Annotated in this window: 35 protein-coding genes and 2 pseudogenes; 23 read left to right on the top strand and 14 right to left on the bottom strand. The window is 39.9% G+C overall.

Annotation, left to right across the window (positions count from 1 at the left end; translation table 11 throughout):
* Positions 1 to 93: 93 nt before the first annotated feature.
* From ACM0OY_RS20930 to ACM0OY_RS20920, 3 genes are all read right to left on the bottom strand, one after another.
* Positions 94 to 390 (bottom strand): hypothetical protein, encoded by a 297-nt coding sequence (locus tag ACM0OY_RS20930; RefSeq protein ID WP_414570772.1) that lies wholly within the window; start codon positions 388 to 390, stop codon positions 94 to 96.
* A 667-nt stretch (positions 391 to 1057) separates the two neighbouring features.
* Complete coding sequence (locus ACM0OY_RS20925) at positions 1058 to 1495, bottom strand: hypothetical protein (RefSeq protein WP_414570771.1); 438 nt, start codon at positions 1493 to 1495, stop codon at positions 1058 to 1060.
* A 444-nt stretch (positions 1496 to 1939) separates the two neighbouring features.
* Positions 1940 to 2332: an endonuclease domain-containing protein gene (locus tag ACM0OY_RS20920; RefSeq protein ID WP_414570770.1), complete on the bottom strand. Its 393-nt coding sequence runs from the start codon at positions 2330 to 2332 to the stop codon at positions 1940 to 1942.
* 305 nt (positions 2333 to 2637) lie between these two features.
* Here ACM0OY_RS20920 and ACM0OY_RS20915 point away from each other — a divergent pair, with 305 nt between their 5' ends.
* The 4 genes from ACM0OY_RS20915 (at position 2638) to ACM0OY_RS20900 (ending at position 9264) form a co-directional block, all read left to right on the top strand.
* Positions 2638 to 5679, top strand: coding sequence for a CHAT domain-containing protein (locus tag ACM0OY_RS20915; RefSeq protein ID WP_414570769.1), 3042 nt, complete (start codon positions 2638 to 2640; stop codon positions 5677 to 5679).
* A gap of 3 nt (positions 5680 to 5682) precedes the next feature.
* Positions 5683 to 6060: a hypothetical protein gene (locus tag ACM0OY_RS20910; protein WP_414570768.1), complete on the top strand. Its 378-nt coding sequence runs from the start codon at positions 5683 to 5685 to the stop codon at positions 6058 to 6060.
* Positions 6061 to 6350: 290 nt separating this feature from the next.
* Positions 6351 to 7763, top strand: a complete 1413-nt coding sequence (locus tag ACM0OY_RS20905) for a hypothetical protein (RefSeq protein WP_414570767.1) — start codon at positions 6351 to 6353, stop codon at positions 7761 to 7763.
* A gap of 307 nt (positions 7764 to 8070) precedes the next feature.
* Positions 8071 to 9264 (top strand): Coenzyme F420 hydrogenase/dehydrogenase, beta subunit C-terminal domain, encoded by a 1194-nt coding sequence (locus ACM0OY_RS20900; protein ID WP_414570766.1) that lies wholly within the window; start codon positions 8071 to 8073, stop codon positions 9262 to 9264.
* 60 nt (positions 9265 to 9324) lie between these two features.
* Here the strand turns inward: ACM0OY_RS20900 and ACM0OY_RS20895 are convergent, their stop codons facing one another.
* The 5 genes and pseudogenes from ACM0OY_RS20895 to ACM0OY_RS20875 all read right to left on the bottom strand — a co-directional run bounded on the left by ACM0OY_RS20895 (position 9325) and on the right by ACM0OY_RS20875 (position 12348).
* Positions 9325 to 9678 carry a hypothetical protein gene (locus ACM0OY_RS20895; RefSeq protein WP_414570765.1) on the bottom strand — a complete coding sequence of 118 codons (354 nt, stop codon included), beginning with the start codon at positions 9676 to 9678 and terminating at the stop codon, positions 9325 to 9327.
* On the bottom strand, positions 9678 to 10013 hold the full coding sequence (locus ACM0OY_RS20890; RefSeq protein WP_414570764.1) for a DUF5674 family protein: 336 nt from the start codon (positions 10011 to 10013) through the stop codon (positions 9678 to 9680). Before ACM0OY_RS20890 ends, ACM0OY_RS20895 begins: the two co-directional genes overlap by 1 nt.
* 121 nt (positions 10014 to 10134) lie before the next feature.
* Positions 10135 to 10413, bottom strand: coding sequence for a hypothetical protein (locus ACM0OY_RS20885; RefSeq protein ID WP_414570763.1), 279 nt, complete (start codon positions 10411 to 10413; stop codon positions 10135 to 10137).
* A 30-nt stretch (positions 10414 to 10443) separates the two neighbouring features.
* Positions 10444 to 11070, bottom strand: a pseudogene (locus tag ACM0OY_RS20880) (type I restriction endonuclease).
* A 45-nt stretch (positions 11071 to 11115) separates the two neighbouring features.
* On the bottom strand, positions 11116 to 12348 hold the full coding sequence (locus ACM0OY_RS20875; RefSeq protein WP_414570762.1) for an aminotransferase class I/II-fold pyridoxal phosphate-dependent enzyme: 1233 nt from the start codon (positions 12346 to 12348) through the stop codon (positions 11116 to 11118).
* 85 nt (positions 12349 to 12433) lie between these two features.
* Between ACM0OY_RS20875 and ACM0OY_RS20870 the strand changes: the two genes are divergently transcribed.
* The 6 genes from ACM0OY_RS20870 to ACM0OY_RS20845 all read left to right on the top strand — a co-directional run bounded on the left by ACM0OY_RS20870 (position 12434) and on the right by ACM0OY_RS20845 (position 19377).
* On the top strand, positions 12434 to 13252 hold the full coding sequence (locus tag ACM0OY_RS20870) for an acyl-CoA desaturase (protein WP_414570761.1): 819 nt from the start codon (positions 12434 to 12436) through the stop codon (positions 13250 to 13252).
* A gap of 230 nt (positions 13253 to 13482) precedes the next feature.
* On the top strand, positions 13483 to 14535 hold the full coding sequence (locus ACM0OY_RS20865) for a fatty acid desaturase (protein ID WP_414570760.1): 1053 nt from the start codon (positions 13483 to 13485) through the stop codon (positions 14533 to 14535).
* Between the two features lie 309 nt (positions 14536 to 14844).
* On the top strand, positions 14845 to 15924 hold the full coding sequence (locus tag ACM0OY_RS20860; RefSeq protein ID WP_414570759.1) for a fatty acid desaturase: 1080 nt from the start codon (positions 14845 to 14847) through the stop codon (positions 15922 to 15924).
* Between the two features lie 598 nt (positions 15925 to 16522).
* Positions 16523 to 17218 carry an NYN domain-containing protein gene (locus ACM0OY_RS20855; RefSeq protein WP_414570758.1) on the top strand — a complete coding sequence of 232 codons (696 nt, stop codon included), beginning with the start codon at positions 16523 to 16525 and terminating at the stop codon, positions 17216 to 17218.
* Positions 17219 to 17572: 354 nt separating this feature from the next.
* Positions 17573 to 18283, top strand: coding sequence for a response regulator transcription factor (locus tag ACM0OY_RS20850; RefSeq protein ID WP_414570757.1), 711 nt, complete (start codon positions 17573 to 17575; stop codon positions 18281 to 18283).
* A 5-nt stretch (positions 18284 to 18288) separates the two neighbouring features.
* Positions 18289 to 19377: a sensor histidine kinase gene (locus ACM0OY_RS20845; RefSeq protein ID WP_414570756.1), complete on the top strand. Its 1089-nt coding sequence runs from the start codon at positions 18289 to 18291 to the stop codon at positions 19375 to 19377.
* A 1219-nt stretch (positions 19378 to 20596) separates the two neighbouring features.
* Here the strand turns inward: ACM0OY_RS20845 and ACM0OY_RS20840 are convergent.
* The 3 genes from ACM0OY_RS20840 to ACM0OY_RS20830 all read right to left on the bottom strand — a co-directional run bounded on the left by ACM0OY_RS20840 (position 20597) and on the right by ACM0OY_RS20830 (position 23972).
* Positions 20597 to 21472 carry a hypothetical protein gene (locus ACM0OY_RS20840; protein ID WP_414570755.1) on the bottom strand — a complete coding sequence of 292 codons (876 nt, stop codon included), beginning with the start codon at positions 21470 to 21472 and terminating at the stop codon, positions 20597 to 20599.
* A 137-nt stretch (positions 21473 to 21609) separates the two neighbouring features.
* On the bottom strand, positions 21610 to 22203 hold the full coding sequence (locus ACM0OY_RS20835; RefSeq protein ID WP_414570754.1) for a DUF1517 domain-containing protein: 594 nt from the start codon (positions 22201 to 22203) through the stop codon (positions 21610 to 21612).
* A 194-nt stretch (positions 22204 to 22397) separates the two neighbouring features.
* Positions 22398 to 23972 (bottom strand): pentapeptide repeat-containing protein, encoded by a 1575-nt coding sequence (locus ACM0OY_RS20830; RefSeq protein ID WP_414570753.1) that lies wholly within the window; start codon positions 23970 to 23972, stop codon positions 22398 to 22400.
* Between the two features lie 71 nt (positions 23973 to 24043).
* On the opposite strand from ACM0OY_RS20830, the gene ACM0OY_RS20825 reads away from it, so the two are divergent.
* The 6 genes from ACM0OY_RS20825 (at position 24044) to ACM0OY_RS20800 (ending at position 37521) form a co-directional block, all read left to right on the top strand.
* Entirely contained in the window at positions 24044 to 24883 is an 840-nt protein-coding gene (locus ACM0OY_RS20825) for a prephenate/arogenate dehydrogenase (RefSeq protein ID WP_414570752.1), read from the top strand.
* 338 nt (positions 24884 to 25221) lie between these two features.
* Positions 25222 to 25515: a hypothetical protein gene (locus ACM0OY_RS20820; RefSeq protein ID WP_414570751.1), complete on the top strand. Its 294-nt coding sequence runs from the start codon at positions 25222 to 25224 to the stop codon at positions 25513 to 25515.
* A 389-nt stretch (positions 25516 to 25904) separates the two neighbouring features.
* The gene (locus tag ACM0OY_RS20815) at positions 25905 to 27002 is read left to right on the top strand and encodes a sensor histidine kinase (protein ID WP_414570750.1); all 1098 of its coding nucleotides are present in this window, start codon (positions 25905 to 25907) and stop codon (positions 27000 to 27002) included.
* Between the two features lie 89 nt (positions 27003 to 27091).
* Positions 27092 to 27769, top strand: coding sequence for a response regulator (locus tag ACM0OY_RS20810; protein ID WP_414570749.1), 678 nt, complete (start codon positions 27092 to 27094; stop codon positions 27767 to 27769).
* Between the two features lie 505 nt (positions 27770 to 28274).
* Positions 28275 to 32741 carry a DUF4347 domain-containing protein gene (locus ACM0OY_RS20805; RefSeq protein WP_414570748.1) on the top strand — a complete coding sequence of 1489 codons (4467 nt, stop codon included), beginning with the start codon at positions 28275 to 28277 and terminating at the stop codon, positions 32739 to 32741.
* Between the two features lie 568 nt (positions 32742 to 33309).
* The gene (locus ACM0OY_RS20800) at positions 33310 to 37521 is read left to right on the top strand and encodes a DUF4347 domain-containing protein (protein WP_414570747.1); all 4212 of its coding nucleotides are present in this window, start codon (positions 33310 to 33312) and stop codon (positions 37519 to 37521) included.
* Between the two features lie 366 nt (positions 37522 to 37887).
* On the opposite strand, the gene priA is transcribed toward ACM0OY_RS20800, so the two are convergent.
* Positions 37888 to 40623 (bottom strand): primosomal protein N', encoded by a 2736-nt coding sequence (gene priA / locus ACM0OY_RS20795; RefSeq protein WP_414570746.1) that lies wholly within the window; start codon positions 40621 to 40623, stop codon positions 37888 to 37890.
* Between the two features lie 785 nt (positions 40624 to 41408).
* Between priA and ACM0OY_RS20790 the strand changes: the two genes are divergently transcribed.
* The 5 genes and pseudogenes from ACM0OY_RS20790 to ACM0OY_RS20770 all read left to right on the top strand — a co-directional run bounded on the left by ACM0OY_RS20790 (position 41409) and on the right by ACM0OY_RS20770 (position 50347).
* A complete protein-coding gene (locus ACM0OY_RS20790; RefSeq protein WP_414570745.1) occupies positions 41409 to 42581 on the top strand; it encodes an RpoD/SigA family RNA polymerase sigma factor in 1173 nt (390 codons plus the stop codon).
* Between the two features lie 285 nt (positions 42582 to 42866).
* Positions 42867 to 43361, top strand: coding sequence for an N-acetyltransferase family protein (locus ACM0OY_RS20785; RefSeq protein ID WP_414570744.1), 495 nt, complete (start codon positions 42867 to 42869; stop codon positions 43359 to 43361).
* A 25-nt stretch (positions 43362 to 43386) separates the two neighbouring features.
* Positions 43387 to 43623: pseudogene (locus ACM0OY_RS20780) on the top strand (XisI protein); the annotation flags it as partial.
* Between the two features lie 183 nt (positions 43624 to 43806).
* Positions 43807 to 44142, top strand: a complete 336-nt coding sequence (gene petJ / locus ACM0OY_RS20775) for a cytochrome c6 PetJ (RefSeq protein ID WP_414570779.1) — start codon at positions 43807 to 43809, stop codon at positions 44140 to 44142.
* Between the two features lie 472 nt (positions 44143 to 44614).
* The gene (locus ACM0OY_RS20770) at positions 44615 to 50347 is read left to right on the top strand and encodes a protein kinase domain-containing protein (RefSeq protein ID WP_414570743.1); all 5733 of its coding nucleotides are present in this window, start codon (positions 44615 to 44617) and stop codon (positions 50345 to 50347) included.
* A 283-nt stretch (positions 50348 to 50630) separates the two neighbouring features.
* Here ACM0OY_RS20770 and ACM0OY_RS20765 read toward each other — a convergent pair whose 3' ends face one another.
* Together ACM0OY_RS20765 and ACM0OY_RS20760 are read right to left on the bottom strand one after the other, a co-directional pair.
* On the bottom strand, positions 50631 to 52091 hold the full coding sequence (locus ACM0OY_RS20765) for an FAD-dependent oxidoreductase (RefSeq protein ID WP_414570742.1): 1461 nt from the start codon (positions 52089 to 52091) through the stop codon (positions 50631 to 50633).
* Positions 52092 to 52153: 62 nt separating this feature from the next.
* Positions 52154 to 53065, bottom strand: coding sequence for a UbiA family prenyltransferase (locus ACM0OY_RS20760; protein WP_414570741.1), 912 nt, complete (start codon positions 53063 to 53065; stop codon positions 52154 to 52156).
* Between the two features lie 1555 nt (positions 53066 to 54620).
* Between ACM0OY_RS20760 and ACM0OY_RS20755 the strand changes: the two genes are divergently transcribed.
* Together ACM0OY_RS20755 and ACM0OY_RS20750 are read left to right on the top strand one after the other, a co-directional pair.
* Positions 54621 to 56714 carry a TonB-dependent receptor plug domain-containing protein gene (locus tag ACM0OY_RS20755; protein WP_414570740.1) on the top strand — a complete coding sequence of 698 codons (2094 nt, stop codon included), beginning with the start codon at positions 54621 to 54623 and terminating at the stop codon, positions 56712 to 56714.
* A 247-nt stretch (positions 56715 to 56961) separates the two neighbouring features.
* On the top strand, positions 56962 to 57258 hold the full coding sequence (locus tag ACM0OY_RS20750) for a hypothetical protein (RefSeq protein ID WP_414570739.1): 297 nt from the start codon (positions 56962 to 56964) through the stop codon (positions 57256 to 57258).
* Positions 57259 to 57671 lie beyond the last annotated feature (413 nt).

Raw genomic sequence — 57671 nt, 5'->3', positions numbered from 1 at the left:
TGGGAGTGTCAAGCACGCAACAAGATAACCGCATAGAAATAGTCAAACAATAGAACCCCGACTTTTTAAGAAAGTCGGGGTTTTTGTTTGAAGTTATGAAATTAAAATGTAACGGATTAAAATACTCATCACCTCATCAGGGTTAGCTGTTGGTAGTAGCTGACTCCAATCTGTGACGTGTGCATACCCAACTAGATGCAAACGGTTAATTGTACTAGTGATGCCTTTGGGAGAACCAATCAAGATATGTTTAATTCGTTCTCTTTTTGGCAATGGCTTTTGAGTAGATTGTTTGAGGGTGGATGCATCAAAGTCTTGACTAGCCAAAAACTGTTGCAACTCTACTTGAGCGAACTTTTGATTATCGTCGAACTTTTGTACTTGTGCCATGATGTAATTGACTCCTAGAGTAGGGGTTAAAGAAAGGCGATCGCGGACTCTTCCACAAGGGCGATCGCCTTTCTCATGCTCAAATATTATAGTATAATTTTATACTTGTCAACTACTAATTCAAAAAATATTGACGACAAATCTCTCTTTTTAACTTGCAATATTAAGGGATTTCCAAACAATTAAAACTAATAATATATAACCGAATTATGGAGGTAATTGTGAGAGGTTGTTTGAAAAGTGCTATGTTGTGGAATCGAATTATTACCCCCCTTAATCCCCCCTTATAAAGGGGGGAAACAAGAAAATCTAGTTCCCTCCCCTTATAAAGGGGAAGGTTAGGGAGGGGTAAAAAATATTAGATACATCAATCATGACTGTTAAAACATCCTCTGAGATGGATAAACTAGAGCAATATCGCCAATACATTCAGATTATTTTAACCAGACATGGTAAGTAGAAATGTCAGCGAAAAAAGATTGAAAATGTAAAGTATAATTCTCTACAGATTAATCCACTAATATGAAAAGTATTGCCGACAAAAAGATCCCCGACTTTTACAAAAAGTCGGGGATCTGATTTCTTGTTTAAGTAGCAGTCATAAACAGAATTGACAATGAGAGTATGAAAATTTATTACCCCTACACCCATTTTTAAAGCGGGTGGATTATTGCAGCAAATGAGTTTTGCCGTTACCATTAGTTGACGCATTCGCAATTGCAGCTTGAGCGGGTTGGGTAGCAAGAACCGTTATAACTGGAGTAACTTTTGAACTAGATTGTTTAGTTCGTTTTCGAGTAGAGCCGCCAGCCTTGGAATACTCCATACTTTTTTTGCCGTAGACAGTTGCAACTCCAGTTAGCATTCGTTCAGACATTTCACAGAGAGCTTCCTCCATCTGGAGAACTGTTTTACGCGATTCTTCAAGATTGGACAAAAGGGTGTTATGAGCTTCTACGATCGCACGGGTACTATTGATTAGTTGGTTGTAGGCTTCAATGCTTAACCCATGTCCGAAATTCAGATTTTCATCAATGGATTTAAGCAAGGCCAGACGACGTTGAGCTTTGTCAACAGTAGCAGAACCACGAGTTCTTAAAGACATGAGATATCCTTTTTTGATAATCCTTTTTCAAAATAGTGGAGTATCCTTTTGTCTGAGATGGGTAGTTTTGTGGATTTATTTCATTAAAAGTTCAACGCAATAATTACTAGGTTGCCTGTGTTTTTACTCATGTTTCATATCAATTTTTTGTTTCAGAATAAGTGCAATCAGCAAAAGTAATCGCCAAAATCAAAATTGCAGTCGCAAAATTATAAATACGACTGCTGAAATCGAAATTGCAGTCGTAAAATTATAAATGCGATCGCCAAAATTAAAATTGCAGTCGCAAAATTATAAATGCGAGTGCAAAAATCAAAATTGCAGTCGCAAAATTATAAATGCGAGTGCAAAAATCAAAATTGCAGTCGAATTACCCCCCTTAATCCCCCCTTGTAAAGGGGGGAAACAAGAGATTCTAGTTCCCTCCTCTTTATAAGGGGAGGGTTAGGGTGGAGTAACTTCCTTCAACCTACAAATAACTTCCCTAATCTTCTCCACCACACCATCAATATCTTGATAAACTTCTTGATTCGTAAATCTCAAAAACCTCGTACCCTTTGATTCCAAAAATGCTTGCCTTTCGCGGTCATATTCCGGAACTCCATCTTGATAGTGACTATCACCATCAATTTCTATAGCAAGTCTCAATTCCGAAGAATAAAAATCCACTACAAATCTGTCAATACTGTATTGTCTGCGAAATTTACAGCTTTCAATTTGTTGATTTCTAAGTTTAGCCCAAACTATTTTTTCACATGGCGGCATATTGTTTCTGAGAGTTTGCCGTTTTTGCTTTTCTGAGGTTTGGTTATACAGCTTTGTCATCAGCGTTTTCATATTCCTGGATTGTGCCTTATTATTCCCAGGATTACCCCCCTTAATCCCCCCTTGTTAAGGGGGGAAAAAGAAATCTAGTTCCCTCCCCTTGACAAGGGGAGGGTTAGGGAGGGGTAATTCGATAACTTGCGCCTACACCCTAGCCTTTACAAGGGGAGGGTTAGGGAGGGGTAATTCAATAACTTGCGCCTACACTGTAGCCTTTTTAATAAAGAGCATCTAAAACTTTTTACCCCCTAATTTTTCAGAAATTGAGGATAATACTGTTGAAGCTTCATTAAGATGCGTCTATCTCACACCTGCTCATGAATGAACAGCGTCTACAAGCTTATTACCAGCTGATTCAAAATCTACTCAACTGCCCTAGCGGGGAAGAACCGGAGATATTAGCGGCCAATACAGAATTGCTTGATGTTGGTTTTTTGCAGGTGTTGGCAGCAGTCGCAGATAATTTTGCACAGCAGGGAGAAGAAAATACTGCAAACTGGTTGAGAAACCTAGCAACATATCTTACCTCAGAAACCACCCCCATCACCGAAGAAGATATAGAGACTTATGGGCAATTTTTACAAGAAATACTGCAAGCAACAGTAGACAGTAAAGGCGATGCTCAAGTAATTTATCCATTGCTGGCAGCAAATACCGATAAACTCAATCATATTTTTGCTGAACTATTGCGCCGTTGGGCAACAAATACCCTAGCAGAAGCGGAACCAGATGCAGCAACATTCATCGCCGCAGTGATTGGTGAATTGAGTAATTTGATTAATCAGTTTCCGTTGGGTAGTAAAGTCAATAACATAGAAATTACCATTGTTGGTTACGAAATCGCCCTCACTGTTTATACCCGCAGTGTCTTTCCCCAAGATTGGGCAATGACGCAAAATAATCTGGGGACTGCTTACCGTAACAGAATACTCGGAGAACAAACCGAGAATATTGAAAGTGCGATCGCTGCTTATACTGCGGCACTGGAAGTTAGAACCAAGGACGCCTTTCCTGTAGATTGGGCAACGACCCAAAATAATCTGGGGATTGCTTACAGTAACAGAATATTCGGAGAACGAGCCGAGAATATTGAAAGTGCGCTTGCTGCTTTTTCTGCTGCTCTGGAAGTTAGAACCAAGAGCGCCTTTCCCCAACAATGGGCAACCACGCAAAATAGTCTGGGTGTTGCTTACAGCAACAGAATATTCGGAGAACGAGCCGGTAATATTGAAAGTGCGCTCGCTGCTTTTTCTGCTGCTCTAGAAGTTTACAGCCGCACCACCTTTCCTGAAAATTGGGCAGGTACGCAAAATAATCTGGGGAATGCTTACCGTGACAGAATATTTGGAAACAGAGCCGAGAATATTGAAAGTGCGCTTGCTGCTTTTACTGCGGCACTGGAAGTTTTCACCCGTAGCGCCTTTCCCCAAAATTGGGCAATGACGCAAAATAATCTGGGGAATGCTTACCACGACAGAATATTCGGAGAACGAGCCGAGAATATTGAATTAGCCATCGCTGCTTATACTGCGGCACTGGAAGTTAGAACAAAGAGCGCCTTTCCTGTAGATTGGGCAACGACCCAAAATAATGTGGGGAATGCTTACCGTGACAGAATATTCGGAAACATAGCCGATAATATTGAAAGTGCGATTGCTGCTTTTACTGCGGCACTAGAAATTTATACCAAGAGCGCCTTTCCTCAAAATTGGGCAGGTACGCAAAATAATCTGGGGACTGCTTACAGTAACAGAATATTAGGAGACAAAGCCTCTAATCTGCAAAATGCCATCGCTGCATATACTCCGGCACTCGAAGTTTATACCAAGAGCGCCTTTCCCCAAGACCATGCAGAAACTTTGTTCAATCTCGGCAGGTTATACCAAGACGAAAAACAATTTGACTCAGCTTACAATACCTTTATTGCGGCAATAGAAACAGTAGAAGCTTTGCGCGGTGAAATTGTTTCTGGTGAAGAAGCCAAGCGCAAACAAGCAGAAGAATGGAATCGACTTTATCGACGCATGGTAGAAGTTTGCCTAGCATTGGCAAGAGACACTGAGGCAATAGAATATATTGAACGTAGCAAAACTCGCAATTTAGTAGAACTGCTAACCAAAGCAACATCAACAAGTCTAGAAAATTTGCCTTTGCTTAGTCGCAGCATCCAGTTTGGAGAAATTCAAAACCTCTTAGATAACAAAACTGCAATCATTCAATGGTACATCTTTAATGATTGTTTTCGCGCCTTCATCATCACCCGCGACAACAACAAGCCGATAATTTGGTGTTCTCAGGAACAAGACTTAGATGCCTTAATCGATTGGACAAATGAATATCTAGATGACTATAACAACCCGGAAGACCAAGATAAAATTCAATGGAAAAATCAGCTAGAACAACGCTTGAAAAAGTTAGCAGAAATTCTGCATCTTGAGGAAGTTTTAGGCCTAGTACCCAAACAACGCAAAAGATTAATCCTGATTCCTCATCGCTACTTACACCTGTTTCCTCTCCATGCTTTACCTGTCAAGGAATCATACCTCATTGACTTATTCCCCAACGGCGTAGGCTATGCACCCAGTTGTCAACTTTTGCAACAAGTCCAACTGCGTCAACGTCCAGATTTTCAATCTTTCTTTGCCATCCAAAACCCCACAGAAGATTTATATCAAGACTACGAAAAAGATTTAGGCGCAGTTGCAGCCATTAAGAAACAATTTACTCAACGTCAGATTTTAAAGCAAGACCAAGCTAAAAAATCAGCAATTCTCTGTATTAATGAAAATCCTCACAATGTCACACTACATGAAAAGTTGCTGAAAGCTAACTGTGCTTTTTTCTTCTGTCATGGATACTTTAACTTTACTTCTCCGCAAGATTCTGGTTTACAGTTAGCTGATGGAAACCTGATTTTAGCAGATATCATTACTCACTTCAAACTAGAAAACTGTCGCCTAGTCACTCTCTCTGCTTGCGAAACTGGTTTGACCGACTTCAGAAGCACTAGTGATGAATACATTGGTTTACCCAGTGGATTTTTGTTAGCTGGTAGCACGAATGTAGTCAGTAGCCTTTGGACAGTCAGTGCTACAGCTACAGCTTTATTAATGATTAAATTTTACGAAGAACTCCAGCAGCAAAATAATATTGTATTAGCTTTAAATACAGCACAACGTTGGTTAAGGAATACAACAGTCAAAGGCTTTCAAAATTGGCTGAATAATTCCTCACTCAGTTTAGTTTGGCAGGCACAACTCAATGAATACTTTGCTAATAGTTATGAAAATGCCTCAACCAAACCGTTTGCATCACCTTTTTATTGGGCTGCTTTTTGTAACATAGGTAAAGGAGTTTAGAAAATGTCTATTTATAAAAATAGCGTCAAAGCTTTTAATCAATTGCTTGACTCTAAATCAAAATTGGTTTCGATTCCAGACTGGGAGGAATTAGACAAACTATCTAGTCAGCTACCAGAAGACGATGAAGAAATCTCAGAAATTCTAGAAAATTGGTTGCAACCAGAATCCCGCAGTCAACTGCTAGAAGCTTACAAGCAAAATCTAAAATCGCTCAGTGCTGCATCTCCTCTTAATGTAGATAGAAACATCGGAATATCTAATAGTAAATCCCAGACTCCAGCCAATCAACCTAGCGAATCATCAAAGGAACTTACAGAAAATGCTATAAAAAGGAACTCTCCTTTATCTGACAATAAAAAACCACAACCAAAACCATGAAAAATTTTAGTAGCTTCGCTTAGAGGTTGTTTGAAAAGTAGTATGTTGTGATTTTAATCGAATTATTACCCCCCTTAATCCCCCCTTATAAAGGGGGGAAAAAGAGATCCAGTTCCCTCCCCTTTATAAGGGGAGGGTTAGGGTGGGGTAATTCGATAACTTGTGTGTACACCGTAGCTTTATAAGGGGAGGGTTAGGGTGTGGTAAAAAAAATTTATACATCAATCATGACTTTTCAAACATCCTCTTAACCCAAACTACAATTTACAATAAAAATATTAGCCAAAATCGTGAAGAATTTCAGCCTCAGCCTCTATGCGTTTCATCTTTGCCACACCTTTACCGATCTTCCCGGTGAAGTTGCGGCAAATGCTAATCTCTTGTGGGAAAATTTGGTAAAAGTAGGTGAAACTTCCCTAACTTTTGTTGGCTTGAAAGATTTACGCTCAAAATTAATTTGTTATCAAAATAATATATACGACCCGAAGCGCGAACAAGGAAGAAAAACAGAATGGTTAACTGATGCAGGAATTTTAGATTTAGGTAGTCTCCCCACAACAGAAGGTTTTAAAATTAATGCCAATCTTCAGCCTTTCTTGCTTAACGATACCTACGCCGTTGATTTAACTCTCTTTGCAGAATCATCAAATATTTCGATAGATATACCACAACTGCAACATTTTAAACCAACTTCTCTACTCCCATCTAATATTCAAGCATCTTTAGGACAAACATTATGGATTTATGGAGAAGTAGATCCAAGTGAAAACTGTGATGTACTAGCTGAAAAATTAGCCATAGCTTTAGTAGCCGGCACAAATTTAAATCCTGTAACAACACAAAAAGGAGAACTATTTGGTAGTCTTTTATTTGAATACCAAGCACTTGACCCAAATGAACCAGATAACCCCGCCAAACAATGTCATATTTTAATACTTATTAATAATAGCCAAGCTGCAACAGGAACGCTTGCAGAATCAGCCTATAACTGGTTGCTAAATTTACTTTGTAGCTACCACAAAATACTTTATATTTATCAACTAGCACGTCAACGCTACAGAGAAGCGAGAACAATTTATAGCGAACTAGAAAATAAAATCCAAGAATTTAACAGTTTGGTATCTGAAAATCAAATACAATTATCAGGCTTAAAAAACCTAATGGCAAAAATCCCCAAAAAAAGCTTTGATTACGCTAGATGTTTGCAAGATTTACAAACGCACCACACAGCAATCATTACTAATATTAATAATTACAAAATTTGTTTAGAAAAAATTCAAAATATTAATAACGGGAATAGTCCTCAATTCTGGCAAGATTTTATTAACAAAGACTGTAAGAAATGGCAAGAACAAATCCAAACAGACATTAACTATCTAATTCCAGGTCAAGAATTATTTGTACAGTTAGTTGATACAATTCGCGGTATAGTAGAAACAGAACAAACTGAGAGCGATCGCTCCTTAGAAAACAAAATCCAAATATTAGGAATCGGCTTTGGCGGTGGTGCAATTATCTCCGGCGTCATCGTTCAACACATTGACAAAATCCCAATACCCCTGACATCTCCCAAAAACCCACCTAATCCCTTTTACGCATCTTTAATATTAAGCGTTTTAGCTACATTATTTTTTATTGGCATAGGTTGGCTGATAACTAAGCGCCAATATTATCCTAGAAAGGAAAACAATAATAAAAATTAGCGATTTATTGTCAACCCTCCTGCGGTACTCTTAGAGGTTGTTTGAAAAGTGCTTGGCTGTGATTTTAATCGAATTTTTACCCCCCTTAATCCCCCCTTATAAAGGGGGGAAACAAAAAAATCTAGTTCCCTCCCCTTGACAAGGGGAGGGTTAGGGTGGGGTAAAAAATATTTGATACATCAATCATGACTTTTCAAACATCCTCTAAGAAACGTCCATCTTCTTCTTGTTCAATCTCTGTCGTCAAGTTCATAGCCAGTAAAGGTATTGTAATAAAAGCGATTCCAGGATAAAACAAAAAATTTATATGACCTCAGTCTCTCCTCACAAAAAAGCTAAAGCCTTAAAACCTACTAGCCGTCGCCCTGCTAAAGAACTTTGTAGCGAGTGCGGACTGTGCGATACATACTATATTCATTATGTCAAGGAAGCCTGCGCTTTTCTTAATCAGCAAATAGGCGAACTTGAAGAACAAGCGCATAGGCGATCGCGCGATCTCGATAATCCCGATGAGCTATACTTTGGTGTTCATCAAGAGATGATGGCGGCACGAAAACAGCAACCAATCGCAGGCGCACAATGGACAGGGATTGTCAGCAGTATTGCCATTGAAATGCTTAATCGCGGCTTAGTTGAAGGCGTTGTCTGCGTACAAAATACCAAAGAAGACCGCTTTCAACCGATGCCCATCATCGCCCGCACCCCAGAAGAAATACTTGCGGCAAGAGTAAACAAACCAACACTTTCACCTAATCTTTCTGTGTTGGAGCAAATAGAAAAATCGGGGATGAAGCGGCTATTAGTAATTGGTGTTGGTTGCCAAATTCAGGCATTACGAGCTGTAGAAAAACAACTTGGTTTGGAAAAGTTGTATGTTTTGGGTACGCCTTGTGTAGATAATGTTAACCGCGCTGGATTGCAAAAATTCTTAGAAACTACTAGCCGATCGCCACAGACAGTTGTACATTACGAATTCATGCAAGACTTTCGGGTTCACTTCAAACATGAAGATGGCTCAACAGAAACCGTGCCTTTCTTTGGCTTGAAGACTAATAAACTCAAAGATGTCTTTGCCCCATCTTGTATGAGTTGCTTTGATTACGTCAACTCTCTGGCAGATTTAGTTGTCGGCTATATGGGCGCACCCTTCGGCTGGCAGTGGATTGTAGTTAGAAATGACACTGGTAAGGAAATGCTGGATTTGGTAAAAGACCAGTTAAATACGCAGCCAGTGATGTCCAAAGGGAATCGTAAGGAAGCTGTACAGCAAAGCATTCCCGCCTACGATAAAGGAGTGACTCTGCCGATGTGGGCTGCAAAACTGATGGGTGTGGTGATTGAGAAAATCGGCCCTAAGGGTTTGGAGTATGCGCGGTTTTCCATTGATTCACACTTTACTCGGAATTATTTGTATGTGAAGCGGAATCATCCGGAGAAGTTAGAGGAGCATGTTCCAGAATATGCTAAGCGTATTGTTGGGCAGTATGAGTTGCCGGAGTAATTTCACCGAATTTCAGATTTAAAATTTTGGATTTTGGATTGAAGATTCAAGATCCAAAATTTAAAACGGACTCATAGATTCAGAAGTCAGCAAACCTGACATCTCCAATACTCGCTGTGACCAAGTAGACGCAACAGATGCAATATCTGTAATTTCCATTGATTTGTCCCAAAAATCAATCCAATTTTGTAATAAGTCTTGGAGTTGATTTAATTCAACATTATTCATTTCAGTTTCTTGTTGTATCAAAGACAAGTACAACAAACTTTCTGACAACAATACCGGAACTAATTCACGGCTAGCATTCTTTTCTGACCAAGAGTTGAGGCGTGCCAAACTAGCTGCCAATTCTCCCAGTTGTTGCTCATAGGATTGGCATAAAAAACTTGCTTCAATTGCACTCCAGTTAGGCATTACAATCCTCCTAGCAATCGCTTGGTAATCAGGCTAACTTGTTCTCGAATTTGGGTAGACTGTATTATCATACTACGGTTATTCTGGCTTGGGCGGATGTTAATGATTGACTCAAACACGATTTCCTGAGTGAAAGGAGACCAATCCGCACCCCAAATATCCCGTTGTCTGCTCCCATCTTTTAACAACTCTTGTTCGCATTCATAGTGCCGAACGCCTCCACCTGCAAGAATCTTGCGTTCAATGTCCACTGCTATTTTAATGAATACATCCCAAGTTTTCGCCATTTCCTCTATTTCTTCACGGCTAGCAGGGTCACGGATTATTAAAATCAATTGAATTTAGTCCCAAGTAACAATTAACAAGATTATTTTATACATTCATTAGACCGAAAAGTTCTGCGATGCTTACGGCAGGCTACGCCTACGCCAAAAAATAGTAGTATCTGATACCGTATCAATCGTAACTGCTGGCTTGACGGCTAAACATCAGGTGATACTGTCCGCCTAGTGCCATGAGTTCGTCGTGGGTGCCTACCTCGATGATTTGACCGTGTTCTAGTACTACTATTCGGTCTGCTAGTTTTGCTAAGGCGAGGCGATGGCTGACTATAACGGCGATTCTGCCTTTTGCCAGGGTGCGAAAAATGTTGTAAATTTCATGTTTTGTTTTCGGGTCAAGATTCGCTGTTGGTTCGTCAAGTATGAGGAGTTCGGTTTGGGAGAGTCGCAGCAAAGCACGATCGCTCGCCAGCCTTAGCCATTGCTAACTCAGAACAATTAATTGACCAATCTTTTTCAATACACTTAGTACCTGTTGGAATTCTGCATCGCGTTCAATTGATAATGCATAAGAACGAGCATATTTTGGCTTTTCTTGCTGAACTAGTTTGACAAAAACAAACTCTCTACCGTTAACAAGTAAGCCAAAAGTTGGTTGTTCAATATTAGGAGTATCAAGCATATAAGCAAGTGCTTGGGGTAATGCGGTTATCACATCAAATTTAGTGCTTTTAGATTCAATAACGAGTATCCACAATCTTTTGTTCAGGACTAAAACATCAATATTTCCTTTAACGAGAACGCCTTCATCTACAGCAGAAATTTCAGTTGAAGTTTCTGTTTCAATCTCGAAAGGAGGTTGATAAAAACCAGCTAGATCGAGCAGTGGAGACAGCACTATCATCTTCACCGCTTCTTCTGACATTGGACGGCGTTTAGTTAAGTTTAAATAGTTACTTTTTACTCGTTCTAGAGAAAATTTTTAGACTTCATTTAGTGACGGCAAATTCTCTGTACATTCTGTGAAAAACTCATCATTTTTCACTAATTGCAAACCAAATTTTTCTTCTAGTTCGTAAAGACTGATATCCCGCGCTTGTATTGTTTGCATCCTAATTTTTAGGAAAAATATAAATACACAAGTATTATATAATCCTCACTCAGCCCTCCCCACTGCATCGATCGCCGCCTCCAATGCGATCGCCACATGAGTCCAATGCGTCCCCCCTTGGCAATAAACCACATACGGCTCGCGCAAAGGCCCATCTGCCGATAATTCCAAAGTACTCCCCTCAATAAACGTCCCCCCAGCCATCACTACCTGGCTCTCATACCCCGGTATTTCATCTGGAATGGGGTCTAAGTAGGAACCGATGGGAGAATACTGTTGTATGGCTTTACAGAAAGCAATTAGCTTTTTGGCAGAACCCAGCTTAATTGCCTGAATCACATCTCCACGTGGCGCTAGTGGTGGCGGATTCACTGGGTAACCGAGTTTATCAAATACATAGCCAGTTAAGTATGTTCCTTTCATCGCCTCTCCCACCATCTGCGGTGCGAGAAATAACCCTTGAAACAACAAACGATTTTGGTCAAAAGTAGCACCACCATAACTACCAATACCGGGAGCAGTCAGGCGACAGGCGGCGGCTTCCACCAAGTCGGCGCGACCGGCGACATAACCACCAGCAACGACAATGGTGCCACCAGGATTTTTAATCAATGACCCCGCCATTAAATCAGCACCTACGGCTGTGGGTTCCTTGGTTTCGATAAATTCGCCGTAACAGTTATCTACAAAACAAATTGTGTTGGGGTTTTGCTGTTTAACTATATGGATGATTTTTTCAATATCGGCAATTGATAAACTCGGTCGCCAAGAATAGCCACAAGAGCGCTGAATTGTGACTAAACGAGTTTTGTCAAGCACTGCATGGCTTAAAGCTTCCCAATCCACCCCTCCTTCTGGGGTTAGCTCTAATTGGCGGTATTTTATGCCAAACTCTATAAGGGAACCTTGACCTTGACCCCGTAAACCAATGACTTCTTCCAGCGTATCGTAAGGAGAACCAACTACTGATAACATCTCATCTCCAGGACGGAGTACCCCAAACAAAGCACAAGCGATCGCATGAGTTCCTGAAACAAATTGCACTCGCACTGCTGCTGCTTCGGAACCCATAACTTCGGCAAAAACTTTATCTAAAGTTTCTCGTCCTAAATCATCATGACCATAACCACTTACACCAGCAAAGTGGTGAGCACCAACACGGTGATTACGAAAGGCATCCAGCACTCGTTTTAGATTATGCTTGACCTGAGTGTCAATACCAGAAAAAATTTCTAACAGTGCGTATTCTGCTTGCCGCAGCTGTTCCAAGCTGTTCATTAGTTCCTCGTTCACAAAAAATTATAAGTATGCGGATTTTCAGATCGCGCAAATTCGGCCGAACAATTCCAATTCAGGTTACTGCATGACAATTGCTACTTCAACTAAACCTCAAATCAACTGGGTTAATACCCTGTTTTTCATTGGTCTGCACATCGGTGCGCTGTTTGCCTTTGTTCCTGGTAACTTTAGCTGGACGGCAGTTGGCGTGGGTTTGTTGCTTTACTGGGTAAGTGGTGGTTTAGGTATTACTCTGGGATTTCATCGCCTTGTTACCCACCGCAGTTTTCAAACTCCCAAATGGCTAGAGTATGTCCTGGTTTTCTTCGGGACGCTCGCCTGTCAAGGAGGACCAATCGAGTGGGTAGGGACACATCGTATCCATCATTTGCACTCAGATACTGAGTCAGATCCCCATGATTCTAATAGAGGCTTCTGGTGGAGCCACATGGGTTGGCTGATTCATTTTTGTCCCTCTCACGATCAGGTTCCTCGTTTCACCAAAGACATAGCCGAAGACCCAGTTTATCAGTTTTTAGAAAAATATTTCATTTTGCTTCAGATTGCTCTGGGTGTATTGCTTTTGCTTCTGGGTGGCTGGCCATTTGTTCTGTGGGGCATTTTTGTCCGCATTGTCTGGGTTTACCACTGCACTTGGTTGGTAAATAGCGCTACTCATAAATTTGGCTATCAAAGCCATGATTCTGGCGATCGCTCAACTAACTGCTGGTGGGTAGCCGTACTAGTTTTCGGTGAAGGCTGGCATAATAATCACCATGCTTTTCAATATTCAGCTCGTCACGGGCTGGAATGGTGGGAAATTGATTTAACTTGGATGACAATTCAATTGCTGCAAGCAGTTGGTCTGGCTACTAATGTGAAGTTGGCTCCAACAAAGCAGTAAATTATTTGTCCTTTGTCATTAGTTGTTGTTCTTTACCCAATGACTAATGACAAAGAGATTTCTATGCAACCAAGTATCATGCGCTAATTCTAAAATCCCCTTTAAAAATTATTTACGGGTGCGCTTGTATAGGTTAGGTTGCTATAATCCGAGACGCTAATATTAAGCAACTTTGCGGCAAGTTATTTTTTGATGACTTGGTGGAGGAGTTTGTTGTATTTCAGGTGTTCATGACTACATCAATAATTAACAGCCAAAAATTAAGCGACGAGTCTGGGAATTCCGACATCAGGCTCAAAGATATTGTCAAAACGCTGCCACGGGAATGTTTTATCCAAAGCCGTCGCAAGGCTTGGGCACAAGTAATACTCAGTGTCTTGGCAGTTGCTTTGGGCTATTACAGCCTGACTATCACACCTTGGTTTCTTTTGCCCCTAGCTTGGGTTTTTACGGGTACTGCTTTAACAGGTTTTTTTGTAATTGCTCATGATTGTGGCCACAGATCATTTGCCAAACGTCGTTGGGTAAATGATTTGGTGGGGCACTTTTTCTTGATGCCGCTAATTTATCCTTTTCACAGTTGGCGGATTAAGCATAATTATCATCATACTCACACCAACAAGCTGGATGAGGACAACGCTTGGCATCCAATCAGACCGGAAGTGTTTGAAGGTTGGGATAAAACCCGACAGTCTGCTTTTGAGTTGTTCATTCGTAAACGCTTCTGGTGGGTGGGTTCCATTGGACATTGGGCAGTTGTGCATTTTGATTGGCGGAATTTCAAAACCAAAGACCAATCGAGCATCAAGCTTTCTGTAGCTGTGGTAGTATTATTTGCTGCGATCGCTTTCCCGGCTCTGATAGCCACTACAGGTATTTGGGGATTTGTCAAGTTTTGGCTAGTGCCCTGGTTGGTCTACCACTTTTGGATGAGTACTTTTACCATCGTTCACCACACTGCCTCAGACGTTCCTTTTGTGGCAGCAAACAAGTGGAATGAGGCTCTAGCTCAGCTATTTGGGACTGTTCATTGCGATTATCCTCGCTGGGTAGAAATCCTCTGCCACGATATTAATGTTCATGTCCCTCATCATATTTCCACCGCTATTCCTTCTTATAATTTGCGGCTAGCTTATAGCAGCATCAAAGAAAATTGGGCGTCTTATCTGCACGATGAATGTCAGTTTTCTTGGTCTTTAATGAAGCAGATTACAGACGAATGTCAACTGTACACAACTGATGTCGGCTATAAGACTTTCAAGGAATATTACGCAGAACGATAAACAGCATTGCCAACTTTTTCAAGCTGCTGAAGCCAACCAGAGCATTTATCATCGTGTGTGTTGAAATAAAATCTGGCAATTTTTGACTTACCAAAATTGTTAGGTAAATTGCCAGAAGTTTTCCTCTTGGATGTTACGAAAGTTAGTATCTTGGGCATACTAGTCAAGAAGTAAAAATTAAAAGGTAAAAAGCAAAAATAAGTCTTAACTTCATGTTTGTTTTGCCTTTTTATTTTTGACCTTTGCCTTGTTTGCTAAGATTATCTTGGCTCAAATAAAGTTCCGATTTATCTTCAACAAAAGAATCTAGTGCAATCAAATATCATCACGCTCAACGATCCTCAGAATCGTGAATTATCTGGGGAAACTACCAAACTGCCTTTTACTCTTCAGGATTTGAAAGCTGCGATCCCTGCTGAATGCTTTCAGCCCAATGTGACAAAATCCCTTTTTTACTTCTTTCGCGACATCCTGATTATTGGTTTGCTTTACGCAGTTGCTTACTACCTGGATTCTTGGTTTTTCTTTCCGATTTTTTGGTTAATGCAAGGAACAATGTTTTGGGCTTTGTTTGTAGTCGGACATGACTGCGGACACCAATCTTTTTCTAAGCATAAATGGCTGAATGATTTGATTGGACATCTTTCTCACACACCGATACTTGTTCCTTATCATGGTTGGCGAATCAGCCATAGAACCCACCACAAAAATACCGGTCATATCGATAATGATGAAAGCTGGTATCCTGTAAGCGAATCACAGTATCAGGAAATGCCATTAGTACAAAAAATAGGCCGATATTATGTTTTTCTATTGGCTTATCCTGTGTATTTATTTAAGCGTTCTCCCAATAAAGAAGGCTCTCACTTTTTACCCAGCAGCTCGCTGTTTAAACCATCAGAAAAATCGGATGTCATTACTAGTACTGTTCTTTTGATTGGGATGGTAGGTTTGCTCGGCTTCCTTACCTATCTATGGGGTTGGATGTGGTTGCTGAAGTATTACGCTGCACCTTACATTGTCTTCGTAATTTGGCTTGATTTAGTGACATTCTTGCATCACACTGAACCAGATATTCCCTGGTATCGTGGAGAAGATTGGACTTTTTTAAAAGGTGCGATTTCCAGTATTGACCGTGATTATGGTTTGATTAATCATATCCATCATGATATTGGTACTCATGTTGCTCACCATATATTCCTTAACATTCCTCACTACAATTTGCTGAAGGCGACTGAGGCCATAAAACCAGTAATGGGTGAGTATTTCCGCAAATCAGACGAACCAATTTGGAAATCATTATGGAATTCCTGTGTGAACTGCCATTTTGTACCCGATACTGGAAGTCAGGTTTACTACACATCCAACAACAAGTTAGCTAAACGCTAAGCTTTAAATTTGCGACTTCTTTAAGAAGTCGCAAATCTTGTATTCTCAGTTGTGAATCCGATCAATGATTACTCTGTCATTAAAATGAATTTTTATAAAATGTGCATTAAATATTAGCCAAATAGCTTAATATAACTTCTCTTTTGCACGCGATCGCATACTACATTATTAATGCTGCAAACTCTGTTAGAATTTGAGCGTCTTAGCTTAGGGTAAATCTCATTGAAGAAATATTCAAAAACCTTCCTGGCTGTAAGGTCATTAAAATACAGAGGTAAAATAAAAATAGACCGATAACACCCAAGCATCTCAGATTCAAGCTTCTACCATCGCAGGAATATCTTTTTCTTCCAACTCTTGCAGTTGTAGTGGCTAAAGACTAGCATATCTTACGTTTAGAGATGATATCTGGTTAAATCAACTCTAACAGCGCTGAAAAACTTTTGCTTAAAGTATTTTAGACTCTATTTAGGATGAGTTAAGTTTATTTGCATCTAGTGACTTCAGTTAATTTCCTGCTAGGGTTATAAATCAGCACAGACTATACTATAGACAATTTAGCTAAAACCCTTTTCAGATTTAAAATTCAGAGGTATCAATGATTATAACTAATTTTAGCAAACAAAGAAATGAATTAAATGAATCTAAAGTACTCAAAGCTAAACCACATTGGCAAGGGCAAAACTTGAGCGATACTGCTATCAAAGGTAAAGATACCAAGATGCGAGATACTGCACCTGATACTTCCATTTTAAATACCTTGAATCGCGGTCGAGTTGCCATTTTTATTGATGGCTTAAGCCTATTTCATACAGCTTTACAACTCGGCATAGAAATTGACTACGTTAAATTGCTTTGTCATTTAACCAATGGTTCGAGACTCTTACGTGCTTTTTTCTATACTGGGGTTGATATCGCCAATGAGAAGCAGCAGGGTTTCCTACTATGGATGCGTCGTAATGGCTATCGTGTAGTGGCAAAAGATCTCGTTGTATCGCCAGATAATTTTAAAAAATCAAATCTGAACGTAGAAATTGCTGTAGACATGATCACTTTAGCTCCTTACTATGATACAGCAGTATTAGTCAGCGGCGATGGAGATCTAGCTTATGCTGTGAATGCTGTCAGCAGAATGGGGGTTAGAGTGGAAGTCGTTAGTCTACAAACAACCACTAGCGAAAGCTTAATTGATGTTGCCGACTGTTTTATTGATCTAGATAGTATCAAAGCACACATTCAAAAAGACTCTAATCTTGGCTATAGTTACCGAACTCCAACAAATTCAAACCTTTAGCTGAGAGGGAGGGGTGAGTGGGGAGATCAAGGAGATGAGAGAGCAGGGGGAGTTTTAGGTGTAATCTTTCCCCTGTGCCTCTCTGCCTTTTCCCATACCCAATGCCCAATACTTCGACTTCCTTCTCTACGAGAGGCTGCGCCAACGGCTTCTCTACGAGACGCACTCGCGTTCGCTCAGGACAGGTCGCTCAGTACAAGTGCTCCATACTTCGGCTCCCTTCTCCACCAGAGGCTGCGCCAACGGCTATGCTCAGGGCAAGTTGCTCAACGCAAGCCGCTCAGTACAAGTGCCCCATGCCCTATTTTCCCGCGTCTTCTTAAATCTGCGTATTTTATTCGGCGTTAATTTTAGATGGATATTTTAATAGTTGAAGATGAACCAGAAATTGCTCATTTAATCCAACTATCTTTAGAAAAAGAAGGATTTTTCTGCCGTATTAGCCGTGATGGGATGAATGCTTTACGGATGTTTCAGGAGCAACCACCCGATTTAATCATTCTAGATTTAATGATTCCTGCTTTGGATGGGCTGGAAGTTTGTGCCAGAATTCGCCAGAAACCAGGCGCAAAAGATCCTTATATTTTGATGCTCACCGCTAAAGGCGAGGAAATCGATCGCGTGATTGGTTTATCTACTGGTGCTGATGATTACATGGTTAAACCCTTTAGCCCCAGAGAGTTAGTAGCCAGGGTACGGGCCCTATTGCGGCGTAGTCTGCGTCAAGGAGGACAACATCAAGTCAATCGTACCCAACACTTTATAGTAGACGTAGACCAGCGCACTGCTAGTCGGCAGATAAATTCCCAGCAACCTGAAATTCTCGACTTAACTACCCTAGAATTTAATTTGCTAACGACCTTTGTCAGCAATCCTGGTCGAGTTTGGAACCGCACGCAACTAATTGATAAACTTTGGGGAGATAACTTTTTTGGTGATGAACGCGTAGTGGATACTCATGTAGCTCGGTTGCGAAAAAAGATTGAGCCTGACCCAGCAAATCCCACTTTTATTAAAACTGTTGTTGGGGTTGGCTATAAATTTGAAGACTCGCCGACGGCGTAAATGTTATGAAGATGGGGCTGAGAGGACGACTATTTTTTTCTCACTTGGTAGTAATGGTAGTGGGGGTAGCTAGTCTAGTTATTATCAGCAAAGTTTCTTCTCCCCGATTCTTTGTCTTGCATTTGGAGCGACTAGAAAATCAGGGGTTTGATTTAATCGATATTCGTACTGAATTGGTAACAGGATTTGAAATTGCTTGGCAGCGAAGCACTATTTGGTCTGTTTTAGTTGGCAGCACTGCCGCTGGAGGATTGAGTTACTGGGTATCCAGAAGAATTATGCAGCGGTTGACTGAGATGGAACAAATCACCCAAAAATTTGCTGCTGGTCAGATGGATGCACGATTACCAGTGTATGACATTCCAGAACTGAATAGATTAGGTGCTAGTTTCAACCGGATGGCAGCCAGTTTAGAAGGGGTGGAAGTGCGGCGAAGAGAAGTGATTGGAGACATGACCCATGAACTACGGACACCCTTAACAGTTGTGCGCGGTTATTTAGAAGAACTGGCTGATGGAGAAATTGAAGCGTCTCCAGAAATTTATCGACGTTTAGCTAAAGAAACTAGGCGCTTAGAGCGGTTGGTGAATGATTTACAAGAACTGTCGAAGGCAGAAGCTGGTTATCTGCCAATTAATATACAACGGGTAAATCTGCGTCCGTTGTTAGAGTCATTAGTAGAGAAATTTACTGACCAACTGTTAGAAGATGGGCCAATTCTGAATTTGGAATGTCCGTCTGTGCTGCCTCCTGTATTGGCAGATATCGATCGCACAGAACAAGTGTTGGTTAATCTGCTCGGTAATGCAGTGCGTTATACCAACGAAGGTTCAATTACTATTCGTGCTGAGATTGAAGGAGCTAAACTGTGGATCGCAGTTATAGATACAGGTATTGGTATCGCCCCAGAAAATTTACCCCACGTGTTTGAGCGCTTCTGGCGAGCCGATCAATCACGCGATCGCCATTCCGGAGGTACTGGTATTGGTTTAACGATTTCCCATCGTTTGATTGAACTACAAAGCGGTCAGATTCAGGTAGAAAGCAAATTAGGAATTGGCAGTACGTTTCGTTTTTTTCTGCCTTTGGCTTAAGTCAATAAATTTTGGATTTTGGATTTTGGATTGGCCGTTGAAATACAAGAAATTGACATCAGCTAGTCACGGCTATGTCATACCGAATTGCTAATTTGAAAGTATTCAAAATCTTGATTTTTTGACGGGCGTCAAGATTTGGAATTTGTATCTAAATATAACGTTTATTTGGCATTTTGGATTTATGCCTAACTTTGTTCTGGCAGCTTTTTTGGTTAGTTTACTCACCGTATCTGGTTACGCTGCGATCGCCTACCTGTTCCCTCAAAATCGTTCTCCAGACTGAGCAAGTACCAATATATTGGTATTTTGGATTTTTGATGCAACTAGTCGTGATTCAAAAGATGTGTGTGCTAGGGGAAAATGTATGAGCGATCGCCACATCTTGTTTCAAATACTTTCACTGAATTAAATGTATTAATTATAACAAATTATTATTTATTAAACCTCTTAATTACTACATAATCTAGAATCGATAAAAGTCTGACTGACTCCTGAGAAAAGTATGTTATAACATTGTACGGATGATGTTTGGTGAATCTCATATAACTCAAGGAGTACACAGAGTGAATCAGATAGAATTAAGTTTAACTATTGCTTACCTGTTAATGACATGCTATTTTTTGACCAATTGGTTAATATTTTCCCTACGTCATCCCACTTCTACTCCAGAAGATAAATTTTTGTCCTTTGTGATGTTTTTGACAACAACTATCTTTTGGCCTTTGATGATTTTCATGTCTTGTTTAGAAATGTTTAAAAATCAAAAAATAGATATTAATAAAGTAATTCCTATGATTTTAACAATATTTATCTTTAGTATTTCTTATTATCTGACTTATCTTTATGAACGTGGATTTTGCCCTGATTTGCTATGCTATTACGCCTCTTAATTAGCTTAATTTAAATCTTTAGGACAAAAAAAGCGCAAGGAAGATAGGCAGGAAGTAGGGGATAGTAAATAGGGAATCAACCTTTTAAATTTGAGGCCGATTTTTTTCAAAAATCAAATATGAATTCTATAGATTTACTCTGAAATTTAGTATTATATTTCAATTTTGAAAACAATTTCTGTAAAACATTTTTCTTAGGTAATGCTGTAGGTCAATCCAAGATCATTGAGATATAAAGAGAAGTCCGACCCTCGGACTTCTCTTTATCAAATGCTACCTAACTTTAGTTGCTAGGCAGTCTGTTTTTCAATTTGGAATTTCATAGACTAACGGCGTCTACCCGTGCCAAATGAGCGACTGCCTGAAGAACGACGGCCAGTGCCAAAACTACTACCAGAATTGCGTCTAGTAGTACTAGATCTGCCAGAAGGTTGCAAGTTACTACCACCAAAACCAGAACCAGAGGGACGGCTATTACCTGTATTTGTACGTGTGCGTACAGTTGAACTACCGGGATATGACCTTCTAATTGTCCCTGTACTGCGGAAAGCAGTGCGATTTCTCACTGCTGCGGGTGGTTGGTTATAACGGGTTTGATACCTTTCAACTGCTTGGCCATAGCTGCTGCCATATCCACCGTAGCCAGTCAGCAGTCCTCCTGGTTGATAGACAGGGGGAACATAATACTGGGGTCTAAACAATAGACTACCAATGGCTTGACCCGCCAAGCTACCAGCCACAGACCCGGCAAACGGTGTCCAGAAGCTATTTTCTTGACGGACTACAACCGTTTCTTGTCTTCCTGTTTCGGGATTAGTTTTGTTCTCGGTAACGTTGTGGACATAGGCAATTTTAAAATCTTCCGTCAGATATAAAATTGGCTGTCCATTTTCTACCTTCAGATAAGTTTTTTTACCCTGCTTAATTTCATCATCAGTTAGCCGTGCCATTTGCAAATTTTCAGTTGCAAAGGTTGGGGGCGTGTTGTTGAGTAAAAATAGGCTATACTGCCCAGTTGCATCGTCGTAAGTAGCTTGTTGAATTTGATACTGACCATCACCCAATTTGGTGGTAGTCGAGGTTTGGCTAACGTTCTTAGCTGGAGGGCTAGCTTGCTCTCCGCCTCCGCAGGCTACAGTTGTTAAACACAAACTCAGTGCTAAGAAAACGACTGTAAATTTACGTACTATGGTCATAATCATTGCATTATCATCCTATCTCCGAGCTTAACAATTTCCTGATGTGAGCAGTAAGTACGGACTACCCAACATAAAACAGACTTGACCCTACGCTTTGAGACAAATGGTTGTCTACTTCACTTTTCTTGAAATCCGCTGTATTACAAAGGAACTAATTCAGGATAATATTCCAACAGCTGATCGCTAGTAAGTTCATCGCCTAACTGCGCTGGTGAGAAATGTACTTGGACTGCCCGTAGTTTATGACTGTAATGCAAATTGATCAGGGCTTTCAATCCTTCCTTGATTGCTTGAACGTTAGAAAGATCAGTTTCCAATTGTGTTACTTCTCCTTCATAAGCTACTGTAATCATCACAATGACGTTGCGAGTTACAGGTACAGATAAAGGTTCATTAAACCCGGAAGCAGAACTGTAATCTGGTTCACTGAGATATCTTTGGGCGGAGTCAGTAAATAACTCATTAACATAATCTCCTGCTTCGCCTTCATTCCAAAATACATCTCCTTCATTGGCAGCCGAAAGCCAGTAATCATCGTATTGCAACAGGGTTTCGGAAAGTTCTACCAATGCTTGCCCCAAAACTTCTAAGTCCCCATCAGCATCGATCGCATCTCGGCCAGCACTGTTTAATACTCCCAAAATTGGTGCTACTTCACCTCCACCCAAGTGTAGAAACAGGCGAAAGACTACATAGCGAGTTCGACCAATCATTTTATTAAAGGAATCGCGCATTTTTCCTCCAAAATTTTGTCATTTGTCATTCGTCATTAGTCATCAGTCATTAGTCATTTGTCAGTTATCTAATAGCTAATAGTTAATATCCAATGTCCTATGACCCATACTTAGGCTTACCTCGACTTCTCTACGAGACGCACTCGCGTTCGCTCGGCACAAGTCGCTCAGTACAAGTGCCCAATTTCCAATAACTAATGACTAATATAGTGAAACCCTTTAACAAAATCTATAACCATGTTTAAAGAAGGTAATATATATTTTGCTGATTCACTAGATTTATCATCATAAACTGAAGCGTTGAGAGAAGACCGATTAATAAATCTTTTACCAAAGTTAGGATTGTCATGCACAATCAAAGTCTGGGCGCTAGAATTTGTTAAAATTATTTGGGTTGGAGCTTTACAAAAATTTAACTTGGCAGCTACTTCTAGATTTTTTTTCATTTCTTTGATTGTTGTCGCTTTAGTTATGGCTTGCTCTAAATACATATTTAATTGTTTTACCATATGGGGCAATTTGAAAGATTTTAAATCTGAGTTTGCGACAACTTCAGTATTAATCATTTCCACCATTTGGTAAATATTCTTTTGGGTAGATGCCGCATCTAGAAAGGGAAGGATTGCAATATAAGCTGTGGGGAATAATGCTTCGTCACTATCTACGCGGAAGGTGAAAATAGTACGGCGACGACCACTTTCCATGCTAGGGGGTTGTTTGAGTCCCCGGTATTCCTGAGCAATTTGGTAGTAGGCACCAGCAAGAGCAAAGTTAGCTTCGTGTTCTAGGGCTGCATCAATAATAATACGAATTGTTGGGGGCGTTTCGTTAAAAAAATCTCGTGAATCTTCCGAATGAAACTTTTGGATAATTGAGCGATCGCCTGTGGGGCTGAGGTCAACCCATTCACAAGTCATACCTTCGGTTTTTAAACCAAATCTGGAAGTAGCATAAAGTTTTGCACCGGTTAAAGTTGCTCCGGTTAAGTCAGCACCAATCCATTCCGCCCTAATTAATTTTGCCTGAGTTAAATCCGCATGTACTAAACTCGTATTCGTTAAATTTGCATTGCTTAAATCTGCACCAATTAAATTTGCCCCGCTCAATTTTGCCCCGCTCAAATCTGCCCACCTCAGGTTTACCCCACTCAAATCTGCCCACCGGAGATTTACCCCGCTCAAATCTGCACCACTGAGGTTAGCATGGCTGAGATTTGCCTGTCTGAGTTCAGCATCTCGCAAATTCGCGCCGGTAATGTCACAACGACTCAGGTCAGTGGCGTTTAAGTTAGCCATTTCTAAGTTGGCTCCTGTCAGGGAAGCGCCTCTCAACACAGCCTCACTCAAGTTAGCGTTACGGAGATTTGCTTGGCGCAGAGTCCCCTCTCGTAAATCGGCACTGGTGAGGTTAGCCTCAAACAGGTCAGCACGACTGAGGTCAGCGCGAATTAACTCAGCACGGATGAGTGAAGCTCCCCTAAGTTGAGCGCGGCTGAGATCTGCTCGAATCAAATTAGCTACATTAAGACTGGCGTTGTTGAGGACGGCGCTGCATAGATTCACACCACTCAGTCTTGCTACGTTCAACTTGGCATTACTCAAGTTAGCTTCACTCAGATTGGCACCACTCAAATTAACTACACTTAAATTAGCATTGCTCAGATTCACGCCACTGAGTTTAGCCCCACTCAGATTGGCTTCAGACAGTTCAATACCACTAAAGTTTAAGACTCCTACCGCATATTGTTCCAGCAATTCCTCTACAGTCATCAATGCTACCTCTGGGATGCCAAGTTTATATAGTTGTAAAGTCGTAAAAAATGAAATGTCAAAATTAAAAAATGGATATTGGGATTTTAGGACTGGGACTGATTGGCGGATCTTTGGGTTTTGATTTGCGATCGCAAGGACATCGGCTCTTAGGAGTTAGTCGCCGTGAATCGACTTGCCAAAAGGCAGTAGCCCTTGGCAGTGTCGATCGCGCATCAGCGGATTTGAGCCTCTTGGCAGCTGCGGAAGTTGTATTTATTTGTACACCTTTAGCACTTATTGTGCCCCAATTTGCACAATTAATTCCTTATTTGTCTCCCACTACAGTTGTGACTGACGTGGGTTCCGCGAAAGCAGAAATAGTAGAAGCTATTTCTCCCCTTTGGAACAATTTTATTGGTGGTCATCCAATGGCGGGAACAGCAGATAGTGGGATAGAAGCTGCACAAAGGCATTTATTTGTCGATAAACCTTATGTACTAACGCCTATTACCACAACACCAACCACTGCAATTACAATTGTCGAAGAAATTGTGCGATCGCTGGGAGCAAATATCTACCATTGTCAACCAGAACAACACGATCGGGCTGTGAGTTGGATTTCTCATTTACCCGTGATGGTTAGTTCCTCATTGATTGCTGCTTGTTTGAGTGAGACTGACCCAGAGGTTTTGCAATTAGCCCAAAAGCTTGCTAGTTCAGGTTTTCGGGATACCAGCCGTGTGGGTGGTGGGAATCCAGAGTTGGGGATTATGATGGCGCGGTATAATCGTCAAGCATTGCTGCGATCGCTGCACCAGTATCGCCACAACCTCGATGAGTTGACTAACTTAATTGAGCAGGAAAATTGGGCAGTTTTAGAGTCAAAGTTGAAACTAACGCAACAGGCACGACCTAATTTTGTTGAGTAGTGGTAATAGAGTACGTTACGCTATTAATAACGCACTCATTACTACATTTAGTAAATTAACTGCTGATTTGTTGTGAATGCTTTTTCAGGTAGTTGATGAATTCTATGAGAAGGAGTCAGAAGACAGAATTCAGAATTCAGAATACCCCATGCTTGAAGTCAGGGGTTTCAGGAAAGAATTTTTTCTTCCTCACGATAGCGTAGCGTTAGCGAGTCCGCGAGCGTCTTACAATCGGGGGCTTTAAACCTCGATTTTCCGTCCATTCGCACAGAATTCCCAAGCTCAATTCTGGCTCCTGAATTCTGAATTCTTCTTCGGTAAATTTATCAAAACAAACAATGGTAGAACGCCCAATCAAAAAATCAGAACGTCAGTCCCAAGCAAGTACTGACACCAATTTGGAAAATTTGGATTCCACCCCTCCTGTTGAATCCAACCCCAAAAGCTCAAAACCCGATCGCAATCGCTCGTCTGGTAAAGGTAAAAAAGGATCTTTTGCAGATGAAAACAAGCCACCTGTTAATCTTGCACTAATGCGCGGCCCAAAACCAGTTAAACCTCCAACTAAAGTCGAAAAAGAAGTGGAAGTGGAAACTGAATCTGAGCCTATCTCAGAGGAGTCTGAAGGTTAACTTTTTTCCCAACTCCTCACTAAAAGAAAGGTAGTTATCTTAAAAGCAAAAGGTAGCTATGTTTTTAGGTTTTTCAACGTGGAAACATAACTACCTTAATTAATAGTCAAAATTCAGGAGCCAGAATATAGTAATACTCTTTAATTTTGGAACTTATATGAGGAAGTAAAAACGCGATTAATCGTGTTTATACGGAAGTATAAAATCAGCTTTTTAGAGATGTACAGAGTTTTTTAACAATCAAGAGCCTGATATCAATACCAAATGAAAAAATGGTTGCGAGTAATGGATTCACGAAATTCAGATTCAGGAAGTTATTAACAATCTAAAAATTTAAATAATTTAATTTATACCTATTTTTTTAGTATTAATCGTGATAATTAAAAACTATGTTAAGTCGATTATTGACTATAAAGAAATCGATTAAAGAGCGTGCTGAGACATATTTACTAATAGCGATCGCCTTTATCATAGTCATAGTCTTAGAATACATAACACCGCCTGAGTACGTATTTGGCTACCTTTACATAGCGACCATTTTATTAGCAGATTCTCGATTAAATCGGGGAGGAGTATTCGGGGTGACTCTTGCGGCTACAGGATTAACATTATTAAATTTGTTTGTCCCAGGAAGAGAAATAATTAATCTTCCAACCTTAGCAAATAGGTTAATTGCAGTATTAGCGTTAGTGGTAACTGCGACATTAAGCGAACGCAACCGTCGCAATGAAGAAGCGATCGCTTATACCCAAGCACAATTACGCTCCCAAGAACAACTAGCTGCAATGCGTGAAGATTTTATTTCTACCCTCACTCATGACTTGAAAACCCCCTTACTTGGGGCAATTGAAACCCTGCAATATTTTCAAAATGAGCAATTTGGTGAAGTCACCCCAATGCAAGCAAAAGTCCTGCAAACAATGGCTCGTAGTCATCGCAGTACACTGCAATTAGTTCAAACTCTTTTAGATGTCTACCGCAACGATGCCGAAGGGCTGAAACTACAAAGATCGCCTATTAACTTAGTAACTGTGGCAGAAGATGTAATAGCCACCCTCATGGAACTAGCAAAAACACGTCAGGTTTATATTTCTCTGCACTATGGCGAATCAGATTTTCGCAGCTTTCTTTGGGTAAACGGTGATTCATTGCAACTGGGGCGAGTTTTCACCAATCTGTTGAGTAATGGCATTAACCATACTCCCCGTGGCGGTAAAGTGGAAGTAGTACTTGAAAGTTATTCTAACGAGCAAGTGGTAAAAATACTCGACACTGGTTCCGGCTTTACCGAAGAAGAGTTACCCCACTTATTTGAGAGGTTTTATCAAGGACATACCGATCGCCACCTCTCAGGATCGGGACTAGGGCTTTATTTAACCAGGCAAATAATTACAGCTCATGGAGGTACAATTTGGGCAGAAAATCGTTCACCACGAGGCGCTGTGTTTGGTTTCCGACTCCCTGCTTGTCCACCGCCAGGGAGTTGAAGAGATGAGAGAGTGAGGGAAGCAGGGGGACAAAGAATAACTAATTAATGCCCAATAACAAATGACAAATGACCAATGACCAATAACAAATGACAAAAATCTTACTCGTTGAAGATGATGAATTATTTCGGCTTGGTCTGCGGATGCGGTTGCAACAAGAAAGTAGTTTGGAAATTGTTGCAGAGGCAGAAGATGGAGAACAAGCTGTAGAATTAGCCAATCATTATCCTTTGGATTTGGTTTTACTGGATATCGGTTTACCGGGAATTGGCGGCATTGAGGCCTGCCGTCAAATCAAGCAGAAGCACCCAAAATTACCAATTCTCGTTTTAACGTCTCGTTCCGAAAAACCTCTGATTTCACGGTTAATTGCTGCTGGGGCACAAGGTTACTGCCTCAAAGGTATTGCTGCTGAGTCTCTGATATTAGCAGTGCGATCGGTTGCAGCAGGGGCTTCTTGGTGGGATCAAACGGCAACAACAGAAATTAGGGCAGCTTTTGAGGGGAATTCTACGACGGTGCTACCCACAAAAACTGAAGAAACTATAGAAAATCCCTTAACAAAGCGCGAACAAGAAATTTTAGCACTGGTAGCAGCAGGCAAAAGCAATCAAGAAATTGCTGAAATTCTCTACATTGCCCCTGGTACAGTGCGGGTTCACGTCCATGCAATTTTGCAGAAATTAGAAGTACGCGATCGCACTCAAGCTGCTGTCTTAGCTATCCAAAAAGGATTAGTAGCACCAGAATTATTAATCAAACAGTAAAAATATGTAAATTGGATCTTGACATTGGCTAGTAATTTTTAATATTGGTAACTCTTTAATAATTATTAGCCTTTGTATCAGAATTGATAAAAAATTTGAAGCTAACAAGACATTTTTTATCAATTTTTATCGTGTTGTGAATGTGGCGATCGCCGATAGTCGAGGTATTCCCACATTCATCAATGATTCCAGTCAAGCCTTTTACTTTTACTACATTAATACCATTTTTAGCGCATTTTAGTTATTACAGTAATAATACTGTAGTAATTATTATTTTTTTAGCATAATTTTATCCTGAGTTACTATATGAGACTTTTTTGTTTTACCTCCATAAAAAGAGGTTAAATTACTTATTTTATTTACCTATGGAAGCGTATGTTTAGGCATTTGCTTCCTATTTAGTGTTGCGTGGCTAAATCCATCATTTTCGAGTTCCCAAGTTTTATCGGCTAACAAGAATTACAAAACTTCTAAAATTCCAAGGAACTTTATAGAGGAATTACAGATGCCAAATCAAAATATTGTCTTTATTGATCGAGCAGTTATCGACTATCAAAGCTTGATTGCTGGCATTCAACCAGGGACTAGTGTAGTAATCCTTGACTCAAATAAAGATGGAGTAGAACAAATTACTCAAGCTTTGCAAAGTGGGGAATACCAATCAGTTCAAATCATCTCTCACGGTAGTGTAGGAAGTTTGCAACTAGGGGCAACTCAACTCAATGCCAACAATTTGAACTCCTACAGCAATCAATTGCAACAGTGGAGAAATTATTTAACACAGGATGCTGATATTCTGCTTTACGGTTGCAGTGTGGCATCTTTTGATCAAAGTTTTGTGCAACTTTTGAGCCAAATCACAGGGGCAGATGTGGCAGCTTCTGATGACATCACCGGTAGTGCCGAGTTGGGTGGTGACTGGGATTTAGAAGTGAAAATTGGCTCCATTGAGTCAGATTTAGGCTTGAGACCAGAAGTCACGAATGCTTATAGCTCAATATTACCCTTATCATTTGCAACTGCCAGCAACTTTGATGTCGGAAGCGATGCCCGTTCCGTAACAGTGGGGGACTTTAACAAAGATGGCAACTCTGATTTAGCAGTAGCTAACTATAGCTTGGACAAAGTTTCAGTGTTGTTGGGCAATGGTAGTGGTGGTTTTGGCGCTGCCACAAGCTTTAGTGTGGGAAGCAGTCCCGCTTCGGTAACAGTCGGAGACTTCAATAATGACAACAACTCCGACTTAGCAGTAGCTAACTATGGCTTAGACAAAGTTTCACTGTTGTTGGGTGATGGCAATGGCGGTTTTGGGGCTGCCACAAGCTTTAGTGTTGGGAAAAATCCTTATTCCGTGACAGTAGGAGACTTTAACAAAGACGGCAACTCTGACTTAGCGGTGGCTAACTCTGGCTCCAACAACATTTCAGTGTTGTTCGGCAATGGCAGTGGTCGTTTTAACGTTGCTGCTAGTTTCATTGTGGGAAACAATCCTTATTCCGTGACAGTGGGGGACTTTAACAAAGACGGCAACTCTGACTTAGCGGTGGCTAACTCTGGCTCCAACAACATTTCAGTGTTGTTAGGCAATGGGGCTGGTAGCTTTGGGGCTGCTAGTAATTTTGATGTGGCAAACAACCCCTATTCCGTGACAGTGGGGGACTTTAACAAAGATGGCAACTCTGACTTAGTAGTTGCTAACTATGGCTCTAACAACATTTCAGTGTTGTTGGGTAATGGTAGCGGTGGCTTTGGGGCTGCCAGCAATTTTACCGTGGGAAGCAATCCTACTTCGGTGATAGTGGGGGACTTTGACAAAGATGGCAACTTGGATTTAGCAGCGGCTAATTATGGCTCTGACCAAGTTTCAGTACTGTTGGGCAATGGCAGTGGTGGTTTTGGGACTGCCAGTAATTTTGACGTGGGAAGCAATCCTACTTCGGTGATAGTGGGGGACTTTGACAAAGACAACGACTTGGACTTAGTAGCGGCTAATTCAGGCTCCAGTAACGTTTCAGTGTCACTCAATACTACTGCACCCGTAAAAGTTAACTTTGGTGCTGCTACCTACAACACTACAGAAGGTAGTACTACTACTGAGGTAATTATTACCGTTACTTTAGACGTGACTCCCGATACTGAAGTTACAGTTCCCATTCTCATCAACAACAGTAGCACTGCTAGCAGTGGCAACGATTACATATTTTCACCCCTTAGTCTTACTTTTAGTGCTGGGGCAACAGGTTCAAGTTTAAGCCAAACAATAGTTTTCCCCATTCAACCAGACGATTTACCTGAGAATGCGGAAATCCTTGTACTCAATTTCGGTACAATCACGGGGGCTGTTGCTGGGGCGATCGCTGAAGCTACTATAAATATTGCTGCTAATGATGCAATTCAATACGGAATTTCCACCACCCCAACTTTAACTGAAGGTAATAGCGGTACTCAATCTGTTACTTTTACCGTCACTCGCAGTGGTGGTATTGGCGTGGCGAGTACAGTGGATTATGCCTTTAGCGGTACAGCAGTTTTAAACAGTGACTATAACAATATTCAGGTTACCAATGGAGGAACTGCTTCATCGGGGACTTTAAGCTTTGCAGTTGGGGAAACGACAAAGACGATTACAGTGGATGTTTTAGGTGAGTATACAGTTGAAGTTGATGAAAATATTATTGTTACTCTCAGTAATCCCAACCTGACAACTGCGCCGGAAAGCTCAACAATTACTACCAGTTCTGCTCAAGTAGACATCATTAATGATGATGTCGTTATCCCGACACTAATCAACGAAATTCTGTTTGACCCCCCTAGTACAGATAGCCCGAAAGAATATATCGAACTGCGTGGAACTCCCGGTGCGACTCTAGCAGCTGGAACTTATTTAGTTGGCATTGAGGGTGATTCGGCTACTAACCCTGGCAATGTTCAAGATATTTTTGATTTGTCTGGTAAACAGTTTGGTAGCAATGGCTTGCTGGTTCTTCTGCAAAAAGGTAATACTTATACAACCAACCCGAACGCTAATGTAGTTACTAATACTGGAAGCGGAGCCGGATGGGGGAACGGAACCTCAAGTTCAATCGGTCATCAAGGTGCAAACGACATCGAAAGTGGGTCTGTTAGCTTTTTCCTAATTCAAACTACTACTGCACCTACCTTGAGCAATGATATTGACTCAAATAACGATGGTAGTGCTGATGGTACTGTCTACTCAAATTGGACTGTGCTAGATTCAGTTTCGGTTTTAGATGGGGGAACCACAGACAAAGCATACGGCTCGATTGTATTTAAAAAAGGTTCTGGGGCTTCAGTTCCAACTAATGCCACAGTTGTAGCCACCTCATTTATTGCCGGATATGTAGGGCGTTCAGGCAATACCATCGGTTCAACAGCCTCGGATTGGGTGGCAAGTGTAATCACTGGGACAGCACCGAATCTGGCATTAAATACTGCTGCTAACACATCACCTGGAAGCTTTGCTAGTCAACCGCTAAATCATATAGGGAATACTAACTTTGGTCCTGTTGCTAATGTAAATTACGCGATTTCAACTGCTACCCCAACTTTGACTGAAGGTAATAGTGGTAGCAAAACTGTCACTTTCACCGTGACTCGCAGTGGTAATACTGGCGTTGCTACTACCGTAAATTATGCTCTCGATGGCACAGCAACTTTTAACAGTGATTACAACAGTATTAAGGTTGCAGGTGTCACAAGTAGTTCGTCTGGGATTGTAAAATTCGCCGCTGGAGAAACAACAAAGACTATTACATTAAATGTTGTGGGTGAAAAGGTCAATGAAGCTGACGAAACCATTAATCTGAAGCTGAGTTACCCAAACCAAACAGTTGCGATCGCTCCAGCCACAGTTACCATAGTTAACGATGACACCCAACCCACTATCTCCATCGTAGATAAAAGCGGCAAGGAAGACAGTGGCAATCTTGTTTTTACCGTCAAACTCTCTAATGCCAGCAGTGACGTAATTACAGTCGGTTATAACACTAGTAATGATAGTGCGATCGCTGGGGTTGATTATACCCCACTCACAGGAACCCTGACTTTCAACCCTGGAGTTATTTCTCAAACAATCACAGTACCGATTCTCGACGATTTTGTTGACGAAGCCAATGAGCGCTTTTTTGTCAATCTCACAAATCCCACCAACGCTACCATTGCTGATAACCAAGGTATTGGTACGATTACTGACGACGACACAACGGGTATTACTATCTCTCCTACCAATGCGCTTGTAACTACCGAAGCTGGTAGCATCGCTAACTTCAGTATTCAACTCGATAGCCAACCCACTGCCGATGTCACCTTAAGTTTAAGTAGTTCCAATGTGAATGAAGGTACTGTTTCAGTTTCTAGCGTGACATTTACCGCAGCTAACTGGAATATACCGCACATGGTCACGGTTACAGGTGTTGATGATGGCATTGCAGATGATAATATTGCTTACCAAATTATTACTGCTAAAGCGGTTAGTAATGATGTTAAATATAACAATCTCAACCCTGACGATATTGATGTCGTCAACATTAAAAATGGCAATCAAGTTAATAGTATTATCACAGGTTCAGCCAAGGCTGATAACTTACAGGGAAGTAGCTCAGACGATCTGATTTTTGGCTTTGCTGGTAATGATGTAATTGTTGGTGGTGACGGAAACGATCAACTTTACGGCGGTTTGGGTGCTGATAATCTTACAGGAGGCGCAGGTAATGATATCTTTGTGCTTGCCAAGGGTGAAGGTAGAGATACAATCAAAGATTTCAACATTAGTGAAGATTTGATTGCTTTATCGGGTGGTTTGAGCTACTCAGGTTTGTCTATTTCTCAGAGTGGTAATGATACCTTGATTAAGGTTACTTCTAGTAACGAAAATCTTGCTTTATTAACTGGAATTATGGCATCAACTATAAACGCTAGCAATTTCATTACTTACTATAGTAATCAGAATTAAAACGTGAGAAAATACGGATATTAAAAGAAGGTATTTGTTGGCTTTCCAGCGATTTTTTCTCGTACAAATGATTTAGGATTACTACAGTGTAGCAAGACGCCAATAGAGCAACTTTAGCCGATTGATCTAAATGAATCGGCTTGATCAATTTTTTATATTAATTAAATTACATATTTGGCTTTTAAAAACTCTAATTTTAGTGATTTTACTGTTATCAAGTTTATCTGACAAGACGTTGACTCATTTAAATATGGAAATTTAAAGTATTTAAGTTTATAACTAAACTCTAAAATTTAACTTTTAGTATATTTGAGCGATCGCAGTAATAATACAGTAGAAAATATAGGATTTTTAGCGTAATTTTGTACTTAATTATCATACTACTTTTTTCTGTTTGACCTCAAAACGAACCTTATAATTACCGATTCAATTTAGGTACAGAAGCGGACATTTAGCGCTGTGTGACTAATCTCTACTACGTATTTTCAAGGCGGGTCTAATAATCAGGCTGCAACTGCCAGAAAACAAAACTTCTAAAACGCAAATTAATTTTACTGAGGAATTACAAATGCCAAACCAAAATATTATTTTTATCGATCAAGCAGTTATCGACTACCAAAGTTTGATTGCTGGCATCCAACCAGGCACTAGTGTAGTAATCCTTGACTCCAATAAAGATGGGGTAGAACAAATAACTCAAGCTTTGCAGGGTGGCACATACCAATCAGTTCAGATTATTTCCCACGGCAGTAGCGGAAGTTTGCAATTAGGAGCAATCCAACTCAATGTCAACAATTTGAACTCCTACACCAATCAATTGCAACAGTGGAGAAATTATTTAACTGAGGATGCCGACATTCTGCTTTACGGTTGTAACGTGGCATCTTTCGATCAAACTTTTGTGCAACTTCTGAGCCAAATCACAGGCGCAGATGTGGCAGCTTCTGATGACATCACGGGTAATGCCGAGTTGGGGGGTAACTGGGATTTAGAAGTTAAGGTTGGCTCCATTGAGTCAGATTTAGCTTTGACACCAGAGACAACGAAGGCTTATAGCTCAATTTTATTATCATCCAACACAGCACCAACACTCAACAATACGGGTAATCCCAAACTCCCTACCATTACCCAAGACTTAACCGATGCCGAGAACGCCGGTATCTTAATTTCTGCGCTCCTTGCTACAGGTGCAGGTGGCAACCCCATCACTGATGCAGACACGAATGCAGTCGAAGGAATTGCCGTCATTGGTGCAAATAATACCAACGGTACTTGGCAATACTCCACAGATGGCGGCATCAACTGGATGAATTTCGCTGTATCCCAGACTTCTGCTACATTGCTCAAAGATACAGAAAAAATCCGGTTTGTCCCTAAACCTGGCTACAACGGCACGGCTACAATTAATTTCCGCGCTTGGGATACTTCAGACGGGAACCCCAGTGGCACTGTTAGTATAGATCCCGGTGTTGGTGGTGACACTACAGCCTACAGTAGTGCAACTGAGACTGCCAGCATTACCATTGCACCTCTTGTGGGATTAAGACCCTATTCCATCGTTACCGGCGACTTTAATAAAGACGGTAATATCGATCTAGTAACGGCAAACAAGTCCTCCAGCACTGTTTCGGTACTTTTGGGAAAGGGTGATGGCACTTTTAAACCTGCTAGCACCTTTAGTGTGGTCGGGTTCAATGGGTTAAGTCCTTCTTCTCTCGCTGTAGCCGACTTTGACAAAGATGGCAGATTGGATTTGGTAACAGCAAACACTTTGTCGAATAACATCTCAGTATTGTTTGGAGACACTAAGGGCACTGGCGGTTTTGGGCCTGCTGTCAATTTTGCTTTGCCATCAGTATCATCTCCTATATCCCTGACAGTGGGTGACTTCAACAAGGATGGAAAGTCTGATATTGTAACGGCAAACAATGGCTCCCAAAATATTTCGCTACTCTTGGGAGATGGTATTGGAGGCTTTGCAACTCCCAAAAACTTTAAAGTTCCCAGCCGTCCTAGTTCTGTCACCGCGGGGGACTTCAACAAGGATGGAATATCTGACCTAGCAGTGACGAGTTCTTACTTCAATAATGTCTCAATCTTTTTGGGAAATCTTAATGGCACTCTTAACATTGCCGGCGAATTTAATGTGGGAATAAATCCTAATTTTGTCGTTTCAGGGGATTTCAATAAAGACAACAAATTGGATCTGGCGGTGGCAAATTATGACTCTAATAATGTCTCAATATTGTTAGGTAATGGTGCTGGCAGCTTTGGAATTGCTACTAACTTTGATGTGGGGTTAAATCCTGTATCTGTTACAGTGATTGACTTCGATAATGATGGTAAATCTGACTTAGCAGTGGCAAATGCAGGCTCAGACACGGTTTCAGTGCTGTTGGGAGATGGCAATGGTGGGTTTGGAAGTGCCTCTAACTTTAATGTGGGCACAAAACCTTATTCTCTTGCCGTAGGCGATTTCAACAAGGATGGTGAATCTGACTTAGCGGTGGCAAACAGTGAATCTAAAAATGTTTCGCTGCTATTTTATAATTCTGATGAACCCTATGAACCTGTTCCCCCTCAACCGATACTTATCAACGAAATTCTCTTCAATACCTCAGCTAATAATGAATACATCGAATTGCGTGGAACCCCAGGTGCGACTCTAGCACCGGGAACTTATTTAGTTGCAATTGAGGGTGATTCTGGCTCCCCCAATCCTGGCGATATTCAGAATATTTTTGATTTGTCTGGTAAGCAATTTGGAAGCAATGGGTTGTTAGTTCTGTTGCAAAAAGGCAATGCTTATACAGTCAACCCAGGTGCAAATGTCCTAACTAATAGTGGAAATGGAAGTGGATGGGGAAACGGAACCTCAGGTTCAACCTCCAGTTCAATAGGTCACAGTGGTGATACTGGTACAACAACTAACATAGAAAATGGCTCTGCTAGCTTCTTGTTGATTCAAACTACTACTAAACCCACTCTTAGCAATGATATTGACTCAAATAATGATGGTATTGCTGATGGTGATACTTACTCAAATTGGATTGTACTGGATTCAGTTTCAGTTTTAGACGGGGGAACTACAGACATAGCATACAGCTCGATTGTATTTAGAAATAATGCCGGAGGCACAGTTCCAACTAATGCCACAGTTGTAAATACCTCATTTACAGCAGGATATGTAGGGCGTTCAGGTAATACCACAGGTTCAGCAGCCTCCGATTGGGTGGCAAGTGTAGTTACTGGCACAGCGCCGAATTTGACATTAGGCACTGCTACTAATACATCTCCTGAAAATTTTACTGGTCAACCATTAAATCACATAGGCGATACTAACTTTGTTCTTCCTGCTAATGTTAATTACGCCATTTCAACTGCTAGCGCAACTGTGACCGAAGGTAATAGTGGTACCAAACTTGTCACTTTCACTGTTAACCGTAGTGGCGATACTAGCATTGCCAGTACTGTATATTATGTTCTGAATGGCACGGCAACTTTGAGCAGCGATTACAACACTATTAAAGTTGCAGGCGTTACAAGTGGTGTATCTGGATCTGTAATTTTTGCTGCTGGGGAAACAACAAAGGCTATTACATTAAATGTTGTGGGTGAAAAGGTTACTGAAGCTGACGAAACCATTAATCTGACCCTGAGTCACCCCAAGCAAACAGGTGCGATCGCTTCAGGCACAGTTACCATAGTTGACGATGACAATATACCCGCTATCTCCATCCTAGATAAAAGCGGTACCGAAGCCAGTGGCAATTTTGTTTTTACCGTCAAACTCTCCAACCTCAGCAGTGATGTAATCACAGTCCAATACAATACGAGTAATGATACTGCGATCGCTGGCGTTGATTACACCTCTGCTACAGGAACCCTGACTTTCAACCCTGGAGTTACCACTCAAACAATCAGCGTACCGATTCTCAACGATTTTGTTGCCGAATCCAGCGAGCGGTTTTTTGTCAATCTCACAAACCCCACCAACGCCAGCATCGCTGATAACCAAGCTACTGGTACTATTACTGACAACGATACAGCGGGTTTCACCATCTCTCCTGCCGTTGGACTAGTAACTACCGAAGCTGGTGGTACTGCTAACTTTAATATTCAACTTACTAGTCAACCCACTGCTGATGTCACCATAAGTTTGAGTAGTTCCAATGTGAATGAAGGTACTATTTCAGTTTCTAGCGTTACATTTACCGCAGCTAACTGGAATACGCCCCAAATCATCACGGTGACAGGTGTTAATGATGGTATTGCAGATGATAATATTGCTTACCAAATTATTACTGCCAAAGCAGTTAGTAGTGATGCCAAATATAACAATTTAATCGTTGACGATGTTGATGTCGTTAACATTAAAAGTGACAACCAAATTAATAGCATTATCACTGGTACATCTAAGACTGATAACCCGTTACAAGGAACTAGCTCAGACGATCTGATTTTTGGCTTTGCTAGTAATGACATCATTGTTGGTGGAGGAGGAAACGATCGCATTTACGGCGGTTTGGGTATTGATAATCTCACGGGGGGCACAGGTAGTGATATCTTTGTGATTGTCCAAGGTGAAGGTAGAGATACAATCAAAGATTTCAACATTAATGAAGATTTGATTGCTTTATCAAGTGGTATAAGCTATTCCAATTTGTCTATTACTCAGAGTAATAATGATACTTTGATTAAGATTGGCACTGTAAGTCTTGCTTTGTTAACTGGAATTACGGCATCGAATTTAAATGCTACTCATTTCACTACTTACTAGTGGTCTATCGCATTAATTCTGAGGGTTTTAAGGAACGAACCGCAAAGTACGCAAAGTACGCAAAGAAAAAGAACAAAAGAAGTTAAAAAGTTAATTCACGCAGCAAAATTAATGGGACAGACCACTAGTGGTCTATCGCATTAGTTACGAGGGGTAAACTCATTCTTAATTTTTCTTCCTTTGCGCTCTTTGCGTCCTTTGTGGTTCGTTCTTTTAACCCAGCAAAATTAATGAAACAGACTACTAGTGGTTCATCGCATTAGTTATGAGGGCTTATAGATCCCCGACTTATTTAAGAAGTTGGGGATCTGACTATACTTAAAAAGTTCAACCAGAAACTATTTATCTATTTTTTACCAAAAAAAATTACATAATATTTAATGGGTCTACGTCTATTGTCAAACTAACAGATTGGGGGCAAAGCGATCGCACTTGTTCCCAATCTGGTAATTGCGGCAATTCATCAGGAGCGAATTTAATCAATATTTGCCAACGATAACGATTAGCAACTCGTAAAATACCCGCTGGTGCTGGCCCCAATATCTCTAATTCCTCATTTGCACTTAAAGCTGTAGCGATTATTTGGGCTGTATTCTGCACTTGAATGGGATCGAGACTACTCAAGCGCAATAAAATTAACCTTCCGTAGGGGGGATAATTAAGGGCTTGGCGCTGTTCTAATTCTGCCTGAGAAAAAGACTGATAATCGTGCGATCGCACCGCTTGAATTACTGCATGTTCTGAAGTATAAGTTTGTACAATAACTCTACCCGGATCGTCTCCTCTGCCAGCACGTCCAGCTACCTGAGTCAAGGTTTGAAATGCGCGTTCGCTGGCACGATAATCTGATAAATTTAGCAACCCATCGGCGGCGACAACGCCCACAAGTGTCACCTGCGGTAAATCCAAACCTTTAGTAAGCATTTGCGTACCTACTAATAAATCTGCTTCGCCGTTGGCAAACTGCGTAAGTAAGGTACGGTGTGCGCCTTTGTTGCGGGTGGTATCGCTATCAAACCGAATCAAGCGCAATTCTGGGAATTGTCGCGCTAGTTCCTGGGTGACTTTCTGAGTACCGCTACCGAAGAATTTGAGATAAGGAGAACTGCAATCGGGGCAAAATTTGGGATGCGATCGCGTATAGTTACAGTAATGACACCGCAATAATTCTGGCGCTCCTTCTTCGGTGTGGTGATATGCCAGCGACACATCACAGTAAGGACATTCCAAGACATAGCCACAACTGCGGCAAGATACAAAGGTACTGTGTCCCCGGCGATGGATAAATAAAATTCCTTGCTGCTGTCTTTCTTTTAGCTGTTGCAAAGCTTCTTGCAAGGATCTACTAAATATAGAACGATTTCCCTGCTGCAATTCTTCACGCATGTCCACTATTTCCACTGGCGGTAGTGGGCGGGAGTTGATGCGTTCTGGGAGGGAGAGGTAATAAGAGGACGCGGGGAGGGGGGGACGCGGGGACGCAAAGAGTGTTTGTGATAAATTCTCTGTGTCTTCGTGTCCTTCTTTCCCCGCGTCTTCTTCCTTCACAGTCAGCCAACTTTCCAAGGAAGGGGTGGCGGAACCTAAAACCAAGGCACAATTTTCTAACTCGGCTCGCCATTGGGCGACGGTGCGGGCGTGGTAGGTGGGGATCGGTGAGTCTTGCTTGAAGCTGCTGTCGTGTTCTTCGTCTAAGATGATTAAACCCAAGTTGGGCAAAGGAGCGAAAATGGCGCTGCGGGTGCCTATGACAACTTGGGGATCTCCTGCAATCATTTGTCGCCAGGTGTCGTAACGTTCGCCATCTGAGAGGGCACTGTGATAAACGCTAACTTTATTGCCAAATCGGGCGCGAAAACGGTCGGTTAGCTGGGGCGTGAGTCCAATTTCTGGGACTAAAACAAGGGCAGATTTACCCTGGTTGAGTAGTGGAGCGATCGCTTGCAAATATACTTCGGTTTTTCCCGAACCTGTCACCCCATGCAACAAAACTTGAGCAAATCCATTTAGTGCCTGGATTGTGGCTAGGGCGCTAGCTTGATCTGCATTTAATGTCTTTGGTCGATCTTGAGCTAATGCTGGGCTTTGTTCTGTTCGCAATACTTCCCGTTCTTCGATGACGATGCAACCCTTTTGTGCTAATGTCTTGACGATAGAGGAACTAGCATTGCAAACTTGCAATAATTCACTTTGCCACAACTCCCCACCACGACGCCGCAGGACTTCTAAAATTTCTCGTTGGCGAGTCGTTAAGTCACGGTCAAGTGTACTTCCCACCAGCGTCACTGCTTTTTCAAATTTCGGTTTAGTTAGTTGGGGCGGTTCTAAGTAACTTTCTACTAAACCTCGTCGCAATAGTTCGCGGACTGCCTGGTAAGCTCGTGGGACTTGATTCTGTAAGTACCGAAAGCTATAATCTCCGTCTGATTGTTGCTGTAGAAGTTGCAGAATTCTATTAGCATCTTTATTGTTAACTTTGGCTACTAAACTTTGAAAGCTTAATAAAGCCAAAATTTTAATCAAATTATTATTTTCGATTGTATTAAGTAAATAAAACTGAATCAGGCAAGAATAAGGTTGGCGAATAACACGCATCAAAGGTGTATCTAACAAACCATTAATATTAGTGTTAGTAGACACTGATGCACCAGCTACAGTTAAGCGGATACGACGCTGCGAGCGCCCCAATAATCCTGGTGGTAGCGCTGTACGTATTACCTGAATCATTTGTGTGTAGTAATACTGCGATACCCGTTCCATCAGAGTCCAATAACTATCGCGGAAAAATTTCTTTTGAATAACATCTTCCACATCCCGAATTTTTTCTAGCGGTAAATCTGCTGGAGGTTTTGCCACTAATCTAATGGCTACTCCTGTTAGATGTTGTGCACCAAATGGCACATTCAAAATATCTCCAGGTTTGACTTCTAACCCAGTTGGCAATCGATACAGGTATAGATTTGGGCCTTTTTCTACTTCTGTTGTTGTTCCTGGACAGTCTACCAGTACTTCAACCCAAGCATTAAGAGTTACGCCTGAGTGATAAGATTCTCCCGGTTCTGCTACTACTAAAGAAGATAAATTTAGGTCATTAATATACATAGTTGCTGATTTAATTGTTAGATATTTTACTCACCTAGCTTTTACTAACTCAACATTATTTTTTTGCTTTGTTAGACATAAATGGTATTTCTCAATACTGTTATTCTTCATAATACTTGATAAGTTTCCTCTTATGTAATCTACTAGACAAATTCGTATCAACTTTACATGCAATAAATATTTGGGGTTCTCTATACAAATAAAAGCATTTTGCCTATCGCTGCAAAAGTGGCTCTATCTACTAAATAGGGAGTAGCCTTTTTCCGCCTATCGATAGATATTCAACCCTTTATGCATATGAGATGCTTTTATACAAATAAGAATATCCCGAAATTAAGCTGCCATTATTGTATTTTGTATTATCAGGGTAACTTACAATCGGGAATGCATAACCCCAACACCAGGTTCTCGTTCTATCCAGTGACTTCCAGCACCTAGACATTAAAAATATTTAGAAAGATATATGAAGATTTAAGAAATTTGGATAGTTAGCTGAGATTTTTACATTTGTTAAGTTGAGAAAGTTTGAGGGGGTTTGACATATTTGGTAATTAAGAAAAAAATGAAGAATATATCTGTTGTCAGCCTGATAAGCAAGTTTTGTTGGGTGCGAAGGCCAGTTAAATTATAGCTTGTATCTAACTGTAACCCTGAGTTAGTTAGGTACTAGGCAATTTTTATTCCTGAAGAGAAATTAGCATGACCTTGTATTTGGCTATATAAACGGGTGCATTCGTCCCTTAGGGAAAACTACCAAGCCTCAAACGAGTAGCTGTAAGTAAATTATGTACCAAACAAAGCAACAATCCCTAAAGGAAACTATGAATATTGTTGAATTGGGAAAAATGGAAATACTGGAGAATACTGCTGATAGTGAAGAACTATTACTGGAGAATTTAGATGCAGTAAGTGATGATGAGCCTCCAATTTTAGTAGAAAATTTGGAATCGGAGGAACGTGATGGAGATGAGATGGCAGCGGCTCGTCCTTCGGGATACAATAAGACCGAACATGATGATGCTGTAGGCGCATTTTTTAAAGAAATGGCGCGTTATCCGCTGCTCAAACCCGATGAAGAAGTGGAGTTAGCACGGCGAGTTAGGTTTCTCGAAGAAATTAGGGAATTACAAGCTAATTTGCAGTTAAAATTGGGACAAGAACCTAGCAAATTAGAAGTGGCTTCTGAGCTAGAAATGACGGAAAAGCAATTAGAAAGTCGCTTGTATCAAGGTAGAGTAGCGAAACGCAAAATGATTCGCTCTAATCTGAGATTAGTAGTTTCTATTGCCAAGCGATATCTAAATAGGGGAGTGCCTTTTCTGGATTTAATTCAGGAAGGAGCAATGGGTTTAAATCGCGCTACAGAAAAGTTCGATCCAGATAAAGGATATAAGTTTTCTACTTACGCCTATTGGTGGATTAGACAAGCGATTACCAGAGCGATCGCTAATGATGCGCGAACAATCCGGCTACCAATTCATATTGTTGAAAAACTTAATAAACTCAAAAAAGCACAACGAGAACTCAAGCAAAAACTCTGTCGAAATCCTTCCGAAGCTGAAATGGCAGAAGCGTTGGAAATTAATGTCCAACAACTACGCCAATTACAACAATTACGCCGTCAAGCACTGTCTCTCAACCACCGCGTTGGTAAAGAAGAAGACACGGAATTGATGGATTTGTTAGAAGATGAAGATAACCTGTCTCCAGAAGCAAAAATGAACGAAAACATGATGCGTCAGGAGATTTGGGAAGTATTGGGTGACGTGTTAACTCCACGGGAGAAAGACGTAATTTCTTTGCGCTATGGTTTGACAACTAGCGAACCGTGTACTTTGGAAGAAGTAGGGAACATGTTCAATCTTTCGCGTGAGCGAGTGCGACAAATTCAAAGTAAAGCTATGCGAAAATTGCGGCGTCCCCATATAGCTAAACGCTTAAAAGGTTGGTTGATCTAATAATTTTACTCTGCAATCAAGACCTAATACCAAATTAGGATAAATAGAGATTTTTGGAAAAGTCTTTACTACAGGCTTTAAATCCAAAATTCAAAATCCAAAATTGGTATGATACCTGACCTAATTATCTTTCATAACTAAACATTTCTTGAGCGAGGGCGATCGCCAACTAAAAAAACCGGGTGTTTTGTACCTTTTCAGCTTTGGTTTAGTCATTAATCACAAAAATTGCACAGTTAACTATAGACTATAGACTATGGACTATGGACTATGGACTATAGACTAATGACTTCGAGTAGCAATTTGATTGTGCGTTTTGCCGAGCCAGCTGATTACAGCGTACTGTTTAAATTAATTGAAGGGCTTGCTGAGTATGAAAAACTATCTCATGCTGTCACAGGCAATGCTCTAGAACTCAAGGAACATTTATTTGGTTCGCACAGATATATAGAAGCAATATTAGCAGAATCTGGTGGTCACGCTGTTGGTTTCGCCCTATTTTTTCATAATTATTCAACATTTTTAACTAAGCCAGGAATCTATCTAGAAGACTTATTTGTTTTACCAGAATATCGCAGGCAAGGTATTGGTAAAGCTATCCTTACTAAAGTAGCCCAGATAGCTGTAGAACGCAATTGTGGGCGGCTAGAATGGAGTGTGTTGGATTGGAATGAATCAGCCCAAGCATTTTATCGTAGCATGGGAGCTTCTATATTAGATGATTGGCGAATTTGTCGCGTTACAGAAAATGCACTGAATAAGTTAGGGGCTGTGTCATAATTCAACAGATAAGTTCGTTCGCTCAATTTTTGACCAAGAGCAAGGCGACTATCAATTACTTTATGTTGGCTGGCGTGGAAATAAACGCGATTTTGGCTGTATCTTACATCTTGATATTAAAGATGGCAAAATATGGATTCAACATGATGGCACAGAAGAAGGAATTGCCAATCGATTGCTTGAAATGGGAGTACCCAAACAAGATATAATTTTAGCATTTCACGAACCCTATATACGTCAGTTTACCGGGTTTGGAACTTAAGAAATATTGTAGAATGCAAAAATATATAATCTAGAGATTAATGGGTATGGTAGCCAATAATTTTTAATTCAAAAAATTTTAAGGTTAAGTTTGACAGCTTGTCATTTGACTATAGCAGCGGCTCAACTGACAATTATGAAGGATATTCCACCGAATCAGCCGTTATTGCAGAGGGAACACGAAATGAAAAAAATTATTAAAGTCATGCTGTTAGGCATAGCAATCTTCACTTTTGCCTTCAGTAGTCCAGCTTTAGCCGCAGATGCTGTTAGTGGAGCTAAAGTATTTAGTGCTAATTGTGCTTCTTGTCATGCAGGTGGCAAGAATTTAGTTCAAGCTGATAAGAGCTTGAAGAAGAGTGCTTTGGAAAAGTATGATATGTACTCAGCAGAGGCGATTATTGCTCAAGTTACAAACGGTAAAAATGCCATGCCTGCTTTTGGCAAACGTTTAAAACCTGAGCAGATTGAAGATGTTACTGCCTATGTGCTTTCCCAAGCAGATAAAGACTGGAAGTAGAACTGAAATCATCAGAATTCTGAATTCAGAACTCAAAATTTAGGCGTAAAAGAGTCTTCATATCTGGCTTGAGATTTGAGGTTATGTACTTCATTTAATTGCAAAGTAATCTAACTTCAATAATTAACAATTAGCGGGGCTTTTTGCCTCGCTAATTTTGTTGGTGCTGAAATTTTCACATCATTTTTAAAAATATTCCAACATCCTAATTGACTGTATGCATCTACATCTCTACGCACCTATGTACACATCTGCCGTATTCTTATTTCAAGTTCAAATCAGTAGTAGTGAGTTACAAGATGATAATTATACGTAAATTTGAACTTAAATTGACATTTAGTTAAGTAAAATCTCTCAGGAATAAATAATTGAGTTTTCTAGCAAATCTATAACTATATCTACAAAAACTGATATTAAGAATATGTAAAGGGGAATACTAAGGCTGAATCACAATACTACAAATAGCACTGCAATGATAGTACTATCCAATGATATACTTCCCCTTTCTGGATATCGCATAACAGAGCAAATTTATTCAGGTAGTAAAACTTTAGTTTATCGAGCTATCAGAAAACAAGACCAAAAGATAGTGGTCATCAAATTGATGCGGAATGAGTATCCTACCATCCATGAGATTGCCCAATTCCGAAATCAATATACAATCACTAAAAACCTCAATTTGAAGGGGATAGTTAAACCTCTGAGCTTAGAGAATTACCGTAATGCCTATGCGCTAGTGATGGAAGACTTTAGCGGCATATCCCTCAAAGATTGGGGAAAGAGGAAAGAAAAAGATACTGCCAGCTTAGGGGAGTTTTTTCAAATTGCTATACAAATTGTATCTATTCTAGAGGAACTGCATCGCGATCGCATCATTCATAAAGACATTAAACCCGCCAATATCCTGATTAATCCTAGCACTCTTGAAGTCAAACTTATTGACTTCAGCATCGCTACCCTACTACCAAGAGAAATTCAATTCCTTACTAATCCTAACGTCCTAGAAGGAACATTAGCTTATATTTCCCCCGAACAAACTGGAAGAATGAACCGTGGTATTGATTACCGTAGCGATTTCTATTCCTTGGGGGTCACATTTTTTGAACTTATTAGTGGAGAATTACCCTTCACTAGTAATGACCCAATGGAGTTAGTCCATGCTCATATTGCCAAACAACCAGACAAATTGAAAATTCACAATTCAAAATTCATAAACGAGGAGATTCCACAAGTCATTTGCAACATCGTAATTAAATTAATGTCCAAAAATGCCGAAGACCGCTATCAAAGTACTTACGGACTGAAGCATGATTTACAGATGTGCTATAAAAACTGGGAAGAAACTGGTAATATTCCATTTTTTGAGTTAGCAATTAAAGATATTTCAGACCGTTTCCTGATTCCCGAAAAACTTTATGGTCGTCAAGAAGAAGTAGCAAGTCTTCTTGCAGCTTTTGACCGTGTGACAGAGGGAAAAACAGAAATGGTATTGGTTGCAGGTTTTTCTGGTATTGGCAAAACTGCGGTAGTTAACGAGGTCCATAAACCTATCGTCCGACAACGTAGTTACTTTATTAAAGGTAAATTTGACCAGTTTCAACGGGAGATTCCCCTATCGGCATTCGTACAAGCTTTTAGCGACTTAATCGGACAAATTTTGATAGAAACTGAGGCTCAAATTGCAGAATGGAAGCTAAAAATTCTTTCAGCGCTAGGCGAACAAGCTCAGGTAATTAGTGATGTGATTCCTGCGCTAGAACAGATTATTGGCAAACAACCAAACTTTGCTGAACTCTCTGGTAATGCTGCCCAAAATCGCTTCAATTTATTATTTAAGAGATTCATTCAGGTATTTATTAGTAAAGAACGTCCTTTGGTAATCTTCTTGGATGATTTGCAATGGGCAGACACAACATCTTTGAAATTTATTCTATTATTAATGAATCAAAGTAATGTTGTAACTAAAAAATCTATTTTATCTTCTCTTGAAATTCAAGAAAATATATGGATTCCTAACTTTGATGGAGAATCTTGGGAAGGCGATCGCACGCCGATTATCGATAATAGTGAAGCTAGTTTATTACTGATTGGTGCATATCGCGATAATGAAGTTTCTCAAGCACACCCGTTCTATTTGACTATACAGGAAATTGAAAAAACAGGAACGTCTATTAATCATATTATTTTAAGGCCTTTAAATCAAAATAATTTAAATTCTTTGATTGCTGAGACTCTCTGTTGTCAACAAGATGCAGCTGTTCCTCTTACGCAAATGGTCTTTGCTAAAACTAAAGGTAATCCTTTTTTTGGAATTCAATTTCTCAAGTCTTTACACAAAGAGAGTATTATTAAATTTAATTATAATCTTGGATGTTGGCAGTATAATCTTGCCGACTTGCAAATATTGGCCCTCACAGATGATGTCGTCGAATTTATGGCGCTTCAAATAGAGAAGTTACCCAAAATGACGCAAGATGTTTTAAAATTTGCAGCTTGCATCGGTAATGAATTTGATTTAAAAACTCTTGCCATCATTAATGAGAAATCTGCGGTAGACACAGCATCTGAAATATGGAAAGCTTTATATGAAGGGCTAGTTTTACCTCAAACTGAAGCTTATAAATTATTTCAAAATGGTAGTGTTTCAGTAGAAGCTTTTGATAGCCAAAAACCGCAAAATCTACCACTGAATCACTCTCTGTGCCCTCGATACAAATTTATACATGATAGAGTGCAGCAAGCTGCTTATTCTCTCATTCCCCAAGACCAAAAAAAGCAAATTCATTTGCGTATTGGGCAACTACTATTAAAAAATATCTCAGTTGCAGAACGGGAAGAAAAGATTTTTCAGTTAGTGAATCAGTTTAATATTGCAGTTGAAATTATCACAGATAGGACTCAACGCGATGAACTAGCTCAGATGAATTTATTAGCTGGACGTAAAGCTATAGCCTCGACAGCTTATCTTGCTGCAACCAAGTATTTAAGTACTGGTATAGAACTACTATCAAATGATAGTTGGCAGACAAAATATGAGATAAGTATCGCTTTATATGAAACAGCAGCGGAGGCTGCATACCTGAATGGTAACTTTGAAAAAATGGAGGAATTAATAGAGGTAGTATTAGCACAAGCAAAAACATTACTGGAAAAAGTAAAAGTTTATGAAATCAAAATTCAAGCTGATGGAGCGCAAAATAAAGCATTAGCATCTGTCAATACTTCCCTAAGCTTTTTAAAATTATTAGGAGTGGAATTTCCCGATCGCCCAAACCAGCTTGATATACAATTAGCGATGGCAGAAATAACATCTAATCTCGCTGGAAAGCAGATTCAGGAATTAATTAATCTCTCAGATATGAATCAGCCTCAACTTTTAGCAGCTATGCGTATTTTATCTAGTACTGCTCCGGTTGCTTATCAAGTTGCTGCTGAATTGTTCTTACTTATTTGTCTCAAACAAATAAATTTATCAATAAAATATGGTAACGCTTCCTTGTCTGCTTATGCTTATGTTGTTTATGGAGTAATGCTTTGTGGAGTTATAAAAGATTTTGAATCTGGTTATCAATTTGGCAAGTTAGCTTTAAATTTATTGGCTAAATCTGGTGCTAAAGAGATAAAAGCCAGAGTGATGCAAGGATTTCATTCTCTCATCGAAATTTGGCATAAACATGTTAAAGAAACATTAAAACCTTTGCTTGAATCTTACTCTGTCGGCTTAGAGACAGGTGATTTAGAATTTGCAGCTTATTGTTTAATGTATTATTCTAGCTTTTCATATTTCATCGGCAAAGAATTAACAGAATTAGAGCAAGAAATAGAGAATTACAATGATGCTATTAGTCAGATAAAACAAGAAAGACCTTTGAATTGGAGTAACATCTATAAACAAATCGTTTTAAATTTGCTAGGAAATGCGGAAAACCCATGTTGTTTAGTTGGTATAGCTTACGACGAAAATAAAATGCTGCCCATTCATCTGGAAGCTAAAGATGGAGTAGGTCTTTTATATCTATATTTGGGCAAGCTACATCTCTGCTATTTATTTCAAGAATACTTTCAAGCAGTAGAAAATGCAATTTTAGCAGAGAAATATTTAGATGGTGGCATAGGACAACTAGTTGTTCCTATTTTCTATTTTTACGATTCATTAGCTAGATTAGCTGTATATCCTAATATTGCAGAAATTGAACAACAACAAAACCTCGAAAAGGTAGCTGCTAATCAGGAAAAGATGAGTCAATGGGCCCATTATGCCCCAATGAATTATTTACATAAATTTTATTTAGTAGAGGCAGAACGACATCGAGTTATTGGTGAATATCTTGAAGCTATGGATGATTATGACCAAGCGATCGCCTATGCTAAAGAACATGGATATCTGAATGAAGAAGCTCTAGCTCAGGAGCTTGCAGCTAAGTTTTATTTAGAAATTAATAAACAAAAGATTGCCCAAACTTACCTGACTGATGCCTACTATAGCTACGTGAAGTGGGGAGCATTAGCTAAAGTTGAAGATTTGCAAAAACGCTATTATCAATTACTTGCTCAGATTATCCAGCAAGAAAAACTTAATATCCATATCAACGATCGCAGCACTGCTTCCATCCGGATATCGCATTCAATTTCTAGTAATAATGAAACCGTTCTTAGTACTAGCATTTCCGATATGCTAGATTTGACATCTGTAATTAAAGCTTCTCAAGCAATCTCGGGGAAAATCGAGATGGAGCAACTGCTTTCTGCATTAATAGCAGTTGTGATCGAAAATGCCGGGGCTTCTAAGTGCGCTATGATTTTGAGTGAAGGTGATAAGTTCAACTTAACTGTTGCAGCAGTCGGTTTAAGTTCAACGTTTGGGAATATTTCTACACAGTTTCCATCAATTGATTTAGATTCCAGTTTGGATGTTCCCATTACTTTAATTAATTACGTTAAACGTACAAGACAAATCTTTGTTAGCGATAATGCAAAGACTGTTAACTTTTTAGTAAATGATTGCTACATTGTTCAAGAGCAGCCTAAGAGTCTCTTGTGTATTCCAATTATTAATCAAGGTAATTTGCTGGGTATTCTTTATCTCGAAAATAACCTAACAATAGCAGCATTTACGGGCGATCGCATCGGAATAATCAATCTCCTCAGCACTCAAGCAGCAATATCTTTGGAGAATGCTATCCTTTATAAAAACTTAGAAAAATATAGCCAAACTCTAGAGGAAAAAGTTAATGAGAGAACCCAAGAGTTGAATGATAAAAATCAATGTTTGCAAAAAACTATCCAAGAATTACACAGTACCCAAACTCAATTAATTCAAAGTGAAAAAATGTCTTCTTTAGGACAAATGGTGGCGGGTATTGCACATGAAATTAATAACCCCATTAACTTTATTCATGGAAATATCACTCATGTGAATGAGTATGTACAATGGTTGTTGGATTTAATTAGTACTTATCAGGAGGAATACTCAAATCCTTCTACTTTAATTAAGGAAAAAACTGAAAGATTTGACCTCGATTTTCTAGTAGATGATTTACCAAAAATTATTGATTCTATGAAGCTGGGGAGTTCACGTATCCGAAATATTATTTTAGGCTTACGCAATTTCTCCCGCTTAGATGAATCGGAAATGAAGCCTGTAAATATTCATGAAGGTATTGATAGTACTTTGATGCTTTTACAACACCGACTTCAAGGAAATAGCGAAGAAAGGAGCGGACGCACTGAACTTGAAATCATCAAAGAATACGGAAATTTACCAGAAGTTACTTGTTATGCAGGCCAACTTAATCAGGTGTTTATGAATATTCTTAATAATGCCATCGATGCTTTGGAAGAATCATTTGACATTGGTCATTTTTCCTTAGTAGACAAACAGAGAAGTCACGTAGGAAGCTTACAGCGATGTCTACGACGAGCTTCGCTTACGCAATTTCACGGACAAATTCGCATTGTTACTGAACTCACAAATTCTAATAGGGTGATGATTCGGATTTCTGATAACGGTTGTGGAATGACTCCTGAAGTACAACAAAAAATCTTTGACCCATTTTTTACCACTAAAACGGTAGGAAATGGTATGGGGTTAGGGTTGTCAATTAGCTATCAAATTGTTGTAGACAAACACAAAGGTCAGTTAACTTGTCTTTCTGTTCCAGGAGAAGGAACTGATTTCATCATTGAGATACCGATACGGCAATGACTGGGCGTGGGGTAAAAGAGGCGGAGGGGCAAAGGGGCAGAGGGCAAACCCGAATTTCTCACGCATAGGTGGGGAGTGTGAGGAGTGTGGGGAGAGAGGGGGGATGGGGGAGTGTGGGGAGTGTGGGGAGAGAGGGGAGAGAGGGCGGAAAGATTTCTTCCCCATCCTCCCACACCTCCCACACCTCCCTCTCCTCCCACACCCCTGCTTCCCCTGCTCCCCCTGCCTAAACAGATAAATTTCCTTAACCCAAGCGTATTGACTCCCCACTCCCTTTGCAAAATTACGATTGTGTAATCACAGACAATTTTTTAGGAACATCTTGTTCATCAGCAAACTGCTCATTTTTCCTTTGCCAATTAATCAGTCGCTTCAAAACTTTTGTGCTAATACTAGGCTGGAAAAATGCCGTAGGTGGCTTTAGCATGTGTATCACTTCTAAAAATGTCTTGTGAATCTCGGCATTTTCAGTTTGTAGCAACAAAACTTGATCGAGATAGCGCTGCATGAGTCGGCTTATGAAATCGGGTTGTCCTCCTTCAGTGGTATGCCAACGTAAATCTTCGCCTGTTGTCATTAACCAAGGTACGGCAATTACTTTGTTTAATTGTTTTTGAAAATGTCGAGATAAACCGATTAAATTGCCGTCGGAATGTTTAGATAATTGCTGATTTAAACATTGATCTAGAGTCAATGCATCTAAAGCGGCAACTGTCATACCTTGTCCGTAGACTGGATTAAAAGCACAGACGGCATCACCTACTAACACAAAGCCTTCTGGTAATCTTTTAAGTTTTTCATAATGACGCAGGCGATTTTCTGTCCGCCGATAACCATAGATGGATGAGAGTGGCTGGGCATCTTTGATAGCCTCATAGATAGCTGGCGATCGCAAGCTACGAGCAAAGTCTAAAAAGCCATCTTTGTCGGTAGGTGGATAATCTTTACCTACACCTATAAGTGTGAGAATCCAACGATTACCTTCAACTTTATAAATCACACCACCACGATTGTTATTTGGTGGTTGTACTGTTACATACAAAGACTGCCAATCATATTGCAAATTAGTTGGAGGCTCATACCAACAGCTGGCATAGCCCAAAAAAGAATTAATTACTGTCTCTTGGGGCGGTGCGTAACCCATTGCTTCTAACCATTGAGGCGCCGGCGAATTGCGTCCACTCGCATCCACAACCAAATCAGCAGTTAAATCTGTTTCTGGATGATTGCGAAAGCGTACTCTTACACCTGTAACACTAGTCCGGTCTGAACTAGACAATAAAGAAACTACCTGTCCTTCTTGCATAAACGCCAGATTGTCTTCAGCAGCTAATCGGCAGCGGATAGTCTGCTCTAGAAGATTTCGACTGCAAGCGTGAGTAATTAAATCAGAATTAAAGCGGGGTGCCCAACCCGCAAAACCCAGCCAGGGCAAATCATTTCCCCAATCTATAGGAGATGCACCTGAATCAGCTAATTGAGCCTCTATACCAGGAAAAAGTTCTTCCAACGACTGCAAACCACGCTTGAGCAGGGTATGGACGTGAGGAGATTGGGGTACACCGTGACGGTATTCTGCTTCTTGTGTGAAGTTATCTCGTTCAATAACTGTTACTCGCTCAAAGTATTTGGTTAGTGCTTTGGCAGCTAGCAGTCCAGCGATACTTCCCCCGATGACAATAGCGTGTTTAGGACAGCGAACAGTTGATTGTAGAGATGAAGTAAATGCTTCTAAATTAGTCATACTTATTACCTTGTGAGAAAAGTTTGCCCTTGAATTTTGAATTCTGAATTCTGCTGTATGACTTAAAGAACAACGATCGCGCTAGCCAAAACAAGACAATACCAGTAAGTAAACAGCATGTAAGTCTGATGATCTTCTTGTGGAGAGCGATTAAATACAATCCGGGCTGCAATCAACCAGCTAAATACTGCTAGTACAATATCACACAGTAAAGTACTTGTAGTATTTTGCGTGGGCATCATCAATATGAAATGGATAATAAATGGTAATAATCCAAAGCCCAGACTCAGTAGAAATCGACTTGCTTTTTCTCCAAAGGCGATGGGAAATGTGCTTCGGTTAACAGCCAAATCACCCTCTATATCTCGAAGATCCTGAACCGCGACTAATGTACTCCAGATAGCACCGATGAGAAATAGCCAGCGCCAAGCAATCGGTGTAATTGGCGTCACTAATTGCCAGACTGCTGCCAAGTGGGCGAATGTACCTAATCCAATCAAGAAGTTTTTGGTAATCCAGTGCTTATCCCAACCGCCAAAATTATGCAGGATTACAACCATTTGGCAAATTAAAGCCCATTCTAAAACCCCAAAATACCAGCCTATAAATGTAAATAAGGCCATACTCAAAAACCATCTCACTAAAGCTCCATGAAGTGAGATTTTTCCTGTCACCAGCGGGCGATTTGGCTTATTGATTCGATCTTCTTCTACACCGGCTATTTGATTAGATAAACAAAATGAAAAAAGGTACAACCAAACAAATAATGTGCCACATGCCAATGCAAAAAGTAATTCACTCAAAGATGATTCTACATAATCCCACGCAGCTACTATAAATAGTATTGGTGGTATGATAGTACTCGAAATATCACGCCCAGTAAATTGCCAAAGCAAATGCAACTCTCGAAGCAGACTTTTCGATAAATTTATTGCTGCAAAATTTGAAGATACAACTCTAGTTTGTGCATCCATTGTATTTTTCTATCCTTAAGTAATTGTCAAATTAAATTAGTAGTACAGCTATCTTATTTAGGTTGTGAACAATAAATTTTAAAAAAAATCTCAGGCATCATACGCAGCGCCAAGTTTAACAAGTCGCTTGGGCAGATTACGCGACTTGTGCAAACTAGCGTTGCATGACAAACTTCCTAGACAGAGACGCCCAGAAAAGAGATCGCAAAAACTCTTTAGTGTTCACAACTAATTTTAGGATTGCTGTAGTAATAAATACTGAGCACTATCATCAAAGGAGCTTTTTTACTAAAAGCTACCGAGGAACAAGCTACTAGTTCTATAGGACTACTAAATTAAGCTTTTTAATCCGTCTTCCAAAATGAGATGTCAAAACTCTCAAAACTGGAAGCTTTTAACTAAAATTTTGATGTCAAAGTATGTAGATACAAAAAATAAGTATATCTACATATTTATTTTAGGTTGTAATTTTTTTTGCTAAAAGCAGCACAAAAAAGTATATTTAAGGTATATTTATTTTGGGTAAAGTTTAATATTTTGATACCTCAAATTCCTTGCTTTTATTAGTAGATTTATTTGAAGAATTAATTTTTTGGCATTTTATTAATATCTCAATGAATGTAATAATTTTTTAATGAGAAAAAGTTGACTTGGCTACTACAGTAGTCAAGTAGAAAAATTGTTTTTTAGTGGTGTTCGTTTGAACTTCCGAACTTATCAATGATTATTTAACTTTTTTTTTATAATCGTAACCGTATTCTTAAGCAATTTTAATTAATTGACAGATATTTTTACTACAATGTATAGTTTGTAATACGCAGGTTGTCTTTAAGTACTTAGACTAAAAATTATTTGTTACTAAAACTATTTTTATATACTTAGTTGTCCTAAGTATTTTCCTTAGTTGATACATATAAACTAAGGAAGTTTTTATATATCTATATTTTTTAATAAAATTTGATAAAAAATAAACTTTTCAAATTCTATACGTTATATTTAAGTAATTTTACTGTTAAGTCATGATTTTATGACAAAACAATATGTTATAAACTTACTTCAGTAAAAGGTAAGAAGCTAATAATAGATATAATCTTCTATCAAAAGAGAGATATTAATATATACATAAAATTAAAGTATAAAATAAATATAGTATAAAATTATATTTCTAATTATAGATTGACAAAAAACATAAAATTTGCGTTTGAAAAGCATAGCGTGTGTATTCAAGTCTGCAATACAGGTGAAGGTGATATGTATTTGTTACTTGAGTCACTATTTAATTTGTGATGTAAATTTCTAAAAAGCGCTTTAGAAAAGGATTATAGACAAAGAGTGCCGATGTACGTAAATTCAGGCGGGGTTAAGTATGAGGAGCGATCGCTGATTTAAGAACTTCCAAATCAAAAACACATGCAACTACTTCTTTTGGGCTAGGCGCTTTTCAAGTTGCTGTACTCCTGATTGGTGCAAATATGACACTGTGTCTTTTGACATAGTTGTACCGCAACCGCAAGAATACCCGTGGTGACTGTTTTAACTTGGTGTGAGAGAAAAGGTGAAAAAAGATTTTTTGTTGCTAACAGTAGGTTTACCCAGTTTACTGATAGCGTTTCCTGGCTTGGCTGCTGATACTGAAATTCAGCAGAGAAATACCGTTAAATCAAACGAAGCTATTTCAAATATTCCCACTTTGAGTGAAATTGAGTTACCAGCGACTAATGCTGAATTATTAACTCAAGAATCTGCACCGAGTGAAATTGAGTCAGAAACTCAGCCGGAAATAGAGTCAGATTCTAGCGATGATGAAGGCATTAACATAGAAGCGATCGCAGAACCAGATAGCCTGCCTCAGTCTACACCAACTTACGTAATTGAAAAAGAAGAAATTCAAAAGCAAGGTGCTACCAGTTTAGCTGATATTTTGAAAAGAATGCCTGGTTTTGCTATCAATGATGTAGGTCCCGGTGCAGATATTCACACAGGAACATATTACCGGGGAGCCTCAATTAATCAATCTGTATTTCTGATTAATGGCAGACCAATTAACAATAATGTCAACACCTATCATGGTGGAACTGATTTAAATAGCATTCCTGTAGAAGCTATTGAACGAGTAGAATTATATAGCGGCACAGCCTCAACTTTGTATGGTTCCTCAGCCTTTGGGGGAGTTGTTAATATCATCACCAAAGAAGGTTATGGACAACCAAAATTTTCTGGGACTACAGAATTTGGCTCATTGAGTTTAAATAATCAACAAGTAACCTATGGTGGTTCGGTTGATTCTGTAAAATACAACTTCAGCTTTGAAAGATTCTTTTCAGATAACCGTTATCGTGTACCTGTAGGTGCAGCAAATCGCGATAGTCAAGGGTTTTTATCGAATGCAGACACAGCTACAAGTACTTACTTTGGTAGCATTGGTGTAGATTTAGATCAAAAAAATTCTTTGAATTTAGATATTACTAAACTCAGCAGTCGTCGCGGCTTAATTTATTTCGGTTTTCCTCTCCAGCAAGATAGATTAGACCATGATGGTTTAAATGTTGGCCTATCTTGGAAAACTAGGCTCGGTAATGGGGAAAGCTCTAATCTGACAACATCAATTGGTTATAACCAAGATTATTTCAGCACCTACGGCCCTACAGGAGCATTTTACCGTACAGGAGTTTTAGATACACAACAACTCACAGCTAGGGTAGATCATGAATGGAAAATTACTACCAATAATAAATTGCGCTGGGGTTTAGATTTGAAAAATACTGACTTAAACGGTGATGTTTTGAGTACAAATCCTACTAGGATTGGCAATAACGAAACTGAAAATAGGAGTTTGTTCAATACAGCTTTATTTGCTGTAAATACTTTGAATATTGGCGAAAGTTTTCTGATAGATTTAGGACTAAGACAAAGCTTTGACAGTGAGTTTGGAAGTTATTTGAATCCTAGTGCCGGTTTACGTTATGCAGTTACACCAATAGTAGCAGTGCGTGGAAGTTGGGCCGGGGGACAACGCAATCCTGGGTTAGATCAGCTATATGTTTATGATACGGTTCATGGTTGGGAACCTAACCCCGATTTAGAGCCAGAAAGTGGCTCAACTTGGAGTGCAGGAGTGGATGTCAAATTTTCTGACAATTTGATTGGACAGTTTACTTACTTTGGTAGTAGTATAAGCGATCGCCTGGGAGTCATAGCAGGAAGATGGGCAAACATTGGATTAGTAGATACCAATGGTTTAGAAGCCGCATTGCAATTAAAAATTGCTACTGGATGGTCAACTTTTCTCAACTATACTTATACAGATGCCCAAATTAAAACAGGAGCAGAAAGAGGTTTACAGTTAGGTTCAATTCCTTACTCTGTACTGCAAACTGGTGTAGGTTATCAAAGTGCAGGTTGGCAAGCTAACTTATATGTTACTTACAACAGTGGCGCTCGCAGATCTATCTTTACGAACCCTGGTGATAGGACTACAGATTTTGCGCCATCTTTTGTGAATTTAGATTTCACTGGTCGTATACCTTTAACTAGCAATTTAGGATTGACAGTTTACCTCGAAAATTTGCTAGGCGAACAATACGAGCGAGTTAATCGCATATATAGCCCTGGTTTTACATTTCGTGTAGGTTTAAGTTCAAGTTTGTAAGTGAGTGGTTCAGCAAAATTAATTTAGACTCAAGTCAGGTAATAGGCAATAGGCAATAGCTATTGCCTATTACTTATTTTAAGTGTGTAAATAATTATGCAGGATTAGTTATTATTTATAATCAAAAAGATGATTAAAACACTTGGCACATCGCCATACAAGATGGTGCGTTAGGCTACAGCCATAGCGCACCCTACTAAAAATTTACTTTTAATCTAAAATCCAAAATCTAAAATCTAAAATTTCAATGAAAGCCAGAATTGAAAATAAAGTACTTTTTATCCACCATGAAGATTTGCCAGAGTTTAAAAAGGGTGGTTCTGTGGTCAGAAATTCATATTTCTGGGCGCTGCGTTCAATTGCTGGTCAAGCTTCGCGTTATCGTGATTGGGAGTACGAACCGGAGGTTTGGCTGGCGCTTTGCCGGATGCTGTTATCGTTTGCTGAATCTGGGTATCTAGGTTACAGAGAGACGATTCTGGAGTTTCCCTTATCTCAAGGAGAAATTCCCGATTTACTACGAGATGTGTCAACTTGGGAATAGTATCGATTCTGGATTTGAGATATTTGATTAAAAACTGGCTAAGTAATCCAAATTAAGCGTTTATTGTGACTTTATCGCATTTTAAGCCAGTCTAAGATTATTTTACGACATTTAAATCAAGTTTATGACTTAAAAAGCTGCTTTTGCGACTTAAAAACCTGCTTTTGCGACTTAAAAACCTGCTTTTGCGACTTAAAAACCTGCTTTTGCGGCTTAAAAACCTGCTTTTGCGACTCGTAATATCAATTTGAAAAATACTTGCGGGGAATAGATTCAAGACTTATATCATGTCCGCTTGATTACTTATTAAACCCGAAGAACCCCACCCCTTAATCCCCTAAGAGCTTGCGGGGCTACCGTGTACACACAAGTCGGAAAGAGTAGTCTGTCAAGGAATAATTGACGAGTAGATT

The sequence above is a fragment of the Nostoc sp. CCY 9925 genome (assembly GCF_963920935.1).
In the GTDB taxonomy this organism is placed as follows: domain Bacteria; phylum Cyanobacteriota; class Cyanobacteriia; order Cyanobacteriales; family Nostocaceae; genus Nostoc.
The sequence above is the reverse complement of the archived record's forward strand: the minus strand, read 5'-3'. Positions and strand labels throughout refer to the sequence as shown.

What these genes read in the sequence shown, in the direction of transcription:
- ACM0OY_RS20855 (WP_414570758.1), top strand. Translation starts at nt 16,523, where the DNA reads ATGATTATAACTAATTTTAGCAAACAAAGAAATGAATTAAATGAATCT.
- ACM0OY_RS20840 (WP_414570755.1), bottom strand. Translation starts at nt 21,472, where the DNA reads ATGATTATGACCATAGTACGTAAATTTACAGTCGTTTTCTTAGCACTG.
- ACM0OY_RS20815 (WP_414570750.1), top strand. Translation starts at nt 25,905, where the DNA reads ATGTTAAGTCGATTATTGACTATAAAGAAATCGATTAAAGAGCGTGCT.
- ACM0OY_RS20930 (WP_414570772.1), bottom strand. Translation starts at nt 390, where the DNA reads ATGGCACAAGTACAAAAGTTCGACGATAATCAAAAGTTCGCTCAAGTA.
- ACM0OY_RS20850 (WP_414570757.1), top strand. Translation starts at nt 17,573, where the DNA reads ATGGATATTTTAATAGTTGAAGATGAACCAGAAATTGCTCATTTAATC.
- ACM0OY_RS20760 (WP_414570741.1), bottom strand. Translation starts at nt 53,065, where the DNA reads ATGGATGCACAAACTAGAGTTGTATCTTCAAATTTTGCAGCAATAAAT.
- ACM0OY_RS20830 (WP_414570753.1), bottom strand. Translation starts at nt 23,972, where the DNA reads ATGACTGTAGAGGAATTGCTGGAACAATATGCGGTAGGAGTCTTAAAC.
- ACM0OY_RS20800 (WP_414570747.1), top strand. Translation starts at nt 33,310, where the DNA reads ATGCCAAACCAAAATATTATTTTTATCGATCAAGCAGTTATCGACTAC.
- ACM0OY_RS20765 (WP_414570742.1), bottom strand. Translation starts at nt 52,091, where the DNA reads ATGACTAATTTAGAAGCATTTACTTCATCTCTACAATCAACTGTTCGC.
- ACM0OY_RS20900 (WP_414570766.1), top strand. Translation starts at nt 8,071, where the DNA reads ATGACCTCAGTCTCTCCTCACAAAAAAGCTAAAGCCTTAAAACCTACT.
- ACM0OY_RS20810 (WP_414570749.1), top strand. Translation starts at nt 27,092, where the DNA reads ATGACAAAAATCTTACTCGTTGAAGATGATGAATTATTTCGGCTTGGT.
- petJ (WP_414570779.1), top strand. Translation starts at nt 43,807, where the DNA reads ATGAAAAAAATTATTAAAGTCATGCTGTTAGGCATAGCAATCTTCACT.
- ACM0OY_RS20790 (WP_414570745.1), top strand. Translation starts at nt 41,409, where the DNA reads ATGTACCAAACAAAGCAACAATCCCTAAAGGAAACTATGAATATTGTT.
- priA (WP_414570746.1), bottom strand. Translation starts at nt 40,623, where the DNA reads ATGTATATTAATGACCTAAATTTATCTTCTTTAGTAGTAGCAGAACCG.
- ACM0OY_RS20825 (WP_414570752.1), top strand. Translation starts at nt 24,044, where the DNA reads ATGGATATTGGGATTTTAGGACTGGGACTGATTGGCGGATCTTTGGGT.
- ACM0OY_RS20835 (WP_414570754.1), bottom strand. Translation starts at nt 22,203, where the DNA reads ATGCGCGATTCCTTTAATAAAATGATTGGTCGAACTCGCTATGTAGTC.
- ACM0OY_RS20895 (WP_414570765.1), bottom strand. Translation starts at nt 9,678, where the DNA reads ATGCCTAACTGGAGTGCAATTGAAGCAAGTTTTTTATGCCAATCCTAT.
- ACM0OY_RS20845 (WP_414570756.1), top strand. Translation starts at nt 18,289, where the DNA reads ATGAAGATGGGGCTGAGAGGACGACTATTTTTTTCTCACTTGGTAGTA.
- ACM0OY_RS20925 (WP_414570771.1), bottom strand. Translation starts at nt 1,495, where the DNA reads ATGTCTTTAAGAACTCGTGGTTCTGCTACTGTTGACAAAGCTCAACGT.
- ACM0OY_RS20805 (WP_414570748.1), top strand. Translation starts at nt 28,275, where the DNA reads ATGCCAAATCAAAATATTGTCTTTATTGATCGAGCAGTTATCGACTAT.
- ACM0OY_RS20785 (WP_414570744.1), top strand. Translation starts at nt 42,867, where the DNA reads ATGACTTCGAGTAGCAATTTGATTGTGCGTTTTGCCGAGCCAGCTGAT.
- ACM0OY_RS20820 (WP_414570751.1), top strand. Translation starts at nt 25,222, where the DNA reads ATGGTAGAACGCCCAATCAAAAAATCAGAACGTCAGTCCCAAGCAAGT.
- ACM0OY_RS20865 (WP_414570760.1), top strand. Translation starts at nt 13,483, where the DNA reads ATGACTACATCAATAATTAACAGCCAAAAATTAAGCGACGAGTCTGGG.
- ACM0OY_RS20915 (WP_414570769.1), top strand. Translation starts at nt 2,638, where the DNA reads ATGAATGAACAGCGTCTACAAGCTTATTACCAGCTGATTCAAAATCTA.
- ACM0OY_RS20770 (WP_414570743.1), top strand. Translation starts at nt 44,615, where the DNA reads ATGATAGTACTATCCAATGATATACTTCCCCTTTCTGGATATCGCATA.
- ACM0OY_RS20910 (WP_414570768.1), top strand. Translation starts at nt 5,683, where the DNA reads ATGTCTATTTATAAAAATAGCGTCAAAGCTTTTAATCAATTGCTTGAC.
- ACM0OY_RS20875 (WP_414570762.1), bottom strand. Translation starts at nt 12,348, where the DNA reads ATGAACAGCTTGGAACAGCTGCGGCAAGCAGAATACGCACTGTTAGAA.
- ACM0OY_RS20750 (WP_414570739.1), top strand. Translation starts at nt 56,962, where the DNA reads ATGAAAGCCAGAATTGAAAATAAAGTACTTTTTATCCACCATGAAGAT.
- ACM0OY_RS20920 (WP_414570770.1), bottom strand. Translation starts at nt 2,332, where the DNA reads ATGAAAACGCTGATGACAAAGCTGTATAACCAAACCTCAGAAAAGCAA.
- ACM0OY_RS20870 (WP_414570761.1), top strand. Translation starts at nt 12,434, where the DNA reads ATGACAATTGCTACTTCAACTAAACCTCAAATCAACTGGGTTAATACC.